Annotated in this window: 63 protein-coding genes and 2 tRNA genes (2 of these 65 only partly in view); 39 read left to right on the top strand and 26 right to left on the bottom strand. The window is 29.1% G+C overall.

What is annotated here, in order from left to right; genetic code table 11:
* The 8 genes from CD56_RS03050 to CD56_RS03015 all read left to right on the top strand — a co-directional run.
* A protein-coding gene (locus CD56_RS03050) for a hypothetical protein (protein ID WP_047208134.1) crosses the window boundary here: on the top strand, positions 1–120 show its end. The gene continues 597 nt to the left of window position 1, outside the view; the window shows 120 of its 717 coding nt (coding positions 598–717); its start codon lies beyond the left edge, outside the window; it ends in the stop codon at positions 118–120.
* Positions 104–799: a hypothetical protein gene (locus CD56_RS03045; protein WP_047208133.1), complete on the top strand. Its 696-nt coding sequence runs from the start codon at positions 104–106 to the stop codon at positions 797–799. The genes CD56_RS03050 and CD56_RS03045 overlap by 17 nt, the downstream gene beginning before the upstream one ends.
* Positions 800–810: 11 nt before the next feature.
* Entirely contained in the window at positions 811–993 is a 183-nt protein-coding gene (locus tag CD56_RS03040; protein WP_047208132.1) for a hypothetical protein, read from the top strand.
* On the top strand, positions 990–1652 hold the full coding sequence (locus tag CD56_RS03035; RefSeq protein ID WP_047208131.1) for a hypothetical protein: 663 nt from the start codon (positions 990–992) through the stop codon (positions 1650–1652). The genes CD56_RS03040 and CD56_RS03035 overlap by 4 nt, the downstream gene beginning before the upstream one ends.
* 278 nt (positions 1653–1930) lie before the next feature.
* Positions 1931–2566 (top strand): toxin-antitoxin system HicB family antitoxin, encoded by a 636-nt coding sequence (locus tag CD56_RS08400; protein WP_235375841.1) that lies wholly within the window; start codon positions 1931–1933, stop codon positions 2564–2566.
* 130 nt (positions 2567–2696) lie between these two features.
* Positions 2697–3377 carry a Rha family transcriptional regulator gene (locus CD56_RS03025; RefSeq protein ID WP_047208130.1) on the top strand — a complete coding sequence of 227 codons (681 nt, stop codon included), beginning with the start codon at positions 2697–2699 and terminating at the stop codon, positions 3375–3377.
* Between the two features lie 10 nt (positions 3378–3387).
* On the top strand, positions 3388–4047 hold the full coding sequence (locus CD56_RS08060; RefSeq protein ID WP_052768360.1) for a pentapeptide repeat-containing protein: 660 nt from the start codon (positions 3388–3390) through the stop codon (positions 4045–4047).
* 10 nt (positions 4048–4057) lie between these two features.
* Complete coding sequence (locus CD56_RS03015) at positions 4058–4237, top strand: MerR family transcriptional regulator (protein WP_039625719.1); 180 nt, start codon at positions 4058–4060, stop codon at positions 4235–4237.
* Here CD56_RS03015 and CD56_RS03010 read toward each other — a convergent pair.
* The 4 genes from CD56_RS03010 to CD56_RS02995 form a co-directional block, all read right to left on the bottom strand.
* Complete coding sequence (locus tag CD56_RS03010; RefSeq protein ID WP_047208129.1) at positions 4230–5441, bottom strand: tyrosine-type recombinase/integrase; 1212 nt, start codon at positions 5439–5441, stop codon at positions 4230–4232. The genes CD56_RS03015 and CD56_RS03010 overlap by 8 nt on opposite strands.
* 182 nt (positions 5442–5623) lie before the next feature.
* A tRNA-Arg gene (locus CD56_RS03005) sits at positions 5624–5700 on the bottom strand.
* Between the two features lie 42 nt (positions 5701–5742).
* Positions 5743–6759, bottom strand: coding sequence for a fla regulon two-component system sensor histidine kinase FlgS (locus CD56_RS03000; protein ID WP_047208128.1), 1017 nt, complete (start codon positions 6757–6759; stop codon positions 5743–5745).
* 1 nt (position 6760) lies between these two features.
* Positions 6761–7612, bottom strand: a complete 852-nt coding sequence (locus CD56_RS02995) for a DUF234 domain-containing protein (RefSeq protein ID WP_047208127.1) — start codon at positions 7610–7612, stop codon at positions 6761–6763.
* Between the two features lie 57 nt (positions 7613–7669).
* Here CD56_RS02995 and CD56_RS02990 point away from each other — a divergent pair, with 57 nt between their 5' ends.
* On the top strand, positions 7670–8935 hold the full coding sequence (locus CD56_RS02990) for an aminotransferase class V-fold PLP-dependent enzyme (RefSeq protein ID WP_047208126.1): 1266 nt from the start codon (positions 7670–7672) through the stop codon (positions 8933–8935).
* On the opposite strand, the gene CD56_RS02985 is transcribed toward CD56_RS02990, so the two are convergent.
* The 6 genes from CD56_RS02985 to CD56_RS02960 form a co-directional block, all read right to left on the bottom strand.
* Entirely contained in the window at positions 8936–9694 is a 759-nt protein-coding gene (locus tag CD56_RS02985) for an amino acid ABC transporter, permease/substrate-binding lipoprotein (protein ID WP_039617965.1), read from the bottom strand.
* Between the two features lie 190 nt (positions 9695–9884).
* Positions 9885–11048 (bottom strand): putative lipid II flippase FtsW, encoded by a 1164-nt coding sequence (gene ftsW, locus CD56_RS02980; protein ID WP_039617963.1) that lies wholly within the window; start codon positions 11046–11048, stop codon positions 9885–9887.
* A gap of 71 nt (positions 11049–11119) precedes the next feature.
* Entirely contained in the window at positions 11120–11926 is an 807-nt protein-coding gene (locus CD56_RS02975) for an adenylosuccinate lyase (protein WP_047208125.1), read from the bottom strand.
* Between the two features lie 18 nt (positions 11927–11944).
* Complete coding sequence (locus CD56_RS02970) at positions 11945–12664, bottom strand: arginyltransferase (protein ID WP_039617959.1); 720 nt, start codon at positions 12662–12664, stop codon at positions 11945–11947.
* A complete protein-coding gene (locus tag CD56_RS02965) occupies positions 12664–12924 on the bottom strand; it encodes a hypothetical protein (RefSeq protein ID WP_039617958.1) in 261 nt (86 codons plus the stop codon). The genes CD56_RS02970 and CD56_RS02965 overlap by 1 nt, the downstream gene beginning before the upstream one ends.
* Entirely contained in the window at positions 12921–14363 is a 1443-nt protein-coding gene (locus tag CD56_RS02960; RefSeq protein ID WP_039617956.1) for an acetyl-CoA carboxylase subunit A, read from the bottom strand. The genes CD56_RS02965 and CD56_RS02960 overlap by 4 nt, the downstream gene beginning before the upstream one ends.
* 120 nt (positions 14364–14483) lie before the next feature.
* On the opposite strand from CD56_RS02960, the gene CD56_RS02955 reads away from it, so the two are divergent.
* A tRNA-Arg gene (locus tag CD56_RS02955) sits at positions 14484–14560 on the top strand.
* A 1-nt stretch (position 14561) separates the two neighbouring features.
* On the opposite strand, the gene CD56_RS02950 is transcribed toward CD56_RS02955, so the two are convergent.
* From CD56_RS02950 to folD, 5 genes are all read right to left on the bottom strand, one after another.
* Entirely contained in the window at positions 14562–15326 is a 765-nt protein-coding gene (locus CD56_RS02950) for a CorA family divalent cation transporter (RefSeq protein WP_047208124.1), read from the bottom strand.
* Positions 15320–16441 (bottom strand): tRNA guanosine(34) transglycosylase Tgt, encoded by a 1122-nt coding sequence (tgt, locus tag CD56_RS02945; RefSeq protein ID WP_047208123.1) that lies wholly within the window; start codon positions 16439–16441, stop codon positions 15320–15322. The genes CD56_RS02950 and tgt overlap by 7 nt, the downstream gene beginning before the upstream one ends.
* Before the next feature lie 88 nt (positions 16442–16529).
* The gene (locus CD56_RS02940; RefSeq protein WP_039628197.1) at positions 16530–17696 is read right to left on the bottom strand and encodes a pyridoxal phosphate-dependent aminotransferase; all 1167 of its coding nucleotides are present in this window, start codon (positions 17694–17696) and stop codon (positions 16530–16532) included.
* Between the two features lie 162 nt (positions 17697–17858).
* A complete protein-coding gene (gene lepB, locus CD56_RS02935) occupies positions 17859–18707 on the bottom strand; it encodes a signal peptidase I (RefSeq protein WP_047208122.1) in 849 nt (282 codons plus the stop codon).
* On the bottom strand, positions 18704–19552 hold the full coding sequence (gene folD, locus CD56_RS02930) for a bifunctional methylenetetrahydrofolate dehydrogenase/methenyltetrahydrofolate cyclohydrolase FolD (RefSeq protein WP_047208121.1): 849 nt from the start codon (positions 19550–19552) through the stop codon (positions 18704–18706). The genes lepB and folD overlap by 4 nt, the downstream gene beginning before the upstream one ends.
* A gap of 79 nt (positions 19553–19631) precedes the next feature.
* Between folD and CD56_RS02925 the strand changes: the two genes are divergently transcribed.
* The 7 genes from CD56_RS02925 to CD56_RS02895 are packed head-to-tail and all read left to right on the top strand — an operon-like array spanning position 19632 to position 25475.
* Entirely contained in the window at positions 19632–19982 is a 351-nt protein-coding gene (locus CD56_RS02925; RefSeq protein WP_039628193.1) for a c-type cytochrome, read from the top strand.
* Positions 19972–21249 carry a glutamate-1-semialdehyde 2,1-aminomutase gene (hemL, locus tag CD56_RS02920; RefSeq protein WP_039628192.1) on the top strand — a complete coding sequence of 426 codons (1278 nt, stop codon included), beginning with the start codon at positions 19972–19974 and terminating at the stop codon, positions 21247–21249. Before CD56_RS02925 ends, hemL begins: the two co-directional genes overlap by 11 nt.
* Positions 21246–21524: an AtpZ/AtpI family protein gene (locus tag CD56_RS02915; protein WP_039641170.1), complete on the top strand. Its 279-nt coding sequence runs from the start codon at positions 21246–21248 to the stop codon at positions 21522–21524. Before hemL ends, CD56_RS02915 begins: the two co-directional genes overlap by 4 nt.
* A complete protein-coding gene (locus CD56_RS02910) occupies positions 21508–21993 on the top strand; it encodes a hypothetical protein (RefSeq protein ID WP_052241350.1) in 486 nt (161 codons plus the stop codon). Before CD56_RS02915 ends, CD56_RS02910 begins: the two co-directional genes overlap by 17 nt.
* Entirely contained in the window at positions 21990–23183 is a 1194-nt protein-coding gene (locus tag CD56_RS02905; protein WP_235375846.1) for an MFS transporter, read from the top strand. Before CD56_RS02910 ends, CD56_RS02905 begins: the two co-directional genes overlap by 4 nt.
* Entirely contained in the window at positions 23173–25182 is a 2010-nt protein-coding gene (locus CD56_RS08260; protein WP_047208119.1) for a flagellar hook-length control protein FliK, read from the top strand. The genes CD56_RS02905 and CD56_RS08260 overlap by 11 nt, the downstream gene beginning before the upstream one ends.
* A gap of 2 nt (positions 25183–25184) precedes the next feature.
* A complete protein-coding gene (locus CD56_RS02895) occupies positions 25185–25475 on the top strand; it encodes a FlhB-like flagellar biosynthesis protein (protein ID WP_047208118.1) in 291 nt (96 codons plus the stop codon).
* On the opposite strand, the gene CD56_RS02890 is transcribed toward CD56_RS02895, so the two are convergent.
* Together CD56_RS02890 and CD56_RS02885 are read right to left on the bottom strand one after the other, a co-directional pair.
* Positions 25450–26259 (bottom strand): phosphatidylserine decarboxylase, encoded by an 810-nt coding sequence (locus CD56_RS02890; protein WP_047208117.1) that lies wholly within the window; start codon positions 26257–26259, stop codon positions 25450–25452. The two genes, CD56_RS02895 and CD56_RS02890, sit on opposite strands and share 26 nt — an antisense overlap.
* Positions 26260–27390: a metallophosphoesterase gene (locus CD56_RS02885; protein WP_047208116.1), complete on the bottom strand. Its 1131-nt coding sequence runs from the start codon at positions 27388–27390 to the stop codon at positions 26260–26262.
* 70 nt (positions 27391–27460) lie between these two features.
* On the opposite strand from CD56_RS02885, the gene CD56_RS02880 reads away from it, so the two are divergent.
* The 7 genes from CD56_RS02880 to CD56_RS02850 are packed head-to-tail and all read left to right on the top strand — an operon-like array spanning position 27461 to position 34200.
* The gene (locus CD56_RS02880; RefSeq protein WP_047208115.1) at positions 27461–29398 is read left to right on the top strand and encodes an ABC-F family ATP-binding cassette domain-containing protein; all 1938 of its coding nucleotides are present in this window, start codon (positions 27461–27463) and stop codon (positions 29396–29398) included.
* A gap of 54 nt (positions 29399–29452) precedes the next feature.
* Complete coding sequence (locus CD56_RS02875) at positions 29453–30640, top strand: M48 family metallopeptidase (protein WP_047208114.1); 1188 nt, start codon at positions 29453–29455, stop codon at positions 30638–30640.
* Complete coding sequence (locus CD56_RS02870) at positions 30640–31440, top strand: HemK/PrmC family methyltransferase (protein ID WP_047208766.1); 801 nt, start codon at positions 30640–30642, stop codon at positions 31438–31440. The genes CD56_RS02875 and CD56_RS02870 overlap by 1 nt, the downstream gene beginning before the upstream one ends.
* 29 nt (positions 31441–31469) lie before the next feature.
* Positions 31470–31937, top strand: coding sequence for a DUF4149 domain-containing protein (locus CD56_RS02865; RefSeq protein WP_039628182.1), 468 nt, complete (start codon positions 31470–31472; stop codon positions 31935–31937).
* Between the two features lie 33 nt (positions 31938–31970).
* On the top strand, positions 31971–32720 hold the full coding sequence (locus tag CD56_RS02860) for a flagellin (protein ID WP_039617926.1): 750 nt from the start codon (positions 31971–31973) through the stop codon (positions 32718–32720).
* 38 nt (positions 32721–32758) lie between these two features.
* Entirely contained in the window at positions 32759–33634 is an 876-nt protein-coding gene (gene cmoB / locus CD56_RS02855; RefSeq protein ID WP_047208113.1) for a tRNA 5-methoxyuridine(34)/uridine 5-oxyacetic acid(34) synthase CmoB, read from the top strand.
* Between the two features lie 2 nt (positions 33635–33636).
* Positions 33637–34200, top strand: a complete 564-nt coding sequence (locus CD56_RS02850) for a hypothetical protein (RefSeq protein WP_039617921.1) — start codon at positions 33637–33639, stop codon at positions 34198–34200.
* Here the strand turns inward: CD56_RS02850 and CD56_RS02845 are convergent.
* Complete coding sequence (locus CD56_RS02845) at positions 34180–34365, bottom strand: hypothetical protein (protein ID WP_039617919.1); 186 nt, start codon at positions 34363–34365, stop codon at positions 34180–34182. The two genes, CD56_RS02850 and CD56_RS02845, sit on opposite strands and share 21 nt — an antisense overlap.
* An 8-nt stretch (positions 34366–34373) precedes the next feature.
* Positions 34374–34898, bottom strand: coding sequence for a thermonuclease family protein (locus tag CD56_RS02840; protein WP_047208112.1), 525 nt, complete (start codon positions 34896–34898; stop codon positions 34374–34376).
* 54 nt (positions 34899–34952) lie between these two features.
* On the opposite strand from CD56_RS02840, the gene CD56_RS02835 reads away from it, so the two are divergent.
* Both CD56_RS02835 and CD56_RS02830 read left to right on the top strand, forming a co-directional pair.
* Positions 34953–36221 carry a M20/M25/M40 family metallo-hydrolase gene (locus CD56_RS02835; protein ID WP_047208111.1) on the top strand — a complete coding sequence of 423 codons (1269 nt, stop codon included), beginning with the start codon at positions 34953–34955 and terminating at the stop codon, positions 36219–36221.
* A gap of 138 nt (positions 36222–36359) precedes the next feature.
* On the top strand, positions 36360–37754 hold the full coding sequence (locus tag CD56_RS02830; protein ID WP_047208110.1) for an anaerobic C4-dicarboxylate transporter: 1395 nt from the start codon (positions 36360–36362) through the stop codon (positions 37752–37754).
* 34 nt (positions 37755–37788) lie between these two features.
* Here CD56_RS02830 and CD56_RS02825 read toward each other — a convergent pair whose 3' ends face one another.
* The 4 genes from CD56_RS02825 to CD56_RS02810 form a co-directional block, all read right to left on the bottom strand.
* Positions 37789–39645, bottom strand: a complete 1857-nt coding sequence (locus CD56_RS02825; RefSeq protein WP_039617910.1) for an aryl-sulfate sulfotransferase — start codon at positions 39643–39645, stop codon at positions 37789–37791.
* A gap of 23 nt (positions 39646–39668) precedes the next feature.
* Positions 39669–40406, bottom strand: coding sequence for a protein-disulfide oxidoreductase DsbI (gene dsbI / locus CD56_RS02820; protein ID WP_047208109.1), 738 nt, complete (start codon positions 40404–40406; stop codon positions 39669–39671).
* Positions 40407–40421: 15 nt separating this feature from the next.
* Positions 40422–41084, bottom strand: coding sequence for a thiol:disulfide interchange protein DsbA/DsbL (locus CD56_RS02815; RefSeq protein ID WP_080956329.1), 663 nt, complete (start codon positions 41082–41084; stop codon positions 40422–40424).
* A 176-nt stretch (positions 41085–41260) separates the two neighbouring features.
* Positions 41261–41911, bottom strand: a complete 651-nt coding sequence (locus CD56_RS02810) for a thiol:disulfide interchange protein DsbA/DsbL (protein WP_047208108.1) — start codon at positions 41909–41911, stop codon at positions 41261–41263.
* Positions 41912–42044: 133 nt separating this feature from the next.
* Between CD56_RS02810 and CD56_RS02805 the strand changes: the two genes are divergently transcribed.
* Together CD56_RS02805 and CD56_RS02800 are read left to right on the top strand one after the other, a co-directional pair.
* Positions 42045–43850, top strand: coding sequence for a pentapeptide repeat-containing protein (locus CD56_RS02805; protein ID WP_047208107.1), 1806 nt, complete (start codon positions 42045–42047; stop codon positions 43848–43850).
* Between the two features lie 10 nt (positions 43851–43860).
* Complete coding sequence (locus CD56_RS02800; RefSeq protein ID WP_047208106.1) at positions 43861–44241, top strand: YbgC/FadM family acyl-CoA thioesterase; 381 nt, start codon at positions 43861–43863, stop codon at positions 44239–44241.
* Here CD56_RS02800 and CD56_RS02795 read toward each other — a convergent pair.
* From CD56_RS02795 to CD56_RS02785, 3 genes are read right to left on the bottom strand one after another with little or no spacing between them, the layout of a single operon-like run.
* The gene (locus CD56_RS02795) at positions 44219–45436 is read right to left on the bottom strand and encodes a hypothetical protein (RefSeq protein ID WP_047208105.1); all 1218 of its coding nucleotides are present in this window, start codon (positions 45434–45436) and stop codon (positions 44219–44221) included. The two genes, CD56_RS02800 and CD56_RS02795, sit on opposite strands and share 23 nt — an antisense overlap.
* Positions 45433–46044, bottom strand: coding sequence for a uracil-DNA glycosylase family protein (locus CD56_RS02790; RefSeq protein ID WP_039617899.1), 612 nt, complete (start codon positions 46042–46044; stop codon positions 45433–45435). Before CD56_RS02790 ends, CD56_RS02795 begins: the two co-directional genes overlap by 4 nt.
* Positions 46044–46517: a GNAT family N-acetyltransferase gene (locus CD56_RS02785; protein ID WP_233431017.1), complete on the bottom strand. Its 474-nt coding sequence runs from the start codon at positions 46515–46517 to the stop codon at positions 46044–46046. Before CD56_RS02785 ends, CD56_RS02790 begins: the two co-directional genes overlap by 1 nt.
* Before the next feature lie 138 nt (positions 46518–46655).
* Between CD56_RS02785 and rpmH the strand changes: the two genes are divergently transcribed.
* The 11 genes in view from rpmH to CD56_RS02730 are tightly spaced (at most 14 nt apart) and all read left to right on the top strand, a layout consistent with a single transcriptional unit that may run on beyond the window.
* Positions 46656–46790, top strand: a complete 135-nt coding sequence (gene rpmH / locus CD56_RS02780) for a 50S ribosomal protein L34 (RefSeq protein ID WP_012661270.1) — start codon at positions 46656–46658, stop codon at positions 46788–46790.
* Positions 46787–47113, top strand: coding sequence for a ribonuclease P protein component (gene rnpA, locus CD56_RS02775; RefSeq protein WP_039617894.1), 327 nt, complete (start codon positions 46787–46789; stop codon positions 47111–47113). The genes rpmH and rnpA overlap by 4 nt, the downstream gene beginning before the upstream one ends.
* On the top strand, positions 47101–47484 hold the full coding sequence (gene yidD, locus CD56_RS02770) for a membrane protein insertion efficiency factor YidD (protein ID WP_039617892.1): 384 nt from the start codon (positions 47101–47103) through the stop codon (positions 47482–47484). The genes rnpA and yidD overlap by 13 nt, the downstream gene beginning before the upstream one ends.
* The gene (gene yidC, locus CD56_RS02765) at positions 47448–49028 is read left to right on the top strand and encodes a membrane protein insertase YidC (RefSeq protein WP_047208104.1); all 1581 of its coding nucleotides are present in this window, start codon (positions 47448–47450) and stop codon (positions 49026–49028) included. Before yidD ends, yidC begins: the two co-directional genes overlap by 37 nt.
* Positions 49012–49857, top strand: coding sequence for a Jag N-terminal domain-containing protein (locus tag CD56_RS02760; RefSeq protein ID WP_039617888.1), 846 nt, complete (start codon positions 49012–49014; stop codon positions 49855–49857). The genes yidC and CD56_RS02760 overlap by 17 nt, the downstream gene beginning before the upstream one ends.
* A complete protein-coding gene (mnmE, locus tag CD56_RS02755) occupies positions 49854–51182 on the top strand; it encodes a tRNA uridine-5-carboxymethylaminomethyl(34) synthesis GTPase MnmE (protein ID WP_047208103.1) in 1329 nt (442 codons plus the stop codon). Before CD56_RS02760 ends, mnmE begins: the two co-directional genes overlap by 4 nt.
* A gap of 12 nt (positions 51183–51194) precedes the next feature.
* Complete coding sequence (gene purL / locus CD56_RS02750) at positions 51195–53372, top strand: phosphoribosylformylglycinamidine synthase subunit PurL (RefSeq protein ID WP_047208102.1); 2178 nt, start codon at positions 51195–51197, stop codon at positions 53370–53372.
* A gap of 2 nt (positions 53373–53374) precedes the next feature.
* A complete protein-coding gene (locus CD56_RS02745) occupies positions 53375–54145 on the top strand; it encodes a Dna-J like membrane chaperone protein (protein ID WP_039617885.1) in 771 nt (256 codons plus the stop codon).
* Positions 54142–55674, top strand: a complete 1533-nt coding sequence (purH, locus tag CD56_RS02740) for a bifunctional phosphoribosylaminoimidazolecarboxamide formyltransferase/IMP cyclohydrolase (RefSeq protein ID WP_039617883.1) — start codon at positions 54142–54144, stop codon at positions 55672–55674. The genes CD56_RS02745 and purH overlap by 4 nt, the downstream gene beginning before the upstream one ends.
* A gap of 14 nt (positions 55675–55688) precedes the next feature.
* Positions 55689–57281 carry an MCP-domain signal transduction protein gene (locus tag CD56_RS02735; protein ID WP_039617881.1) on the top strand — a complete coding sequence of 531 codons (1593 nt, stop codon included), beginning with the start codon at positions 55689–55691 and terminating at the stop codon, positions 57279–57281.
* Between the two features lie 11 nt (positions 57282–57292).
* On the top strand, positions 57293–57671 hold the 5' portion of the coding sequence (locus CD56_RS02730; protein WP_039617879.1) for an META domain-containing protein. The gene runs 35 nt beyond the window's last position; 379 of the gene's 414 nt are visible here — the first part of the coding sequence; its start codon is at positions 57293–57295; its stop codon lies beyond the right edge, outside the window.

Here is a 57671-nt window from a genome sequence, read left to right as displayed (position 1 = left end):
CAAAATGCATTTATCAAAAACAACAATATCTTTACAAGAGAGAAAATAAAAGAATTGTTAGATGATAAAAATAAAATATTCGAACTTAAACAAGGACTAAAAAATGATACCAACATTTAAAGCAAATTATGAAGTGGCAAATTATCAGCCACTACTTGAATATTTAAACGAAGGTGGTTTATATGGTGGCTATTTTAGAAAAATATTCTTATATGATACTATCGGCAACACAGGCCATACAAATACTTTTGTAAAATGTGAATTTGTATGCCAAAAACACAATAAATTAGCTGATTTTAATTTATTTATTGCAAAGAATGGAGATTTTACATACACAACTTCAAAAGGCGAAAAGGAAAGCTACTTAGGCTTTAGACAACTTAACGCAATAATGCTATTTTTAGGTATAGAAGAACTTGATCTTAGCAAAAAAACAAAAGCAAATATCTACGGAAAAGAAACAGAAGCTACAAGTCTTGATGAGCTAACAAATAAAACTTTGCTTTTGGGTTTTGACACAGAAGAGTTTTTAAATAAAAACAATCAAGTTGAAAATAAAATAGTACTTAGTAGAATTTTTAACTCAAAACTGCAAAGTCTTGATGAATTTAAAAACCAAAAAGAGCCAGTTGTATATAAAAACTTTAAAGCCAAACATAAAAAATTACCACAAGAGCAAAATGAGTTTCAAGCTCAAAGCATTTCATTTAATCCATATGCACAAAATTTTAATCAAAAACCTCAACAAATTCATACTTTAGATGCCACTTTAGAAGATGATGGTGAGCTTCCATTTTAAAGTAAGTAAAAATGTTAAAAGAAAAAATTAACACAGCCATAGAACACGCAAGAGCTTTGGCTTTAATTAACAAAGAATGCTTAGAGTTGATTGACTACATGGAAGAGTGTGATGAGGATGAATTAAGATCTAACTTAGATGACTTAAAAAAACTCTTGATAAAAGCAAAAGAATTATTGAAAGGCGAAAAATGACAAGAGAACAATTTAACGAAATTAAAGAAAGATTAGCAAAATATAGAGAAGTAAGATATTTAACCTATGAAAATCAACAAGCAGAGTTTTTAGGTAATGTTTTTGAAAAAATTAGTGAATATTTTAAGGCAAAAGATGACTTAGAAAAAGTAAAAGCACTTTGTGATATTGCAATACTTTACTTAAATTCATTCAATATTAGATATAAAAAATATAAAGAGTTAAAAAAGTATTACTTTGCTGAAAGTGTAGTGTTTAAAATTTATAGCTTTATCTCAGAAACCGATGATTTGCTTGATGATAGTTCTAATAAATATTTATATCATTTAATTTATATATTAGAATGTATATCTTTTAGACTAAATTTTGATTTCTATAAATGTATGATTGAAACTATAAAAGAGATTGAAAGTCGCACAGGATATTACGATAATGAGTTAAAGAAGTTTGTAAATAAACTATGTGCTTTTAACAAAGATGAAGCTATTAGCAATGCATCTAAAGATTTTGGGCTTTTGGGAAATTCAATTATTTGTAGATTAACGCAAGAAGATAAAAACTTCTGGTTTATAAATTGTAAAGAAATAGAAACTAATTTACAGATAGACTATAAAGTTAAAAAAATCTATAAAGCTGATTATGAGGGTTGCAAGCTATGATTACAAAAACAACAAGATCTGCTTTAAATGCTCTCTCAAAAGCTTTTAATATTATATTATCTCAATATTAGCTTTAACTTTTGCATTTCTTGGGATTTGTGCAATTATCATAGGATTATTTATTCTTGAAATTTTCTCAAAAGATAATCTTGAAAAATGTAAAAGGATTTTTAAATTTTATAGATAAAACATACTAAAATCTTCAAATGTACAAACAAAGAAGTTGTTTATAAAAATACTTTTTGATAAAATTATCAAAAATAAAAAAAAGGAAAATAATGGAAAACTTAGAAAAATATAGAAAAGAAATATTTAAAGATGAGACCTCAGCAGGTGATGAAGGTGTTATAGCAGAAAGTATAGATATAGTAAATGATAAGTTTGAGCTTAATCAAGAACAAATGCTACAAGCCCTTAACTTTTTATATAGTATTAAAGATAGTTTTTTAGGAAGAACAAAAAAAGAACCATTTGATAATATAGTAAATGAATTATCTTCTAAAATTATAAAATATCTAAGACCAACATTGATTGTATCAGAAGAAGAATTCAAAGAAAAAATTGATGATTTTTTATTAGATTATGGCTTAAAAATAGATATGCAAGAAATCAATCCTTATGAAAAAATGTATAACATATACAAAGAATGGCAATTAGAAGATAATGATAATTTGTTTTTTAATTTAAAATCTGTAGGTATGTGGATAGAATGGTTTAAAGGTAACTATAAATATATATTTGATTTACATTTTTCTGCAATAGAGAAAAAAAGCAAAGGCAGTTATAATATACAGATTAAAATACCAAGCGAACTAAAAGGTAAATTGGAAAAAAAAGCAGAAAAAGCTGGAATATCTTTAAATCAATACATAATGTATCTTTTTATAGATGATATTAAAAACGAACGGATTTAAAATCCGAGCGTTAATTTAATCTCAATACTATATCATTCTTATTTTTATAATAAAGCAATTAAATGATATTGACAAATCATTTTTAATATAATATTATTTCAATAATAAAATATTGAAAAAGGATTGTATTGTGAATGATTTAGTTTATTCTTCAAATGGCTATTTAGTTACAAATCAAGACAAAATTTCTACAATATCTAAAGTTGATGTAAATTCTGTGCAAAAGCTTATAAGAACATACAAGCAAGATTTGGAGTGTTTTGGAAAGTTAGAATTTTCACTTCAAAAAATAGCAAAAACAAATAAAAAAATATATGAGCTAAACGAACAACAAGCAACTCTACTTTTAACTTATATGAAAAATAGCGAAAGTGTTAGAAATGCTAAAAAAGTTTTAGTTTTTGCTTTTTATCAAATGAAAGAAAAACTTAAAAACTTAGAGCAGGAACAAATGCAAAAACTAGCTTTTAGACAGAGCTTAGGCTATAAATCTCAACTAGCACAGCAAAAGCTAAAATATGAAAATGAGATTAAAGCTTTAAAGTATGATTTAGAACATAAAAACGAGCTAAGCTTTAAAAGAAAACTTAGCAATGAAGAATTATTAGAGCTTAGGAAAATACTTGCTCGTGATTATAACATTCTTTGCATGAAAGAGTGGGAGTTTAGTTTATTTGCAGAAAAAATAGGAAAAAATGAAGTTTTTGAAGCTATCTTAAAAAGACTAGAAAACAAATTATACTACTATAAAAACTACGATGATATAGAAAAATTTTATTCAAAACACCCATTCTTTAAAAAACAATTCTAAAGGAAATAAAATGGCTACAATTTATGACAAAAATGGAAATATTATTATAGAAAAAACTGAATTTAGTTTGAGCGAACTACTTTATTTTTGTAGAAAGCAAAAAATATCTTTAAAAAATGCTAATTTTAAAGAGCAAAATTTAACAGGCGTAGATTTTAATAGTTTAGATCTAATCGGGGCTGATTTCACTAATGCCATTTTACAATGTTGCGATTTTCAATCAAGCATTATATCAAATGCTGTTTTTACAAATGCTGTTTTAAAAAACGCTTATATGCAAGATGTAATTGCAAATGAAACTAATTTTAAAAATTGCTCGCTACAAAACATTTTTTCAAATTCTGCTAGATTTATAGATTGTGATTTTAGCGGGGCTGATTTAAGAGAAAACAATTTCTTAAAAACAAGAATTACAAATCCATTTTTTAAAAATACTTTAATTTCAAATACCATAGGAGATATGGAAAACATATGCTCATTACAAGTAGAAAAATTTTCCATATCCTTTAATTCTCAAGATATAGCCATAGGTTGCAAACAAGAAAGCATATCATGGTGGAAAAATGTAAAAAATGAAGAGTTAAACGATGGTCGTGAAGATTATACACAAGTATGGAATGCATACAAAGACATTTTGTTTAAAATCATCAATATAAAATACAATATTTAAAGGAAACCCCATGTCAAATATAGAATTTTTAACACCAAAGCAAGTAGAGCAAATGTATGGATTAAACCCTTTACAACAATTTAGAGCAAGAAGCAATGGCATGCCACACTACAAGATTGATGTTAAAACAATCAGGTACAAAAAAACAGAACTAGATCATTGGTTTAAATCTAAAAAAGTTATCATTTAAAATCAAATGGACACAAGGAATTTAAGTATTCGCCATACCAATTCATAAGCTGTTTTCTTAAATCAATGGCCTTACTTCTATTATAAGCTCTTTCAACTTCACTTCCATTTACATGGTGCAATATCATCTCAGCGATATCTTTGCCTATGCCAAGTTTTATAAGCTCGTTGCTTTTTTCTGTACATATACTCCTAAAAGTACTTCTAAATCCATGTATTGTATGTTTCAAATCATACATTTTGAAAAACTTGCTTGCAAAGTTATCGCTAATGCATTTATCAAAATTAAAAAACACATATTCTTTGTTTACATTAAACATCTTTTGCATTTGTAATATTTTTAATGCATATTCATTCAATGGGATAATATTTTCACCATTGCTTTTTACCTTCATATCTTCAGCTTGTATAACCCAAAGATTATTATCAAAATCTATCTCACTCCATTTAGCAAATCGTATATTTTTACTTCTTTGTGCTGTCAAAAGCGTAAAATAAATTGCATTTATAATATTCACATTAACCCTAGCTCTTTGCCTATACTCTTTCATACATTCGAGCATAAACTTAACCTCTTTTTCTTCTACCAAAGCTTTAAAATGCTTCACATTGCAATCATCATTGATTAATCTATAGTACTTTTGTAAATCTTTCAAATCTGCAATAATATTAGTTTTTAATTCTCCTCTTTGTCTTGCAAGTTCTAAAATTCTGCAAATAAAAGCAATACTTTTATTTAAAGTTGAATAAATATTTTTTGAATTCATATGATCATAAATAGGAAGAAAGTCTTTCTTTTCTAGCAAATTAATAGGCTTTTCTCCTAGCATAGGCTGTATGTATTTTACAAAAGTCCCCTGCTCCTTTTTGATAGTAAAATATGAAAGTTTTTTTCCTATAGTTTCCATATAATGATCATTTGCCATATTTAATGTAAATTTTTTATTCTTATTATCGATAAAATCCCCGCTTCTTAATTGTTGCAAAATCTTAATCGCTTCTTTTCTAGCTTCTGCAAGACTTAACAATCCTTTTCTAAACTCTCCTATGGTTATATATTTTTTTAATTTTTGTTCTCTAAGTTGAAAAACTTTTCTACCTGTAGGATGAATTTTTAAATAAAGCTCTTTTGGCTCACCGAGCGGAACTAAGTATTGTTTTTCCTTTATTTTTAATGCTTCTATATCACTTTGAGAGAGTGCCATTTTTCGCCCCTTTATACCCAAAAAATACCAAAAATATACCCAATACCTATAAAAAATAACGCTGGGTATAAAATGGGTATTGAAATTATATCAAATAAATGAAATAAAAGAAATAAATAAAATACTACAAATACCTAAAAATAGAGGTTTAAAGAAATGTAAGAAATGCATTTAAATAATAATGGTGTCCCCAGCAAGGTTTGAACTTGCGACCTCAGAATTAGGAATTCTGCGCTCTATCCAGCTGAGCTATGAGGACAAATATTTTTATTATTTTAAGAAAAAATTTATTTTATAGAGCTTAAATTTTAAGCTCTATAAAAAAACATTTTGGATTTTCATCAAAACCTAAAATCCCATTATGCGCATCAATAATTTGTTTTGATAAAGAAAGGCCCAAACCATTGCCTTTTAATTTGGTTGTTTTAAAAGCTTCAAAAACCATTTTTTTATCTTTGATACTCACACCATTATCATAAACTTTAATAAAAACTTTATCTTCTTTTTGCTCGCATTTAACTTTTATACAACCATCATCATTTTCACTTTCTTCAATAGCATCTATGGCATTATAAAGCAAATTTTGCAAAACCAAAGCAAGCAAAGATTTATCTGCATTGATTTTTAAATCCAAAAATTCAAATTTAAAATCAATATTAGCTAGATAATTATAAGCTCCAATAGCCTGCTCGCATTCATCTTGTAATTCTTTTAAATTAAACTCATTTAAATTAACATGCACACCTTTTGTAAAAAGCAAGGTAGAATTTACAATACGCTCTACTCTTGAAATTGCTTTTTGAATTTCTAAAACTATATGCTTATTTTTTAACTCACTTCTTTCAAACAAAGTAGAGCTTAATAAAGAAATAGAGCCGATAGGATTGCGTATTTCATGTGCTAAGTGTGCAGCAACTGTTCCCATGCTGGCTAATCTTTCATTTCTTTTTTCATCACTAATATCTGTTGCATTTACTATAAGTTTATCAATATGAGAGGTAATTTTGATTAAATAAAATTTATGATCAAACTCAAGCTCATAGTGTGTTTTATCAAGATCAATACACTCTAAAAGCTTTGGCTTTTGTGTAGCTAAATTATTTTGCAAAATGATATTTTTATTTGCGTCTAAAATCCACAAAGCCATAGGTAAAACCTCTATAATCTCACTTACCATTTGTCTTAATGCTGTGTAGTTTTCATTAAGTTGCTTATATTCATTTTCTATAACATAGGTTTGTTCTATTAATGCTTTTAAACCTTGTTGTAAGTTTTCTTTTTCACTAGAATCTAAACTTTTTAAAATATTTTCATCCATATCAATCCTTAATCAAAAAATCAAAATCATCTAAAGTATATAAAAGCAAATTAGGTTCTTTGTTTAATACAAGCTCTTTGCTAAAACCTTGTTTTGAAAAAAGCACATACAAATTTGGTTGAATTTGCAACTGCTTTGCCTTATTTTTTAAAGTATTTAAAATATTTTTACATATTTTTCTTTCTTTAAATTTAACCTCACCTAAAACACAAAAATTATTTTCATGATAATACAAATCTATTTCATGGTAATAATTCCAAAAACTATATACTTGATTCACTTTAAGCTTTTTGGCTAAAAATTCTTTACACAAAAGTTCAAAAGTAAAGCTTTGATATTTTTCTAAATTTTCTTGGATTATTTCTATTAATTCATTGTGTTTTTTCATCGCAACTAGGTTTAAGTTAGGATATATAAAATAAAAGAAAAATCTTAATCCTTGGTTTTTAAAAACAACCTTATCTTGAATACTATAAGAGCGCAATTCTTTTTTAATTTTTTGTCTTTTATTTTTTATAATAGGTTTTTCTTGACTTTTTTCTAAAATCAAAATATTTCTTTCTAAAAGCTTATTGATAAGCCCTAGTGCTTGAAAATGCGGAATGGATTTATTAATAGAATAGCGTTTTCTATCATTTTTACTCAAAACACTTAAAGCTTTTAAGCTATTTTCATCTAAATTTAAATCAGCTAAAATATCAAAAGCATTTAAAACAAAAACATTTAAAATATTATCATATAAATTTAATTTCAAATCAAATTCAAATTCATCAAAAACACTATAAAAATCAAAAACACTTTTAAGCTCTAAAGAACCACAATGCTTTGAAAATTCACTAAATTTTATAGTCATATCCTTATTTTAAATATTTTGTATGTTATAATTTTAACAAATTTTTAGGGGAATTTTTTGAATATTGAAACATTAAAAAAAGATATTATTTTAAAAAAAGGAATATATTATTTTGACTTTACAGCTAGCGCTTTAGCTCTAAAAAGCATAGAAAAGGAAATTAAAAAAATTCTTATTACCTATGCAAATACACACTCAGATAGCTCTTTAAATTCTTTCATTACACAGCAACATTATGAAAATGCAAGAATAAATTTAAAAAAATACCTTGAATTAGATGATAGCTTTGCTCTTATAGCTTGTGGGAGTGGATCTTCAGCTGCTATTAAAAAATTTCAAGAACTTTTAGGTCTGTACATACCCCCGCTTATTAAAGAAAAATATTTTAAAAATACAGATAAAAACACCTTGCCTTTGGTTATAGTAGGACCTTATGAACACCATTCTAATGAACTTTCATTTAGAGAGGCTTTGTGTGAATGTGTTCGCATACCCTTAGATAAAAATGGCGAGTTAGATTATGCTTTTTTAGAAAAATTACTAAAAAAATCTAAAAACAGACAAATCATAGCAAGCTTTAACGCAGCTTCTAATGTTACTGGAATTTTAAGTGATTATAAAAAAATCTACACTCTAATCAAACAATATAATGGCGTAGTCGCCTTTGATATTTCCACCTTAGCTCCTTATGCTAACTTAAATCCTAAATTTTACGATGCAGTGTTTATCAGTTCTCATAAATTACTTGGAGGTGTAGGATCTTGTGGTTTGCTTGCTATTAAAAAAAGTCTATGTGGTAATACTCCTAGCTTTGCTGCAGGTGGAACCGTAGGCTATGTTTCAAGAACCTCTCAGCAATACTTGTGCGAAGTTGAAAATTTAGAAGAAGGTGGTACACCTGGCATTATTCAACTAATTAGAGCAAGTTTGGCTTTTAAAGTACGCAATGAAATAGGTTTAAAAAATATAGAAAAAAAAGAAAAAGAACTTTGTGAATATTTTTTCAAGCAATGTGTAAATTTTCCAAAAATGATCTTATATGCAAAAAATATCACTCATAGATTACCTATTTTTGCTTTTAATATAGAAGGAATTTCTCCTTTTGATTTAGCTTATAAATTAAGCAAAACCTATAAGATAGAAACAAGAGCAGGCTGTGCTTGTGCAGGACCTTATGGGCATGATTTACTCAATCTAAAAGACAATCAAGAATTAAAATCTAAACCAGGTTGGTTAAGAGTGGGTTTTCATTATACACATACAAAAGAAGATATAGAGTATTTTTTTAAAGCCTTGAAAGCAAGTATCAAGGCTTTAAGTTAATTATTGCAAATCGTATTTTTCTACAATTTTTTGGTAAGTACCATCAGCTTTAACTTTTTCTAAACCTGCATTGATTTTTTGAACAAGCTCAGTTTGTTTTCCTTTATCAAAAGCTACACAAAAACCTGAACTTCCATCATTTTCTTCTAAAAATGCTTCTAATTCTTCATTAGTTTTTAAATAACCCTTACCAATATCTTTATCTGTTAAAACTGCATCTACTTTACCAGCTTTTAAAGCTAAAATCGCAGCTAACATTTCCTCGCTAGCTACCACTTGAGCATTTGGAATAGCCTTAGCAGCACTTTCTTGGATAGTTCCAAGTTGAACACCTATTTTTTTACCTTCTAAACTTTGCTTATCACTAATACTAGAATCTGTTTTTAATTTTAAATATAAATTTTTAGTATTAAAATAAGTATCACTAAAATCCATACTTGTTAATCTTTGTGGTGTTGAACTCATAGCAGAAGCTATCATATCAATCTTTCCAGCTTTTAAAGCAGGGATTAAACCATCAAAACTCATATTTACCCATTCAAGTTTTAAATTTTCTCTTTTTGCTATCTCTTCTAATAAATCAACATCAAAGCCGGTAATTTTTGCATCTTTAATAAAATCAAAAGGAGGATAATTTGCAGCTATACCTACTTTATAAACCTTTTCACCAGAAGCACTAGCTTGACTTTTATCGCTTGAGCAAGCACCTAAAGCTAATATACCAAATAACGCTAAAACAACATATAATATTTTTTTCATTTTTTTCCCTTGTTAAAATTAAAATAAAATTGATAAATGATTATAATGTGTTTAAACGCCTGTATTTCTTCATATCCGCCTCCTTTATAATAAATGTGAGCATAATTATAGCAGAAAAAAGTTTTTTGTAAAGAGTTGTTATAAAATATTTTTTATTTAAGTTAATTTTTATATATTTTAATTAATGTATTTAAATTTTTACTTTCTTACTAATCATTAAAACATAACCTATTCCAAGACAAATAGACCACATCGAACTACCACCATAACTTAAAAGTGGTACAGCAACTCCTTTTAATGGGGTTAAAGAAATAATTCCAAATGCATTCATAAAAAATGAAAATAATAAAAGTAAAGCTACACCTGAACAAAACAAAAAATGAACCTTATTTTCACAACGCCCTGCTATTCTAAAAATTCTAAGTATCACCATCAAATAAATAAAACATATAATGCCTAATCCTAATAGCCCTATTTCTTCAGTAATCCCTGATAAAACAAAGTCTGTATGCACTTCACTTAAAAATCCCAGTTTAAAAGTTCCAAGCCCTAAACCCTCTCCAAAAAATCCACCATGAGCTATAGCATTTAAACTATGTGAAATTTGATAAGGTTCTGAATTATGGCTTACCCTTAAAGCACTTGCTAGCCAATCAGGAAAGAAAGGCAAAAATGCATCTTGAATATTTCCCCACCAAGCAGAAATACGCTGAATTCTTCTTTGATTACTTAAAATCACCAAAACACCAATCATTCCAACAATAACCACACCAAAAGCAAAAAGTCTTTTACTAGCTCCTGCAAAAAAAGCTAAAGCAAAAACCAAGAAAAAAGAAATAACGCTTTGTCCTAAATCATTTTGTGTCATATAAATATAACCAATAACAAAAGCAGCTAAAATAAAATAAGGAATTAAAATTAAAACTTCATGCTTGATTGCTTTTTTACTATCATCAATCCTTCTTGTATAAGACCAAGCAAGGAAATAAATCAAACCTATTTTAAAAAATTCAACTGGAGAGATAGATAAAGGACCAAGCCTAATCCACCTTTTAGCACCACCTGCTGCAGTAGCAAGAAAGGTGGGTAAAAAAGGTAAAATAAGTATAAACAAAAAGGAGATGAGTAAAACGCTTATCATCAAATAGTGTGCCATTTTACTATCAGGATTTAATCTTGAAACAAAATAAATAATAGCTATACCGCTAAGCCCAAAAAAAAGCTGTCTGATGAAAAAATGAAATTCATTATATTCTAAATAAAGCACAGTAAAAGCACTTAAAGAATAAGAAAAAAGTATTCCTATGGTTATGAGAATACAACTTAAAAAAAATAACTTTCTATCAGCAACCAATATTATTCCCTAAATTTTTATAAAAAAGTTAATTTTAATAAATTGCAACTTAAAATGATGTTATTTTAACTTCAAGTATTATTTTTATATAAAGATTTTAAACTCTCATAAGCAAGCTGAATCTTCTCAAATTCTTTACGACAATAAGCTTGCTCGATCTTACTTTTACCTTGATGGCGATCAGGATGATAAATTTTAACTAAGTTAAGATAATTTTGTCTAATAGTAGCAAAATCATCGCTAGAATTACACCCTAGTGTTTGAAAATAATTTTCAAAAAGCTTTGCTAGTGCATTAAATTTCCAATTAGTACTAGCTTTATTTTTCATTTTATTTCTAAATTCTAAAAGCTGAGTTTCGTTAATCGTAAAATCAACACAATATTTTAAATGCTCATTCACGCTTGCTAAAATTTCTAAAAGATTCAAAGTGTTATCATCTTTGTATTCTACTGAAAAAATACAATTTTTTTCATCATACACACTTTTATGGTCTTTAAAATACTGCTCCAAATACACAGCAAATAATTTTTCATTTGAACTTAGTGTGATTAAAATATTCTTTTGTGCAAAGCCTATTTTAGCAAAGATTACAGGTTTTAAAGTATTTGCTTGAGCAAGGTTTAACTTAAAGGTTTTATAGTGCGCAAAGGTAAGATTATCGATTTGATTTCCAGTATTTTTTTTATACTTGTGATTAACAAGTTTTAAAAAATATCTTCTTTGAGGAATTTCATTTTCTACAAAAAAAGATAATGTTTTATTTTTATTACCTATAACTTTAGAAAAATTTTTACGGATAAGATCTTGAAAATATTTAAACATTAAAAAATCATCAGTATTAACACTAACTGATTCTAAAGTTTGCACTACTTGCATAAAATCCTCTCTATAAACCTAACTCCACAAAAATGCTTGTTCATTTAAAGCACTAGTGTGTTTTAAAATTTCATTTGGACTATAATCGGCTTTATACGATAAAGATTGACACCCTTTTACAAAATATCCTAAATAAATGTATTTTAATTTTTTTAATTGTGCAAGTTTTATTTCTGTTAAAAGTGAGTATTTACCGAGACTTAGATGAGAAAAATCAGGATCATAAAAACAATATATACTAGAAATTCCATCTTCTAAAATATCGATCAAATCAACACAAACTAGCTTATTATCTATATAAAAATCAAGCTCGTATCCAAAAGTACCTGCATTATCTACATAAAGATTGTAATATTTTCTAAAATTTAAATCATAAATTTTCCAATTTCTCTTATCTTTTTGATAATGATGATATTTTTCGTATAATAATAGATGCTCATCACTTAAAGAAGGTTTTTGTAAGATTATTTTAGTAGCTATATTTTTTTTCAAAACCCTGCGATAACTTTTGCTAAAATGAAAATTCTCCACTAAAATACGCAAATTTTGACATTCATTACAATCATTACATATTGGTCTTGAAAAATACGAACCAAAACGACGCCAACCTCTTGAAACTAATTCTTGATTTTGTGCTTTATTAATAAAAGATATATAATTATATTCATTTCTACAATACCTATTTTCAAGATAAGGGCATTCTTCTTCTAAAGTACAAAAACCAATAATATTATTCATTAGATCTTTTTAATATCGCTATTTTTTACAAATTCCATAAATTCATTAGCCAAACGCTCTTCTTTTAAAAACATATCTTCAAATTCTTGTTCTTGTTTTTTATCCTCATTTTGCTTAGCTAAGTCTTTTTGTATAGTATCTAAGTCAGTATTTTTCATACTCACTCCACTTTTACTCGCTTTAACTTTTTCTTTTTTTGTTTGACCTTGTTCTTTTTGGAGTGCTTTTTTTATATCTTTTAATTCATCTAAAAAACTCATGATTGTCTACTTTCTTTTATCTTTTGTAAGGCCGCAGCTATAGCAGCAATTACTTCTTCTTTGTTTTCTTGGTGCCTATCTTCTGTTTTTTCTAAAAGCTCTTCCATATGTGTTTCTATAAAAGAAGTATCAAAATACCCTCTTCTAAATTCTCTTATTTTGGTAATTGCAATCAAAAATGGCACAGTTGTTCTAATATCATCAATCACAAATTCTTTTAAAGCTCTCTCAAGTCTATTAACTGCGCTATCATAACTTGAGCCTTTAACGATTAATTTTGCAAGCAAAGAATCATAATAAGGTGGCACAGTGTAGTCTTTATACAAATGACTATCCACTCTTACAGACGGCCCTAAAGCTGGAAAATATTCTGTGATTTTACCCGGACTTGGAATAAAATTTTTCCATACATTTTCTGCTGTAATCCTAGCTTCTATCGCAAAGCCTCTTGGCTTTATATCGCTTTGCTCAAGATCTAAAATTTCCCCATTTGCTATACGAATTTGTCTTGTGATAAGATCAATTCCTGTGATTTCTTCCGTGATTGGGTGTTCTACTTGAATTCTTGTATTCATTTCCATAAAATAAAATCTATTATAATCATCAAGCAAAAACTCAACTGTCCCAACATTGGTATAACCCACAGCTTTTGCAGCAGCTACTGCAGTAACACCTATAGTTTTTCTTAATTTTTCTGAGATACTTGGACAAGGTGCTATTTCTATAATTTTTTGGTGTCTTCTTTGTATTGAACAATCTCTTTCACAAAGATGAATAATATTACCATAATTATCTGCTAAAATTTGAAACTCAATATGCCTTGGATTAATAACATATTTTTCCATAAAAACTTCATCATTTTTAAAAAAGCTTAGCGCTTCTCTTTTGCATGCTTCAAAAGATTTTTCTAAATCTTCTTCTTTATGTACTACGCGTATACCTCTACCACCACCGCCACCACTGGCTTTTAAAATCACAGGATAGCCTATTTTTAAAGCTTGAAGTTTGATTTCTTCTAGTGTACAATGATTTAATTTTTCAGTACCTGGAACTACAGGAATTCCATTTTTTTTCATTAAATATCTTGCTATATTTTTATTTCCCATTTTACGGATAACATCTGATTTTGGCCCTATAAAGATAATCCCTGCTTCTTCGCATTCTTTTGCAAATTCATAATTTTCGCTTAAAAAGCCATATCCAGGATGTATAGCATCGGCTCCACAGGCTTTAGCAATTTCAACTATTCTTTTACCATCTAAATACCCTCTTATAGCATCAGTTCCTATTCTATATGCTTCATCAGCAACTTTTACATGCAAACACTCATGATCAGGTTCAGTATAAACAGCAACACTTTTTATATGCAAATCCCTACAAGCACGGATTACCCTTACTGCAATCTCGCCTCTATTGGCTATTAAAATCTTATGTATCATTACTTTGCCTTAAGCTAAAATATTATTCAAAGAAGATTAGCATAAAAATATAAAAATTCTATAAAATTACTTGTTTTTGCTAATTTTAAGAATTTTTTGATAAAATTACTCTTTTATTTTGCGCCCATAGCTCAGCTGGATAGAGCATTTGATTGCGGTTCAAAAGGTCAGAGGTTCGAATCCTCTTGGGCGTACCACTTATTTCTTTTTCTTTTTTACAGAAAATTCATCTAAATCCAATTCTTTTTTATCTTTAAATTGATACCATAGAAATAAAATAAAAAATATAACTAAAATTGTAGCCAAAACATAATAAGTTCCATATTCATTTTCAGATAAAAATAAATTTTTAGTATTCATACCAAAAAATCCAACTATTAAATTTAAAGGTAAAAAAATCGCAGAAATAATACTCAAAAAATAAATATTTTTATTGATTTTTTCACTTCTTGCGGTATTAATATAAGTATATATTCCTTCTAATCTTGCAATATTATCTTTTATGCTTCTTTCTAAAATTGCTAAATTCAAAATGATTGTTTTTAAATTTTTCTTTATGAAGTGTTGTTTGCTGTGACATATTTTACAAGCCTCAAGCACAGATGAAACAATCTTAGAACTTTTACCAAGCTTAACTTTTAATATAAAGTATTTGGTTAAAAAATTCTTGACTTTTTTATTTTCCAAAATCAATTCTTCTCTTTTTTCTATAGAGAGATTAATAGTGTTGTTTTTTTCTTTTTCATTTTGCAAAATCTCTTTTAATATTGCTATAAATTCTGCATTAGAAAATAAAATCAAATTTTCATCTTTGTATTCAAAAATTTGATTGTCTTTAAAAATAAAAATATTTCTAGAATTTTTAGCAATATCTAACATAAAAACATCAAATTCATCAAACTCATAATAAGCATTTGATATATTAATATTATTAATAATTTGTTTTAAAGTATCATTTAACATATTCTTTGCCTATAAAATTCTTTTCTAAAATTTTCAAATTCATCTTTGATAATAGCTTCTCGCATTTGCTTTACTAAATCTAAATAATAATGTAAATTATGAATGCTTGCGAGTCTAAAAAAGGTTAATTCTTTAGCTTTAAATAAATGATTTAAATAAGCCCTTGAAAAGTTTTTGCATGTATAACAAGAACATTTGTTATCTATAGAAGCATGATCGGTAATAAATTCAGCTTTTTTGATATTAAATTTTCCAAAGCTAGTAAATAAAGTTCCATTTCTTGCATTTCTTGTTGGCATCACACAATCAAACATATCCACACCTCTTGCTACATTTTCTACCAAATCTTCAGGTGTGCCAACTCCCATTAAATACCTAGGACGCTTGTCATCTACATAAGGCATCATAGCTTCAACCGTATCATACATAGCCTCATTTTCTTCTCCTACGCTTAATCCGCCTATAGCAAGACCATCAAAGTCCATCTCACAAAGTGCTTGAGAACAAATTTTTCTAGCTTCAAAATCCGTTCCACCTTGGATAATACCAAAGATATTTTGTCCTATTCCCACACCCTGACTTTGCTTTAATTTATGATAATCAATAGCCTCTTTTGCCCATTTTATAGTGCGTTTTAAAGAAAGTTCTATCCTCTCTTTACTTGCAGGTAAAGCCACTAAATCATCTAAAATCATCATAATATCTGAATTAAAATCATACTGTGCATCTAAAACACTTTGCGGGGTAAAATAATGCAAACTTCCATCAATATGACTTTTAAATTGAATTCCTTTTTCATCAGGTTTGGAATTTTTACTTAAAGAAAAAGCTTGAAAACCACCGCTATCTGTTAAAAAAGAGCCTTTAAATTTACTAAAACCATGCAAGCCACCCATTTGTTTAATCACCTTAGATCCTGGTCTTAAATACAAATGATAAGTATTTGCTAAAATGATTTTTGCATTTAAAATTTCACTCATATCAACAGCATCTAAGCTTTTAATCGCAGCCAAAGTTCCAACTGGCATAAAAATGGGAGTTAAAATTTCACTATGTGTAGTTTTTATACGACAAGCTCTAGCATTTGCACTTTTATATTGAACTTCAAATTCCATTGATTTTCCTATATTTTTTGCATAATCATACCAAAGACTTGCTTATAAGTTTTTTGAAAGAAAGCCTGTTTTTAACAGGCTTAAGAAATTAGTAGTTTTTTACAAATTCAACGATCTTTTCACAACCCTCAATGATATCTTTTTCATTAGTTGCATAAGAAAGTCTAAAATACCCTTCCATACCAAAACCTATGCCTGGCACTAAAGCTACTTTTTGCTCTTCTAATAATCTTTTACAAAATCTCATAGAATCATTATCAACTTCTTTACAAGAGATAAATAAATAAAAAGCTCCTTGTGGAATTTGTTCTAATTTTAACTTATCGCTTTTAGCTAAAATTTCACACGCTAACTCTCTACGCTTTAAAAAAGCTTGTCTCATCATTTCAATATCACTATCTGCTTTTCCAAGCAAGGCCGGTAAAGCTGCGTGTTGAATGATTGAACAAATATTTGAAGTGCTTTGTCCTTGTAATTTTTTAACAGCATTATTAAACTCACTCATTTTGCTTGCCATATAACCAAAACGCCATCCTGGCATAGCACCACATTTACTAAGACCATTAATACTTACAGTTCTATTTAAAGCATCTTCGCTCACTTGCGCAAAAGCACAAAATTCTCCATCATAAACTAATTTTTCATAAATCTCATCACTTAAAACTACGATTTTAGTTCCTTCTAAAACCTTAGCCAAAGCAGTAATTTCTTCTTTAGAATATATAGCACCCGTAGGATTTGATGGGGAATTAAACATCAAAACCTTTGTTTTTGGAGTAATAGCTTGTTTTAATTGCTCAGGAGTAATTTTAAAGCCATTTTTTGCTTCACCTTCTATAAATACAGGAGTTCCACCTGCAAATTTCACCATTTCAGGATAACTTACCCAATAAGGACTTGGTATGATAACCTCATCACCTTCTTCAACCAAACACTCAATCGCCATAAATAAAGAATGTTTAGCACCAACATTGGTAATGATTTCGCTTGCTTTATATTCTAAATTATTATCATTTTTAAATTTATATTGTATAGCTTCTATAACTTCTTTTATACCCACAACTGGCGTATAAGCCCCGCAACCTTTTTCAATAGCTTCAATTGCTGCTTTTTTAATGATTTCTGGAGTATCAAAATCAGGCTCACCTGCTGAAAAACTAATAACTTTTTCACCATTTGCTTTTAAAGTTTTGGCTATATCAGTCATTACTAAAGTTAAGGATTCTCCTAAATTTTGAGATCTTTGACTTAGCATTTTTTATCCTTTATTTTTGCTTTGATTTTTATTTGTGTTAATTGTTACAACTTGGAGCTTAAAAAAATCTACGAATAAAATTAAGAGTGTATATTTTTATAAATTTGTGTAGAAACTATACATTTTCTACACATAAAAATTTTATATTGTTTCTTTGAGTAATTATTCTAAAGCTTCTATATCACTTTCATTATGATGGATAAACCGCTCATCTTTTTCTATAGTTTCAACCAAACGCCCTACTCTTTCCCATCTAACTTTTTTATTTTCATCCCATGAAAAATAAATAAACCAAGGTTGACCAACTATATATTTATAATCTACACTTCCCCAAAATCTACTATCACTAGAGTGATCACGATTATCGCCCATCATAAAATACTCATTTTCAGGCACCTTATAATAATATGCATTAAAACCATAAATATTATTAACACCTAATTCATCAAAAGAAGCGGGCTTCATAGCAAATTGACCTAAATTCAAATAGCGAAAAAACACACTTTCTATATCCACTCTAGAATCATAATGTATTCCTTTTTCCACAAAAGGTTCTTTTACAAAAAGCCTTCCGCCTATGATTTTTGTTTTATTAGGATAATAATCTTTCATATATTCATCACCCTCAACCATACGCACATATAAGGTTTTATTTGCAAAAACAACCTCATCTCCACCCTTAGCCACACATCTTTTTACATAATGAATTTTTGGCTCATGTGGATATCTAAATACTACAATATCTCCTCTTTTAGGACCTTCAGCGCTTACTAAATGTCCATTTTTATTAAAATCAGGCAAAACGGGCACTTCTATCCAAGGAATATGCGGGGTTGGAATGCCATAAGAGAATTTTTTTACAAATAAAAAATCCCCTACTAATAAAGTATTTTTCATAGAACCACTTGGTATAGTAAAAGCTTGTATAAAGAAAAATATAATCAATAAAACAACTATTAAAGTCCCTGTCCAAGATTGCGTGAATTTATAGATTTTTTTCAAAAAATTCATTTTTTAATCCTATTTTTAGCTGATTTTATAGTATTTTCTAAAAGCATTGCTATGGTCATAGGCCCCACCCCGCCTGGCACAGGAGTAATATAACTAGCTTTTTTGCTTACATTTTCAAAATCAACATCACCTACTATTTTTCCATCAACCCTATTAATCCCCACATCAACTACTATCACACCCTCTTTAACCATATCTTCTTTTAAAAGATTTGGACAACCTGCTGCTACAATGATAATATCAGCATTTTTTGTATAAGCTTTTAAATCTTTTGTATAAATATGACAAATACTCACACTAGCATTTGCATTTAATAAAAGCGTCGCCATGGGACGACCTACTATATTAGAAGCCCCTATTACAACTACATCAGCGCCCTCTAATTTTATATCATAATGTTCTAAAATTTTCATAACGCCCAGAGGTGTACATGGCAAAAAACCACCTTTTAAATTTAAATTTAAATTCCCAACATTAAAAGGATGAAAACCATCTACATCTTTATTAAAATTAATACTTTCTAAGATTATATCTTTATTAATATGTACTGGCAATGGAAGCTGAACCAAAATCCCATCAACACTATCATCATGATTTAAGGTATTAATCAAAGCCAAAAGCTCATTTTGAGTTGTGTTTACATCAAGTTTATAAACCAAAGACTTAATCCCACATTGCTCACAAGCCTTTGCTTTAGAACCCACATAAGTAGCACTAGCAGGATCTTCACCTACTAAAATCACGGCCAAACAAGGCTCTATACTTTGGGTTTTAAGTTCTAATACTTCTTGTTTTAGATTATTTTTTATCTCATCACTTAGCTTTTTACCATCTAAAAGTGTCATTTCTTTCCTTAAATTTATAGCTTTCTTTAACTTAAAAAATTGTATCATAATAAAACTTCTTTTTTGTTAAAGGTGATAAATGAAAATTATTTTATTTTTATTTTTTATAGTTTATAGTGCTTGGGCTGAAGATTTTATTTCACCTAAAGAGTACCAAGAATCCCTTTACAAAAATCCAAGAGGCATAAGTTGCGCTAAATGTCATGGTGATGGAGGACAACAAATACTAGGATATTACACTAAAAATGGAGAAAAAACTCCTTTTATAGTGCCAAGTATTAAAAATACACCCTATAAGCGTTTTAGAGAAATTCTAAGCCAACCTCAGGAGGCAAAAAGCATTATGCCAACTTACTCATTAACAGAAGATGAGATCAAATCGCTTTATGATTACATTACTAACAATAAAAGGAGTAAAAATGAAAAATAACAAAAAAGCCTTTGAAGAAGCTTGTGAATATATAGCAGGTGGAGTTGATTCTCCTGTGCGTGCCTTTGCTAGCGTAGGTAGCAATCCTTTATTCATCAAACAAGGAAAAGGTGCTTATATTAGTGATATAGAAGATAATACTTATATAGATTATGTACAAAGTTGGGGACCTTTGCTTTTTGGGCATTGTGATGAAGATATTGAAAAAGCTTGTAAAAAAGCTTTAGAACATGGCTCAAGCTTTGGTGCACCAACCCTAGCTGAAACTAAATTGGCTAAATTTATCTTAAAAGATTGGCCACATTTAGACAAAATCCGTTTTGTAAGCAGTGGCACAGAAGCTACTATGAGCGCTATTCGTCTTGCAAGAGGATTTAGCAAAAAAGATAAAATCATCAAATTTGAAGGATGTTATCATGGACATTCTGATTCTTTATTAGTAAGCGCTGGAAGTGGTGCAGCTACTTTTAACACTCCAAGCTCACTAGGAGTATTAACCGATGTAGCTAAAAATACTCTAGTGGCTATTTATAATGACATTGAAAGTGTTAAAAACTTAATCAATAATGATGATAATATAGCTTGTATCATTATAGAGCCAATTGCAGGGAACATGGGCTTAGTGCCTGCTAAAATAGAATTTTTACAAGAGCTAAGAAAACTATGTGATGAGCATCAAATTCTTTTGATTTTTGATGAAGTTATGAGTGGCTTTAGAGCTTCATACCTAGGCTCTTTTGGAATTAATAATATAAAAGCTGATATAGTAACTTTTGGTAAGGTTATAGGTGGAGGTATGCCTGCGGCTGCTTTTGCTGCAAGGGCTGAGATTATGGATTTATTAAGTCCTTTAGGCGGGGTATATCAAGCAGGAACACTAAGTGGCAATCCTCTTGCTATGGCTGCAGGTTATGCAAGCTTAAAAAAAGCAAGAAATTATGAAGGTTTATATGAAAAATTAGAAAAACTAGGCAAAAGACTTACCCAAGGCTTTAAAGAAGCTGCAAATGATTGTAAAATTCCTTTGCAAGTTAATTGCGTTGGTTCTATGTTTGGATTTTTCTTTTGTGAAAACCCTGTTAATAATTATCAAGATGCTTTAAAATCAGATACTAAATTATTTGCTAAATTTCATGCACAAATGCTAAGCAAAGGCGTGTATTTAGCACCATCTCAATTTGAAACAGGTTTTATATGTGAATGTATGGATAAAAAAATCATTGATAAAACCATACAAGCAGCACAAGAAAGTTTTAAAGCCCTATGAATAAAAGACAAAAAATCATTCGTAAAGGTATAGAAGCTGCAGATGGATTAAGCCTTGGCATATCCATGGTTGTGGCTGTTTTAATCGGGGTTGGCATAGGCTATTTTTTAAAAAATTTAACTGGTATAGTTTGGCTTTTTTGGGTAGGAGTTTTTATAGGAGTAGCTGCGGCGATTTTAAATGTTTATAAAGCTTACAAGGCACAAGTAAAAAGCTACGAGGAATTTAAAGAAGAAAATCGCTATAAAGATTTAAAAAATGATCCTAAAGCCTAAAATTTTACTAAAACTCTTACTAGGATTAAATTTACTTTTCTTAGCAGGAGTTTTTTTCTATAAAGAATTAAGCTTTAAAACCTTTATAAGCTTTGAATTTGGCTTTTTGGCACAAAATTTAATCATTCTGGTATCTTTTTTAAATTATAAAAATTTTATTTTTAAAGCAGCTAAAAATTATGATTTTACACAAAGACCTTTGCAAATTTTTGCTAAAAAACAATATTCTTTGCCAAAAATTATAAAATTTATCCATATAGATGACGATTTAAAACCAAAATTTAAAAGTATTTTTAAAAACGCATTAGCTTTTTTTTCTTTGTTTAAAATTTTTGCTTATGTGTTTTTAATAGCAGGATTTTTATTTTTAGAGTTTCAAGGCTTAATGAGTATTTTTGCCTTGTTTTGTGCAATGTTTGTCACACCCATAGCGGTATTAATATATAATTTTTTAATAAGAAAATGTTGAGCTCAAAAAGAACGATTAGATCATTAACTGCATTGTTTTTTGGTATGATTTTTGTTTTTATAGGAAGTGCTTTAACGGTAAATTCTATAGCAATTATTTTAAAACATAACGATGTTAGTAATTTTTATATAGGGATAATAGGAAGTTGTTATTTTCTTGGTGCTATGGTAAGCACTATTAGTGCTCATAGGATAGTCTCTAAAGTAGGACATATAAGATCTTTTGGAATTTTTGCCATCATTTTTGGTATAGCTACTATGCTTCATAGTTTAAATTCTAATCTTTATTTTTGGATGGTTTTGAGATTTTTGCTTGGTTTTTGCTACTATGCACTTTTAATGGTTATAGAATCATGGCTTAATGAAAAAGCAAAAAATGCTATTCGCTCAAGAGTAATAGCCTTTTATGAAGTAGTATTTTATTCATCATCAGGCTTTGGAATTTTACTTATGTCCTTTGATTTTCCAAGCAATACAGTATTTATTTTAAGCGCTAGTTTTATTATGTTTGCTTCTATTCCTTTATTTTTAATCCGTATTAAAGAGCCGGTTTTACCACAAAAAACCAAAATTTCCATCCCTAAAGTTTTTGATATAGTGCCTTTAGCTTTAGTGACAAGCTTTATAGCAGGTATGCTTTTAAATGGATTTTTCTCCATGGCTTCTTTATTTATACTTATACAAGGATTTGGCGCAAAAGAGGCGTCGATTTTTATATTTTGTACCATGTTAGGAGGATTTATATCTCAACTTTTCATCGGAACTCTTTCTGATAAAATTAGTCGTAAATTTGCTATTATTTTATGTGCTTTTACCGCTTTAAGTGCTATGCTTTGTATTTTGTTATTAAGCTATAATATTTATTTAAAATACTTTTTTGGCTTTTTACTAGGTATGGGAATGTGTTGTTTATACGCTCTTTCTTTAGCTAGGGCAAATGACATGCTTGATGATTCTAGCAAAAGAGTTGAGCTTGGCAGAGCGGTTCTTTTTACTTATTCTTTTGGTGCTTTATTTGCACCCGCTGTGCTTGGGACTTTGATGTATTATTTTGAAAGCAATGGTTTTATGTATTTTTACATTGTTTTATTAACTGTTTTAATTGCCTTTGCTATAGATAAACCAAAATTTAAAAATCTAACCAAATTTAAAAGAAAACCAGGTAATATGGTAATGCTAGATGATAACTAATATTTCTAACAATCAAAATCAATTTGCAAAAAACGAAACAAACAAAGAGAACAAAAGCGAGAAATCAGACAAAAAAACCTCACTTAATGATGCTTTAAAAAATCCTTTATTTTCTAAAAATGATCCCGAAATCAAATTACCTAAAGATTATGTAAGCAAAATCGATCAAAAATTACAAGAATTATTAAATAAACTTTTAGATCAAATCAAAACCAACAAAGATCCTGATTTAGCAGTATTAAAAAATCACAAAGATTTAAATTTTGCACCTAATTTTGCCAATGAAGTTAAAAAACTTCAAGCAGAGCTTTCTAAAAAACCTGAATTTGAAAAGCTGCTTAAAGTTTTAGAAGATCTAGTTAAACCCGCTAAAGATATCAACAATAAAAATCTTTCATCTTTGGTAAAAAATTCAGGTGTATTTTTAGAAGCAAAACTCAATCATTCTTTAAAAGAGCAAAATTTACCACAAAGCTTTTTTAATCTTTTAAATACCATAAAAGGAGCTACTAGTGAAAATCTAAAACGCGATATAAGTAATTTAGATCTTAAAAATCTTGACGCCACAAGTACACTAAAAGAACTTATTCACATCTTACAAAATCATAAAAAAGATAATAAAATTTCTTTAGAAAATACAAACTACAAGACACTTTTTAAACTATTTGATAAAATAGAAAATTTTAAAAACTATATCAATAAAAATCCAAATTCCATTAGCCAAGAAAAGCTACAAAATATTGCTAATAATTTCATTAAAAATCTCAGTAAAAATTTAGCACTTATCAACAAAGAACTAGCCAAACCTGAAAATATAAAAATTCAAAATACGCATATACTAAAAGAACTTAGTCAAAACATTAAAGATCTTATAACGCTTTTAAAAGACATAAAAAATCACAAAAACAAAACTGAAACAACACAAGAAAATTTAAATAAAACTCCACACGCTAAAGACATCAAAGAAGAGTTAAAAGAAGAAATAAAAACTCCACAAAAAAACACAGAAGATAAAAAAGAAATTCAACAAAAACAAGAAAGCATAGTAAAAGATAAAGAAATTCAAAACACAAAAGAAGAAAAAATACCACAAAGTAAAGATATCAAAGAAAATCCTAAAGAAGAACCAAAAACACAGCAAAAAAATGCTGAAGAACCAAGCAAAAATGATAGTAAAAGTCAAAATTTACAAACAAATAATACTAAATTAGAAGATATATTTAAAAGCGCTTCAGGTAAAATTTTACTAGAAGATATTTTCAAACAAAATGTAAGTAAAAATCTTAATTTTAGTCAAAATTTGCAAGAAGAGCTTTTAAATAATCTTAACAAAGAACTAGGCCTAATAGGAAGAAAACTCAATGAGGTTTTAAAAGCTTTAGATCCTAAAAATTATGAAGCAAAAAATTCTTTAGATGATATAAAAAACATAGAAAAAAAATTAGAACTTTCTATAAAAGATCTTGGAAAAATTACTCCAAAAGATACTGCAGAAATTTCTTCAGAATTGCAAAAAGATATCAAATCCACTCTTTTACAAGTTTCTAATCTGGCTAAAAATTTAGACAATGAAAGCATACTAAATCAAGCAAATCGTCTTATAGCTCAGCTTGAATTTAACCAGCTTTTATCTTTAGCTAATAATAGCATTCATACTTTTTTACCTTTCTTTTGGGATGATTTAGAAAAATCTAATGTAGTTTTTAAGCGCGGCAAAAAAGATAAATTTTATGCACAAATTAATCTTGAATTTGAAAAATTAGGAAAAATCAATGTATTTTTATCACTAAGTAATGATAAATACATTGATATAAATATGATGATAGAAAATGCTAATTTTAGAAAAAAACTTTACGAAAGAGCACATGAGCTAAAAAAAGCCTTAGTTAAAGTAGGACTTCTAAGCTCTAATTTTTTCATCAGTGATATAGTTAAAAGCAAATTTCACAATCAAGAAGAATACAATGACTTTAATATGGGTTTTGATACAAGGGCTTAAAAATGGCTAAAAAAACAAAAAAAGCCGTTGCGCTAGGCTATAACAAAGAAGATCAAAATGCACCAAAAATTCTAGCTAATACTAAAGGTGAAAACGCTGCTAAAATCATCTCTTTAGCCAAAGAAAATGGCATACCCATAAAAGAGGATAAAGACTTAGTAGAGGTGCTTAGTAAGCTTGATCTAGGCGATGAAATCCCACCTAATATGTATAAAGCAGTGGCTGAAATTTTTGCCTTTTTATATAAAGTTGCTAATGAAGATGAGACTAAGCAAAGTCCGCAATCTTCTTAGAAAATTCAACTTGCTCATAAGCATTTTTGCTAAATTTTAAAAATCCTTTTTGAGCGATTAAAACTATAGTTGAACCTAGCTCAAAATTTCCAAGTCTTTGACCTTTTTTTACAAAAAGATCTTCATAAGTATGAGTAAAATCAAAATTTGCAGCATTAGTTTGTATACTAGTATCAAAGCTAAAATGCATTTTACCAACATTTAGCGCACCCACAAATACCATCCAAAGTATAAATTTTCCCTCCACTAAGCACTTTAAAACTACTCTTTCATTTTTAGTATAAAGGTTTATAATCTTAGCTAACTTTACCTCACTCACACTAAATAAAGCTCCACTCATATAAGTAGCACTTAAAATTTGCATATTACAAGGTGCATGATAATGATGATAATCTTTTGGAGATAGATAAATATTTGCATAATCTATGCCATTTTCTAATTCTTCTTTGCTAGCTGAGTTTTTTAAAAGCTCTTCTATACTATAACTTGAACCTTTAATGCTAAAGGCTAAATTTTCTTTTAAATCATTTTGAAAACTACTTCCAAGTTCTAAAATTTTACCATCACTTGGACTTACAAAGCCATCTTCCAATTCTCGCTCATTTAATAAAGTTCTTGTAAATAAAGCATTTAAACTCTCGTATTCTTCTAAGGGTTTAAATTCGCTCATATTGATATTAAAAGCATTTACATAAGCTTTATTAATGTTTTTTTGTATGATTTTTGGAAATTTATATTTTGCTATGATTCCAAACATTTTTGAAGCACTATTACTAAATCCCACTCATTCTCCTTTTAATCTAATCAAAGCTATCTCACTAGGAGCTAAAAATCTCACAGCAGGTCCCCAAAAACCAGCTCCACTGCTTACATAAAGCAAGCTATCTTTGCTTAATTTATAAAGCCCATACACAAAGCCTTGTTCTAGATATACTAGCAAAGAAAAAGGGAAAATTTGTCCTGCGTGTGTATGTCCTGATAAAATCAAATCAAACCCACTTACATCATAAGTTTTTACATATTTTGGTTGATGCGTGATTAAAATATTAACTTTTTCTTGATTGATTTGAGTTTTGATTTTTTCTATATTACTTTCTTTAAAACCCAAACGCTTAGCACTTAAATCCAAAGTCCCACTTAAAGTAAAATTCCCAAAATCAATACTTTCATCTTCTAAAACTTTGAAATTTTTAAGCGTTTTAAGCTTTTTGCTTATTGCATTTATATCATTGTAATACTCATGATTTCCATAAACAAAATAAGTACCATATTTTGATTTAAAATTTTCTAATAAATTAATATAAGACATACTAGCTATATCTGCATCGATTAAATCCCCAGCTATAATGACTATATCAGCATTTAAAGCATTAACCTCATCAATCAAGGTTTTTAAAAAATCTTCACCTAAATTTTTTCCCAAATGTATATCAGAAAGTAAAGCTATGTTTAAATCTTCTTTTAAATTTTTAATTTTAATATCTACTTCATTAACCTTAGGCGTGCTGATAGCATTTACAAAGCCTTTAAACACCATACTAACACTAAGTATAATAAGCCAAGAATCAAAAATTAATTTCAAAAACTTTCTTCTTTGAAGGCTAAAAATTTGCTCTTTTTTATTTTCATTAAAAAAAATCCAAGAAGCAATTTCAAAAACCACTCCAAAAAGTAAAAAAAAGCAGGTAATAGTAGGAAAAATCGCTAAAATATAATAAAGCTTTTCGTGCAAAAAATCCCCGCGCATATTTACAAAAAAGATTAATTCACATGCAAAAACCATTAAAACAAAAGCTAATACAAACTTCTTATAAGGTTTTAAAAAATCAACCTTACTTAAAAATCTTTTATAAATATACCAATTTGCCAAAGCAAAAAATAAAACTAATAAAGTAAAAAAAACAAACACTCTCATAGTGTAATTTTATTTAAGCAAAATTAATACTTTTTAAAGTAAAATCGCAAAAAACATTTGGGAAAGAAATTTGGCTTTAATAGATTTAATCGATGCAAATAAGAAATTTAATACAAAAATAGTTTTAGAAAATGCAAATTTTAGTGCAAATTTAGGAGAAAAAATCGCCATTATAGGTAAAAATGGCGAAGGAAAATCAAGCTTTTTAAAAGCCCTTATGGGAACTTTAAAACTAGATAGCGGTAGAGTGATTAAACAAAATAACACTAGCATAGGTATGCTAAGCCAACAAGTAAGCTTTGAAAGCACCTTAAGCGTGAGCGAGGCTATCAAAAAAGAACTTGAAGAAATTTACAAGGCCTTAAAAGAATTTGAAAACTATAACGAAAAATTAGCTCTTGATCCTGAAAATAAAGAATATTTAAAAAAAGTAGATGAATTAAGTTTATTTATAGATTCAAAAGATGCATGGAATTTAGACCAAAAAATACAAAGAATACTAGAAGAGTTTAAACTATTAGAGTATAAAGACAGAGCACTTTGCTCTTTAAGCGGGGGTGAAATAAGACGTGTAGGACTTTGCACGCTTTTGCTGAAAAATCCTGATATTTTATTGCTTGATGAGCCAACCAACCACCTAGATGTATATATGAGTAGCTTTTTAGAAGAAAGATTGAAAGCTTCTAAAATGTGTGTTATTTTCATCTCTCACGATAGATATTTTATCGATGCGATAGCGCAAAAATGCGTAGAAATAGAAGCAGGAAAATTAAGCATTTTTGAGGGTGGATATACGCAATATCTAGAAAAAAAAGCAGCTATTTTAGCTTCCTTAGCTAAAAGCCATGAAACCTTACTTAAACAATTAAAAAGCGAAGAAGAATGGCTAAGAAGAGGAGTTAAAGCTAGACTTAAGCGCAACGAAGGGCGTAAAGAACGCATTTTTAAAATGCGCGAAGAAGCCAAGAAAAACCCAGGAGCTATCAAACGCTTACAACTTGAGATTAAAAGAGCAAGTAAAAATTTCAATCAAATCCAAAGTCAAAACCGCAAAAAAATGCTTTTTGAACTTAAAAATATCTCAAAATCCATAGCAGGCAAGACACTTTTTAAAGACTTTAATGCACGAATTTTACAAGGTGAACGCATAGCTATAGTAGGTAAAAACGGCTGTGGCAAATCTACTTTTTTAAAAATTTTACTTGATCAAATTCCACTTGATAGCGGGGAGATTAAAAGAGGTGAAGTTAAAATAGGCTATTTTGATCAAAGCAGAAGCTTACTCAATACCGATAAAAAACTTTTAGAAATTTTTTGCCCAAATGGCGGTGATCACATTCAAGTGCGTGGTAAAAATATGCATGTTTATGGGTATTTAAAACAATTTTTATTTCCAAAAGAATTTTTAGAACAAAGCGTAAGTGTTTTAAGCGGAGGAGAGAAAAACAGAGTTGCTCTAGCCTTGCTTTTTACTAAAGAATATGATGTGTTAGTTTTAGATGAGCCAACAAATGATTTAGACATAGCTACAATTAATATCTTAGAAGAATATTTACTTTCTTTTGAAGGTGCGATTTTGCTTGTATCACACGATAGATATTTTGTTGATAAAATAGCAACTAAACTTTATGCTTTTGAAGATAATGCAAATATTAACATAGAAGTTCTTTCTTACAGCGAATATTTAGAAAACGAAAAAGAATACAAAGACTTTGAAGAATTTTCTAAAAGTTTAGAAACAAACACCACAACAAGTGTAAAAACAAAAGAAAAATCAAATAAAAAACTAAGCTATAAAGAAAATGAAATTTTAAACTCATATCCTGATAAAATTCATAAATTAGAAGAAGAAATCAAAGAAATCAAAAATGCTCTAAGCAATCCTGCAATCTATCAAGAGCTAGGTATAAATACCCTTTATGAAAAACTAAATTCCTTAGAAAATGAACTTAGTATTTTAGAAGAAGCTTATTTTGAGGTTTTGGAAAAAAGTGAAAGCACTGATTAACTTTATATATTTTAAATAAGATAAAATTACTCAAATTTATTTAAGGAAAAAATTATGACTTTAATAACTATTTTATGTATTTACACGACCTTTTTGGTTTTTATATCTTATATGCAAATTTCTTTTTTAAAAAAAGAAAGAGAAAAACAAGCAATTATTTTAAATGAGCATGATTATAAAAATGCTGCAAATATCGCTATAGAAAATGAAAAATACAAAATCTTTTCTAATCTTTATAATCTGATGATTAATATTTCTTGGATTGGCTTTGGCTTTTTATATTTAAAAGAAATTTTTATAAAAGAAAATTCTACTTTAGAAAATACTTTATTTTTACTTACATTTTTATTTATTATTAGTATTTTAAATTTACCACTTAGTTATTATGAAAGCTTTGTAAAAGACAAAAAACACGGATTTTCAAATATGACTTTAGTACTTTTTATTAAAGATAGTATCAAATCTTTAGCCCTAATGCTTATTTTTGGCTTTTTAATTATCTATGCTTTAGTATTTTGCTTTGAATTTTTTAACACATACTGGTGGATCGTTGCTTTTGCTTTAAGCTTTATAATCATACTTATTATAAATCTCATCTACCCTACACTTATTGCACCTATGTTTAATAAAATGAAAAAACTCGAAGATGAAAATTTATTAGAAAAAATCACCAATTTAATGCAAAAATGTGGCTTTAGTGCAAATGGTGTTTATGTTATTGATGCAAGTAAAAGGGATAAAAGATTAAATGCTTATTTTGGCGGTTTATTTAAAAGCAAAAGAGTGGTGCTTTTTGATACACTTTTAAATGCTTTAAAAGAAAAAGAACTCATTGCTGTTTTAGGTCATGAGCTAGGACATTTTGTGCATAAAGATTTACTAAAAATGTTATTTTCTAGTGCTTTGATGCTTTTTGCTTTATTTTTTATCTTTGCACATTTACCAAGCTTTTTTTATATTGAAAGTCATTTGGATGGAGTAAATGCTGGAGTTTTTGCGCTTTTATTGATTTTTGGAAATATTTTTACTTTTATTATCTCCCCGCTACTTAATAAAATGAGTCAAAAAAATGAATTTAATGCTGACTTACATGGAGCAAAACTAAGTTCTAAAGAAGATATGAAAAATGCCCTCATAGCCTTAGCAAAAGAAAATAAAGCCTTTGTTAAAACAAGTAAAATTTATACCTTCTTTCATCTAAGCCATCCTTGCATTTATGATAGAATCAAAGCTTTGCAATGATTTCAATCAAACAGGCCTTAAAGCAAGCTTACGCAAAAGATCCTACTCACAAAGAATATATACTTTTTATTCTTTGTGAGCTTTTACAAAAAGATAAGGCTTGGATTTTTTTAAATCCTGAATTTCAAATCGATGAAAAAGTTTTTTTAGAATATGTAGATAGGTTTTTAAATGGCGAGCCTTTTGAATATTTATTTCAAAAAACGCAATTTTATGGTTTAGATTTTTTTATTGAAAAAGGGGTTTTAATACCGCGTTTTGATAGTGAAATATTACTTGAAAGATGCTTAGAAATTTTAGATCATAACTCTTTTGAAAATATACTTGAAATTGGCTTTGGGAGTGGAATTTTAAGTATCTCTCTAGCAAAGTTAAAGCAAATTTTCATACAAGCTTGTGATATTAATCCAAAGGCACTAGATCTTGCTAAAAAAAATGCAGATTTTCATAATGTTTCAAATTTGATTGATTTTCAACTTTGTGATTTTAAAACTACGCAAGGAAGTTTTGACTTTATTTTTTCTAATCCTCCTTATATAAAAAATAATTATCCTTTGGATAAATGGGTGCAAAATGAACCGCATAATGCTTTATTTGGCGGGGATAAAGGTTGGGAAATTTTACATGAAATTATCCTTTTTGCCAAAAATCATAACACAAAAGTCTTAGCGTGTGAGTTTGGTTATGATCAAAAAGCAATTTTAAATAAAATTTTAGAGGAAAATGGCTTCAAGGCTACTTTTTATCAAGATTATAATGGATTTGATAGAACCTTTGTTGCGTGGAATTTAAAAAATTAGACTATAATTATCTTTTTATAGGAGAAAATATGAAATCAATATATTTATTTTTGCTAGCAAGTTTAATTGGGATTGAAATTAGCATAGGTGTGTTTTTAGCTCCGACTATATTTTATCCTGCTAAATTCATAGGCGAAGGGGTTTTAACTCATTTTCAAAGTGGGCTTTTAATGACACACATTTTTGTGCAATTTGGTTATGTTTTGCTAGGTGTAAGTGTTTTATCTATTTTAATGGAAATTTTCTCATTTAAGGATAAAAATTTAACTTTTAAAATAAATTTTTCAAAATTTATGCTTTCTTTAATCATTTTGGCACTAAGTTTGCTTTTTGTATTTTACTTCACTGCTTATGTTTTAGAAGCACAAAGCTTAGGAGAAGAAGCAACTAAGACTCAAGAATTTATAAAAATTCATGGTGCAAGTGAAGTTGTGATGAAAATTATCATGTTATCACAAGTAATTTTGTTTTTTTTAAATTTTAAGACAAAAAAGTGATATAATAAAACAAGTCTTTAAAAGGAGTCAAAGATGAAAATAGGCGATATAGGAACAACTCAACAAAACCATTACTTAAATCAAGCTCAAAAAAGCCAAGAAAAAGCTTTAGAAAATATAGCCACAATGCGTGCTATAGATGGAAGCGATGGGGCAAATTTAGCCATAGCTGATTCTTTAAGAAGTCAGTATAGCACTATAGATCAAGGCATTTTAAATGCTTATGATTCAGTAGGTGTTTTACAAATTGCAGACTCAGCACTAAACAATATCTCAGCCACTGCAGATAGACTTAATGAACTTTCTGTACGCTCAAATAGTGCCGCATTAAATGATAGACAAAAAAGTATGCTAAATGCCGAAGCAAATAAACTTATAAGTTCAATCAATGATGCATTTTCAAATGCAACTTTTAATGGAAAAAATGTCTTCCAAAGTATGGATTTTGTTGTTGGAGCTGGGGTTGAAAGTATTAATTTAAATCAACCAAGCACAGCAAACTTAAGCCTTGAAAACCAAGATGGAATTCGCGATTTTCAAGATCAAGTAGGTTCTTTACGCGCAGATATTGGTGCTGGGATTAATGCTATCCATTCTAACATCAACTCATCTTTGCAAACTAGCATTAATACTAAAGAAGCTGAAAGCAAATTGCAAAATAATGACTTAGCACAAAATATCAATGATTTTAATGCAAACTACTTAAAAGAAAATGCATTTTTATTTGCAAATGCTCACTCAAATGTAATGTTGCAAACTAAACTAGCAAGTTTGCTTCAATAACAAAAACTCCCAAATAAGGGAGTTTTTCAAGGAAAAATATGCAAGATAATGCTTTGTTAAAGCAAGTTTTAAAACATCCTTTATATGAAAAAATCCAAAAACTTAGTATCAAAATTCAAAAATCAAGTTATCTTATAAATGATAGCTTTGATATTTTTTATGATAAAAGCTTAGATGATGAAATTAATAGTATTGCCTTAGAATTAAAACCTTGGCGCAAAGGACCTTTTAAAATCAATGATTTATTCATAGACACAGAATGGCAAAGTTTTATAAAATTTAATATATTAAAGCCATATATGCAAGAGATCAAAGGCAAAATAGTTGCAGATATTGGCTGCAATAATGGTTATTATATGTTTAAAATGCTTGAATTTAATCCTTCAAAACTCATAGGTTTTGATCCTTCTATTAAGTATTATTTACAATTTTTACTTTTAAACTCTATTGCAAAAACTCCTATACAATATGAGCTTTTAGGTGTGGCTGATGTACCAAATTATGGCATAAAATTTGATGTGATTTTTTGTCTTGGCGTAATTTATCATCGTAGCGATCCTATAGCCATGCTAAAACAACTCAAGCAATCTTTAAATAAAGATGGTATAGTCTTTTTAGATACTATGTATATAGAAGATGAAAGAGAAATTGCACTCATTCCTCAAAAAACTTATTCAAAAATACCAAATATTTTTTTCATTCCGTCGATATTGGGTTTAAGAAATTGGTGTTATAGAGCTGGATTTAGTGAATTTGAAGTTATAGCAACTAAACAAACTGATTTTGAAGAACAAAGAAAAACACAATGGATTGATTCTTTTTCTTTAGATCAATTTTTAGATGAAAATGACTCAAATTTAACTTGCGAAGGTTATGAAGCACCAAAAAGAGTTTATGTTAAATTAAAGGTGTAAAAATGGCAAGAGCAGCAAGTGCTGTTAGCATAGAAGAATTGATAGATCCTGAAGAATTAAATCGCATTAAATCAGAACTCATCACTTGTCCAGGGATAAACAATACTTTAGCAGGAAGCATTTCTCATATAGAAAAAAATTTTGCTAAAGGTATCTTAATCACAACCCATGATATGGCAGTAGATGAGCTAGGATTAGTGCATAGTGGTTTTGTATTTAATGCAGCAAATTATATAGCTCAAGCTGCAATCAATAAAGAATTTAGCGTCTTAATAGGCTCAAGAAGCTTTTTTTATGCTCCTTTAAAAGTTGGTGATATTCTAAACCTTGAAGCAAGTGCTTTATTTAGTGATGACTCAAGAAAAAGAGAAGTTAAGGTAGTTGGTTTTGTGAATGAGATTAAAATTTTTGATGCTTCTTTTCAAGTTGTCACAACCGAAGATCATATATTTAAGCTTAAACAGAGTCAAAACACCACAAACAACAACCAAAACCAACAAGAACCTGCTAAACAAGAAACAACACAAGAAGAACTCAATGCGGCCTTAAAAGGAATCGGGGGTTAAAGGTAAATCCACCCAATTCTTTGGGCATTCTTTATGGTAAGTCCCACTTGCATCATAATATTCTTTACAATCATCATAAAAGCGGTTTGAAATTCCTCTTTCATTGACAAAACAGCCACCAAAAAACAATACTACAAATCCAATGAAAAATATTTTTTTAAACATCTCTTTTCCTATTTTAATCTTATTTGTTTACGCCATTTATAAGGCTCTATAGGATTTTCATCTACCCATAAACCTTTTTTATTTTCTTTAGCATAGTTTTGCTCATTTACATATAAATCACTATAATATTCATAAGCCCAAGCAAAACCATTTTTAACCATAACTTGATTGATATCTTTATCATTTAGGTACACAATGGCCAAAATTCTACCATATTTATCCTCATCTTTTACATTTAAAACAACTTCTTTATTTAATACAATAGCTTTTAAAAATTGCGTAGCCATTTTTCCATAGGCTTGATCACTCTCAGGCGCATCGATACCAAAAAGTCTGATTTTAAGTTTTTCATTTTCAAATTTAGCCTCAATAGTATCTCCATCTACCACACGATTTACCTTAGCATTAATATATGAACCACTATCATAATTTAAAATATAAGCAAAAGCAAATAAAAAAAGTACAATTAAAATTTTCTTTGGCTCTTTTAATAAGGTTATTAATAATTTAATTTGCTTTTTAGAAATTTTCATTTAAACCTCATCTATATAAAAATATGCCATAATTACAATAAAAAGGAGAAATTTATGCAAGAAATTATACAAAATTTTAAACAAATTACTCAAATACCTCATTGTAGTTTTAAAACCGAAGAATTAAAAAATTTTCTCATTGATTTTGCTAAAAGTCACAACTGTCAAGTAAGCGTTGATAATGCAGGTAATATCCACGCATACAAAGGAAATCCAAAAATTTGTTTACAAAGCCATTATGATATGGTTTGCATGGGGGAGGCTCCAAATATACAAATGTACGAAGAAAATGGATATTTAAAAGCTAAAAACTCAAGTTTAGGTGCAGATAATGGCATAGGAGTATCATTAATGATGCAAGCTTTAAAAGACTTTGAAAATATCGAATGTCTTTTTACTAATGATGAGGAAGTTGGCCTTTGTGGAGCAAATAATCTTACACATACTTTGATTTCAAACAAGCTGTTAAATTTAGACCATGAAAGTGATGATGAAGTTGTTATAGGTTGTGCTGGCGGAGTAGATATTTTTGCTAATTTGAAATTAGAAATAGATGAAAAAGAAGATGAATGCTATGAAATAGAGGCAATAGATTTTAAAGGTGGGCATTCAGGGATTGATATTGTTAAAAACATCAAATCTTCTATTAAAGAAGCAAGTCACTTTATCACTCAAAATCAAGGCGAACTTTGCGAGTTTAAAGCAGGCGAGAGAATAAATTCAATACCAAAACATGCTAAAATCGTAGCATTTTTTAAAAATCCTCCAAAAGAAAATAATCATTTTAAAGTAAAATATCTAGGTAAAATCAAAAGAACATATTATAAAAATTCTCAAATCATTTTAAATCTTATCAATGCTTTTGCACAAGGTGTTAGAACTTTTAATCATCATCTAAATTTAGTCCAAACAAGTATCAATCTTTCATTAGCTTATGAAAAAGAAGGTAAATTTCATTTTGAACTTTTTGCAAGATCAAATGATTTACAAGAGCTTAAAAATATAGAATTTGAAACCTTAACCTATTTTAAAATGCAAAGCTGTGAAGTTTCAAGTGCAAATTTTTATCCACCTTGGGCTAATAAAGATACTAAATTTGGAGAAGAAATTCTAAGTTATTTTAAAAAAGAAAATCCAAACGCCAAGCTTTACACTATACATGCTGGTTTAGAATGTGGTATTATCAGCGAAAAACAACCTCTAGAATGTTGTTCTATAGGGCCAAATATATATAGTCCACATTCAACAGATGAAAAATGCGAAATAGCTTCTATCGAAAAAATCAGTAAAATTCTTTTTACAATTTTAAAAAATCACCAGTAATATATAGATAAAAAAACCAATATTTTGACAAATAAATTCAAAATATTGGTAAATATTTATTTAAATAATAAAAAATTTTATTTACTATTAATAAAACTTGCATTATACTCTCGCATATTTTACAAACAAGGAGAGAGTATGGAAATACTAACTAGCCTTAGCGAAGGCACTCAATTTAGTATCCAACTAGCTGTAGTTCTTATTTGTCTTTTTTATGGGGCAAAAAAAGGCGGTATCGCTCTTGGTTTACTAGGCGGTATAGGTTTATTGGTTTTAAGTTTTGGTTTTGCTGTAGCACCTGGAAAACCTTCAATTGATGTTATGCTTACCATCTTAGCTGTTGTTGTTGCTAGTGCAACCTTGCAAGCTAGCGGTGGTTTAGATGTAATGTTACAAGTAGCAGAAAGAGTTTTAAGAAAAAATCCTAAATTTTTAACCATCTTAGCACCTTTTGTAACTTGTATTTTAACCATGCTTTGCGGAACCGGACATGTTGTTTATACCATGATGCCTATTATTTACGACATTGCTATTAAAAACGGCATACGCCCAGAAAGACCAATGGCTGCTTCTAGTATTTCTTCTCAGCTTGGTATCATCGCAAGCCCTGTTTCAGTTGCTGTTGTAAGCTTAACAGCACTACTTTTAAATCCAGAAATCAACAAACATCCTTTAGCAGGTTTTGATGGTTATGTGGATTTACTTGCTATTACTATACCTTCTACTTTGGTAGGTGTTTTAGCTATAGGAATTTTTTCTTGGTTTAGAGGAAAAGATCTTGATAAAGATGCAGACTTTCAAGCTAGAATCAAAGATCCAGAACAAAGAGAATACATCTATGGTGATAGCAAAACTCTTCTTGGTCAAAAACTTCCAACTATTCAATGGGTAGCTATGTGGATTTTCTTAGGCGCTATTGCAATAGTAGCTATACTTGGAGCCTTCCCAGAACTTAGACCGCAATTTACTTCAAAAGGTGTTACTAAACCTATGAATATGGTTGCAGTAATTCAAATGTTTATGCTTTTAGCAGGTGCAGCACTCATCATCTTTACTAAACTTGATGCAAGCAAAATTGCAAAAAATGAAATTTTTAAATCAGGTATGATAGCTTTAGTAGCTGTTTTTGGAATTTCTTGGATGGCAGATACCATGTTTGCAGTGCATACTCCTATGATGAAAGAATCTTTAGGAAATATCGTTATAGAACACCCTTGGACTTATGCAGTTATGCTTTTATTAATTTCTAAATTTGTTAATTCTCAAGCAGCAGCAATCGCAGCATTTGTCCCACTTGCACTAGGAATTGGTGTTGAACCAGGCATTATTATCGCTTTTGCAGCAGCTTGTTATGGATATTATATTTTACCAACTTATCCAAGCGATCTTGCAACTATACAATTTGATAGATCAGGCACTACAAAAATAGGTAAATTTGTTATCAATCATAGCTTTATCTTACCAGGCTTAATTGGTGTAATTGTTTCTTGTATAGTAGGTTATTTCTTAGCTTTAGGTGCAGGATATTTATAAAAATTAAAGGGCTTTAAAGAAAGCCCTTTTTTTCTCATTCAAATGCTTTTTCTAAATCAATAGGCATAGCTTGATAACCAGTACTTGCTCCACTAAAGCGAATTTGTACCGAAGGCTCTTTAGCTCCCCATTTAAACTCATCTATTTCAGGTCTTGGTTCACCCAAAGCAACACCTTTGTTTAAATCAAAAGCCATTCCAGCAGTAGCACTATAAACCACTATAGAGTTTTTATCTTTATGATACTCAGTTAAAGAAGTAACAGGCGAAAACCACTCATTACCTCTTTGCTTACCATACTCCCAAATTTGTTCTACGGTTTTATTTTTTTGATCTATTTTATACACAACCGCTCTTGAGTATTTCATCGAAGCAAAAGCAGGTTGTTCTATACCCCTTGCATCACCATTGTCAAAAGCTGTGATATAAATATATCTTTTATCAGATTTTTCATCTATTCTAAATGCAGTATGCTGTGTCCATGTAAAATCAAAACCACCATCTTCATTTTCATAACCAGGGCATTTACTATACTCATCTTCACAAACTATTTTTTTACCATTTTTATCAATAGGTTGCAAAAGTGCTTTTTTATATTTTTCTCCCCATCCTTTATGTGCTCCCAGTATCCATTTTACTTTTTTATCACGCCCTATTTTTATAATAGCGCTTTGATGACGACTTGAAATGATAATGCTATCATCACTTGGATCATAATCTACACTATTTACATGAGCCCAGTTACGCCCTACTCCAGTGCCTGCTATATCGCCAAAAGAATCACTTGCATCCATTTTAGCTAAATCCTCATCACTTAAAGTAACACCTGCTTTACTAGAATCAATATTCAAACAAACAGCGCCTTGATCTAAAGCTTTTATAATATTTGCTCTATATGGATCTAAAATTTCAAAAAGCCTCCACTCATCTACCACATTGCCATTTTTATCAACTTCTACTATCACATCACGCACTGAACGCACATTTTTACCATCAGGACGCTTAACATTGGCAGAAGCTACCCTTAAAAGGTAATTTCCATTTTGCATATCATCCATAGAATGAGAAAAGTCTATATAAGAAGAAGGTAAAATACGATTAAAAATTTCTCTACCCATTAAATCATACTTAACATATCTTTGACCAAATCCAAAACTCAAAGCCCCATCTTCATTTTGATGAAAACCCATCATAATACCACGCTTATAAATATTACCCCAATCCATTAATTTGTCACTATCTAAATACCAACGAATTTCACCTTTAGTGTCAATGATAAATGCATTTGAATTCTCATCCCACTCCATTGCGCCACCTGCTGGGTTATTCCATACAGATTGAGAACCTTTTCCACTTTGTCTTCCTGGAGCATTATTAACCAAATACAATCTATCTTCAAAACCTTTATCTACTTTAATCACTTCTACTTTTTCAAAAGGTACACCTCTTTGCATAAGACTTCCACTAGCTTCTATATTTACCCCACCAGTTGCTATTTTATATACCTCATCTACTACTTTTTCACTTTTTCCAAAAGCAGTTTTGGTATAACTTACTTTTACTGTATTTAAATATGATGGATAAAGTCCAAAAACAGGAATTCCTCCATATGTTTTAATTTTATTAGGGCTAACCTTATAAGATATAGTCTGTCCATTTGGTTTTGGAACTATAGTTACACTTACATCACTTAGTTTATATCCACCATCCATAATTACAGCACTAAGCGGGGATAAACCATAAGGATTTATTTTTATAGCACCAATTTTACCTTGAATCTCCCAATTAATACTAGCACCACTAGGTCCACCCATAGCTAAAGAAACATTAGGTGCAACTACAACAACACTACTAGCAAGCAAAATACTACTTACAATTTTACTAATTTTCATTCTTTCTCCTTTTTTTAATACTACTAAGCCATTTGCACACTTGGCTCACCTAAAATTTTAAGAATAATCACAAACACCAAAACAATCAAAGCATAAATTTTAGCCTTAGGATGTGAAAATGCATAAGAAATAAACATACCTCCTAAAATCACCAAACAAACAACAAAAGCCAATAAGCAACAAACCGCCATATTCATAAATTCCATACTAGGAATCAAATACCAACCATTGCTATATAACCCATCCTCAAAATTTGGAGGAGTTCCAACAAAAAATTTCTGAAAAGCATTTAAACTACCATAAACATCTTCAGGTACTATAGGTGTATCCATGCCACACTCACCTGTTGGTAAAAACCATCCTGGCGCCCATTCATGCAATGGTAAATTAAAAGGATATATAGGAATTTCTCTACATCCATCAACCCCAGCAAAAGGATTTTCTGAATGCACTACTTCATGAATATGATTAAGAGTAATACAATACTCTATACCAAGCCATATACCCCAAAATACAAAAGTATATGCAAAAATTTTCAAATAATCATTTTTAGGATCTATCAAAGCTAAAATACCACCAAAAGCCATAGTTAACATAGCAAATCTTATATAAACACACTGCTCACAAGGCTCCATATAAAGATATTCTTGAAACAAAAAGTGTGCTATGAAAGTTAAACTTATCATAGCTATAACCATTATTAACCAAGGCATTCTAGTGTTTTGCCAAGCACTAACTCTACTAGCAGGACAAGAACTCATAAAATACTCCAAAAACTACATCTTACTTAACTCTTCTGTTATTTCTATCAAAACTTGTGGAGATGTGATAGCTTGCGGTGTAATTTGATATTTACCATTTACTATAAAAGCAGGTGTACCATAGTTTTTAGAAATATCATTAGCACTTTCGTAAGATTTTAAAATTTCACTAGCCTCAGGAGTTTTTAAAAAATTATCTAAATCTTCTTTGCTTGCTGAAATTGCTTTTAATCCTACTTCATAAAACGCTTCAGGGTTAGCTCCATTTCCCCATCTTTGTTTTTTCTTAAAATAAGCATTAAAATACGCTTCAGAAGCTTTATGAGTTAAACTATTTTTATCACTTTGACTTACTTTATTTTGCTCATCTTTAAAAGCAGCAAAAGCAAAAATTTCATTAGCTTGCTTTCCATAATCACCCATAGAACTAACAGGATAAAATTTATAAGTTAATTGTGGTAATTTTTCTTTAACTTTTGAGATTGTATTGAATTTATGATGATCATAACAATGCGTGCAACGATAAGAAAACACTTCTATCAAAGAATTTTGTGCATTTGGGATAGGTGTTTTTAAAGTAATATACTCTTTACCCTCACTTAACGCATTAGCATTTACACTAAAAACAAAAACAGCCAACAAAGCCGAACCTAAGAACATGTTGAATCTATTTTGCATTTAAGCCTCCTTTATATGTTTATAATTAATTATTAAAAAAATCTTATAAACAATATTAGCTTATACTAATCCAACTTAAATGATAATAAAAATATAAAATAAAAATTAAATAATAATTTATTATTATTTAAATAAAACATTATATCTTGAAACTAAAGATATAATGTTTTGTGTGTTTATTTAGTAGAAAGTTCTTTAACTATACGGATTAATTCTTCTAAGGAAGTGATATACTCAGGATTGATTTGATATTTACCGTTTACTACAAAAGCAGGTGTGCCATAATTTCTTGAAATTTCATTAGCTACATCATAAGCAGTTAAAAGCTCTTTGGCTTCTTTTGTTTGTAAAAATTTTTGCAATTCTTCTTTACTAGCACCGATAGCATTTAAGCCTATTTTATAAAATAAATCAAGATCATTTAAATTTAACTTTTGCTCAAAATGACTTATAAAATACACATCAGCAAGCTTATAAGTAAGACTTTTTTCGCTAGTAACATCCAAACCTAAAGCTTTTTCTTTAAACGAAGCTAACGCAAACATTTCATTTAAAACCCCACCATACTCACTCATAGAGCTTACCGAAAAAAGATCATATTTTAAATTTGGCAAAGCCTCTTTAACCTTTGCTAGAGTGTGAAATTGATGATGATTATAACAATGAATACAACGATAAGAAAAAATTTCTATCAGTGAATTTTGTGCATTTGGGATAGGTGTTTTTAAGGTGATATACTCTTTACCCTCACTTAACGCATTAGCATTTACACTAAAAACAAAAGCTATAATAGCTAACAATTTAAACATTTTTTGCAATACTTGCATGATTTTCCTTTTTTTTGATGATATAAAATACAATTTTAACATAAGATATAAAATCAAGAATATTTTATGCTTTTCTTATAGCATTTTAGATAAAATTTACATTTTATTAGACACATAAAACAAGGCAAAATAAATGCAAAAGCTTCTAGAATCTTATGGTATATTGATACAAGAAAATATCAAAGATACAAATATAAAAATAAATGAGAATACAATAACTATTCACAACTCTAACATTAGTGAAATTGATTTAAACATTCTAAAACAAAAACAAATAAATAAAATCACTATAAAAAACTGCGAAATCGATTATATTTATTTTGCAGATGATAATATAGAATTATTTTTTATAGACTGTATTTTTAAAAATCAAATCATTGTTAGAGGATTTAGCTTTCACAGAAAAGTTAGTTTTATTCAATGTATTTTTGAAAAAAAAGTTAGTTTTTCAAGCACGATTTTTGGTAATCAAGTTGATTTTGGTTTAACAAAATTTGAAGATGAAGTTAGGTTTATAGAAACAAAATTCTTAGCTGAGTATACAAATCAAGAAAACATAGAAAATAATTTTAGAGAAGCAGTTTTTAAAGATAATGCCTATTTTGATAGCACAGAATTTAAAGCTAGGGTTGATTTTAATGTAGCGCGTTTTGAAGGTGAAGCTAGATTTATAAATACAAAATTCTTAGCTGAGTATACAAATCAAGAAAACATAGAAAATAATTTTAGAGAAGCAGTTTTTAAAGATAATGCCTATTTTGATAGCACAGAATTTAAAGCTAGGGTTGATTTTAATGTAGCGCGTTTTGAAGGTGAAGCTAGATTTATAAATACAAAATTCTTAGCTGAGTATACAAATCAAGAAAACATAGAAAATAATTTTAGAGAAGCAGTTTTTAAAGGTAAAACTTCTTTCACTAGGGCAGAATTTAAAGCTAGGGTTGATTTTAATGTAGCGCGTTTTGAAGGTGAAACTAGGTTTGTAAACACTTCTTTTTTTAATAATACAATCAAATTTAGTGGAGTGGAATTTAATAATGTTAAATTTATTTCCAATAAAGAAAGAGATAAAACTAGCACTAATAATATAACAAAGCAAATATACCATTTTCAAGATATTACTTTTAAAGGCATTATCAATTTTGAAAACATATATACAAAAGATTTAAATTTTAAAAATGTAATATTTAACAATATCGTAGTTTTTGACAATGCCACTTTAGATAACAAACCAAAATTCATAAATTGTACTTTTTCCAATCAGTTTAATATAGAGCATGATTGCATACAATACAACCATGAAGAATTAGAAGAAGAAATAGAAAAAAATCATTATGATGAATTTTTAAATTTAAGAGATTTATTTAGAAAATTAAAAAGCAACCGCATAACTCATCACAATCTAATCGATGCTTCAGAATTAAGAGCACAAGAGCTTTATGCTAGAGAATTAGAACTAAAACACAAAAAAATTAAAAATTTAAAAGATATAATCGAGCAATGGCAAATTTTCTTTTATCGCAAACTTTGCGATCATCATACAGATTTAGTTTTAAATGTAAAATGGCTAATCATAACCATAGGAATGTTTGTGTATATGCTTTTTATGATAAAACTATACAAACACGGCTTATGTATTTTAAATACATTCAACTTTTACGGATTATACTTAAGCGCTTTAGGAAGTTTTATTTTATCTGCTTTAGCTTTATTTAGGTGTATAGATACAATGAAAGCATTTGTTAGCATTAATTCTATAATTATTTTTTGGGTGATTTGCTATAAACCAAAACTAATCTTTGGCATAGCAAATCTCATCGGAGATAACAACTATAATGCTTTTGAAAATCTTTTAATCACACTCTATACACTAATAGTAGGTTTAATCATCTTTTCCCTTCAAAAAACAGCAAGAAAAAACACTATCATACCAAACTAAAGGATTTTAAATGCAAATGCGAATTTATTATGAAGATACCGATGCAGGTGGAGTGGTATATCATAGCAACTACTTAAAATTTTGCGAAAGAGCAAGAAGTGAGATATTTTTTCAAAAAAACGCAAAAATTTTTGATAAAAACACAGGACATTTCCTACTTACTAAAGCAAATTGTAACTTTTTAAAACCCGCTAAACTTGGAGATCTTATAGAAGTAAAAACATTTATCACAAAGCTTAAAAAAGCTTCAGTTTGCATAAAACAAGAGATTTACAAAGATAACACCAAGCTTTTTGAGGCTGAATTTACCCTAGCCTTTTTAAAAAATGAAAAAGTAGCCCCTATAGATGAGGCTATAACTAGAGTTTTTACTGATCTTGCAAAGGAGTAAAACCTAAGCCTTGCGAGCGTATGATCTTAACCTTATAGTCAAATTGATTATTATTTAAACTCTCATCGAAAATTCTTTGAGAGTCTTTATCTAAAAACTGCGTATAAAAATAATCAAGCCCCACGCTAGTTGCATACGCTATCCAGTTATAGTTAATATTTTGCGAAAAAAGCTCATTAAGATAGCTTAGAGTTTGATCCTCATTAGAAATGGAATTTGCTAGCAAAAGTTTTTTTCTATCGTTAATTTGCGTTAAACTTAGTAAAATAGGATTATAATTAATCTGAGTTGATAATAACACAAAAGGCTCTATATCATAAGTTCTTATTTGTGAGCTTATAAGCGCTGTTTTAATCAAAGAAGTATTTAAAATAATACTAGAATCTTGAAAACTTCTATTTTGATTTAAAATACTTCTAAAATCAAATTTAGAACTATTGATAGTGTAAATTTTCTCACTACCATTACTTGCGTTTAAAACATTCTCATCTAAGCGATTTGCCAAAGGTGTTCCATCTGAAAAAATGATATTTTTACCATTGGAGTATTCCAAAAGTTTTTGAATTTGTTTTTGATAATCTATACTTCCAAAATACACATTTTCATTTTGCGTATCAAAATTTCTTTTATGTGCAGTAGGAATAAAAACTTTTACATTTAAATCAAGATTTTCTTTTAATAAATTTTTCACACCCTTATCTGTAAAACCTGCTATGATATAGTTAAATTTTTCATCTTGAGCCTGTTTAAGTGCTTTAGTTATCTTGTTCTCATCTTCTGTGCCTATTAAAAACACCTTTACTTTTATCTGTGCTCTTTGTCTTAATAAATACGCTATGCTTGAATTTATAATAGTATTAGAATAACTTTTAATCGTTTGCTCAGGTATAATAATAGCTAGTTTTACACTAGCATTTTTTTGAATTCTTTTTTCAAAATCTATAATGGAGTTTAAAAGTTTAGTATAGATATTAACCAAAAGTTCATTTGTATTATCATTGTTAAATCTTGATAAGAAATTAAAATAAAGTCCTATTTCTAGCAAAGTAAATAAACAATCATTATCACAATTTTGAAATTCTAAATTAGGATAAAAAGACTCACTAGGTTCTATGGGCGATGGTTTTTGCTCTTTTGCAAAAGCACTTAAAGTTAAAACAAAACTCATCATCAAACAAACTAAACTTTTTCTCATAAATAACCTTTTATTTTTTTAATATCATCTATAAATTCAGCATAAAAGCTAGGATTTTTACTCACAAAATTCAAATCATAACTTGGCAAAAGCAAAGCATTATTAAAACGCATACATTGCCCTTTGTATTTTTGAAAGTTCTCAAAACCCAAACTTGCAAAAGCTTCTTGACCAAGACATAAAATAACCTTTGCTTTTACAAAATCAAGCTCGTTATAAAAATATGGTAAGCATAATTTTAATGCTTGTTCATCCATTTTAAAATTACTAAAACATTTAAACATATAAGAAAAATATATTTCATCTTCTTTTAAATTTAAAAGCTCTTTACAAAGCATTAAAAACTCTTGCTTATTTTTAGAAGCAAAAAACTTTCCACTTTCATTTTCTTCTTTATCGATAAAGGCTTGATAAATCAAAATTTTAGCATTTTTGGCTTCTTTTTCCATTAAACTATGCTTTCTTAATTTGGAAAAATGACAAAGATTGCAAGTTTTCACTCTTTCGTTTAATTCTTTAAAGCTTAAGTTAAAACACCTAATTTGCTTTTGCTCATTAAAGTATTCATAACCAAAAGCTTTTAGATAATACAAACTGCGTTTATTCATTACATCAATGCTTCTAAATTTTTACCCTCTAAACGATAAGTTCTCCACTCATTCATATGTCTTGCATTTAACTTGGTGTAAAATTCAATGCCCAAATCATTATCATTTAAACAAACCCACTCTAAGCGTTTGAGATTTTTTTCTTTACAAATTTGCGCTAAATATTTAAAAACAGCTCTAGCATAACCTTTTTTTCTATGCTTTGGTTGTATGTAAATATCTTCTAAGTATAATCCACCCAAACCCCAAAAAGATGAAAAAGTAAAATAATACATCACATAACCTATTATCTCACCATCAACCTTTAAGCTCAAGGCCTTAGCGTATTCATGTTTAAAAAATGATTCTTCAAGTTCTTTAGTTGTACATTTTACATCATCAAGCATATTTTCATGAATAGCAAGCTCTTTGAGTAATTCTAAAATTTTTTCTAAATCTTCCTTTTTACTCTCACAAATTTCAAAAGCCATTATTTTTCCTTAATTTACAAAATAAAATCAAAATTTAGCAAAAAGTTTTAAAATAACTCTTAATTAAAAGCAGATTTAAGTAAGATTTTGCTAACATACTCGCTTATTATTTTGTTTTTTATTTTAAGTTAAGGAAAAAATATGAAAAGAACATACCAACCACATAAAACCCCTAAAAAAAGAACTCATGGTTTTCGCGTACGTATGAAAAGTAAAAATGGTCGCAAAGTGATCAATGCTAGACGTGCTAAAGGTAGAAAAAGATTAGCGGTATAAAAGATTTTCTAAGTATTAACGACTTAGGAGAGTTTGCAACAATTTACAAAGAAGGTAAAAAATGGCATTGCGAAGGCATGATCATCTTTTACTCTTTAAGTGATGAAAAAAAATTCGCTGTTGTTGCTAGCAAAAAAGTTGGAAAAGCTGTCGTAAGAAATAGAGCCAAAAGGCTCTTAAGATCAGCTTTTTTTCAGGTTAAAAATCAAGTTGAAAACGGAAAATATATACTTGTAGCCAAAACAAGTATCACTGAAATTCCTTTTTTAAAATTAGAAAAAAACTTGAAATGGGGTTTGAAAAAAATAGGATGTATAAAATAGCTTGTCTAAAACTTATCAGATTTTATCAACTCTTTATCAGTCCTTTTAAACCACAATGCTGTAGGTATTACCCAAGTTGCTCTGAATATGCCTTGTGGCAATTTAAAAAAAATAATATTTTTAAGGCATTTGGTGCAGTTTTTTTAAGAATTTTAAAATGCAATCCGTTTTTTAAAGGTGGTATTGATTATCCTAAAATACGCAAGAATAATCTAAACTCAGGTATATGTTTTAAACCTAGTTTTAATGCTTTAAAACAACTCAACTATCTTTATATCCCTTGCAACGATAATCAATTTTTTTTAATTAAGATTATATTTCCAAAGGACAATCCGTGTCAGAAAATTTATCTCAACAAAAACGCATATTAATTGCTGTTGTATTATCATTTTTATTTTTTGTAGTTTATGATTATTTTTTTATCCCCAAAGCTCCACAAACTGAGCAAAATATCACCCAAATAGAACAAAACAATTCAGCCCCACAAAACACTACAAACACAAACACTCAAGCTCCAAAAACAGAACTTAGTGTTAATCAAAAAGAAGAAATAGCAGTTGTTAAAAGTGAGCATTTTGAAGCGCATATTGACTCTTTAGGTAGAATAGCTAAATTTTATCTAAGTGATGAAAAATATAAAGACGAAAATGGTAAAAGTATTAATCTAGTAGATACTTCTTTATCGCCTTTACCACTAGAAGTAAGATTTAGCGATGCAAAAATTAATCAAGAAGCTTTTAATACTTCATACACCACAAGTCAAAAAACTATCAATGTAGGTGATGAAAACACAACCTTAATTCTTACTCAAAATCTAAATGATTTAGTAGTAACTAAAAAAATCACTTTCCATAAATATGGAAACTATGATTTAGAGGTTAATCTAAGCAAGGGCGCAGCTTATTTTATCACTCCAGGTTATCGTCCAAATATAGCAGTTGATAGCTATACAGTACATGGGGTTTTAATCTTAGATAAAGATGATAAAATTACAATGTTAGAAGATGGTGATGTAGAAAATGATGAAAGTTTTTCTAATGTAACCCTTATGGCAGCTTCAGATCGCTATTATAGTGCTTTCTTTTATAATTTTGAAAAACCACTTAATGCTGTAGTTACTAAAGATAATCACGAAAACTCTATCGTTTTTGCAAGTGCAACAAATACTTTTAAAGCAAGTGGTTATGTTGGCTCAAAAGAGCATGAAATTTTAAGAAGCATTCATGCGGATTTAGATGATGTTGTGGAATATGGCTGGTTTACTTTTATAGCTAAACCTATGTTTGAATTTTTAAATTTCTTACATGGCTACATGGGTAACTGGGGTTGGGCTATTGTAGTGATGACTTTAATCGTACGTATTATTCTTTTCCCACTTACTTATAAATCAATGGTTTCTATGAATAAGCTCAAAGATTTAGCACCTAAAATGAAAGAAATCAGAGAACGTTATAAAGGCGATCCACAAAAGATGAATTTGCACATGATGGAACTTTATAAAAAACATGGCGCAAATCCTATGAGTGGATGCTTACCTATACTTATTCAAATTCCAATTTTCTTTGCAATTTATAGAGTTTTACTAAATGCTATAGAGCTAAAAGCTGCACCTTGGGCTTTTTGGATTACAGATTTATCTGTGATGGATCCATGGTTTATTTTACCTATATTTATGGGTCTAACTATGTTTATCCAACAACTTATCACACCAATGGCTATACAAGATCCTATGCAAGAAAAGATTATGAAATTTTTACCATTAATTTTCACTTTCTTCTTCTTAACCTTCCCAGCAGGTTTAACTTTATATTGGTGTGTAAATAACATATGTTCACTTATTCAGCAAGTGATTGTAAATAAACTTTTCAAAAACCACAAAAAAGAGGAAATAGCTAAACATGAACATAGAAGCTAAAGACTTACAAACCGCACTCATAGAAGCCTCAAAGAAATTTGAGTGCTCTGTGATTGATCTAGAATATGAAGTTATTCAACACGCTAAAACAGGATTTTTTGGTTTGTTTAGAAAAAACGCTATTATTTGTATTAAAGGGCATAAAAAAACTCAAAAACCTCATCAAGAAAAAACTAAAAAATTTCATAATGAAAAATTTAACAAGCATATGCAAAAAAACTTTGATAAAAACGAATCAAAGAAAGAATACAAAGAAAATTTTCAAAAACAAATTGAAGATATTGCCCAACCTAAAGAGCATTATAAGGTAAAAAATGATGCTATTTTTGATTCATTTCATAAAGAATCCTCAGAAGAAAAAAATATCGCTTCTTATATCGATGAGATAAAAATTTCACTAGAAAAGTTACTGGCAACTTTTGATTTTGACATCAAAGTTGTACAAGTTAGCATTTGGGATGAAAATTGCGTATTAATAAAACTTGATGGAGAAGATGCGGCTTTACTTATAGGAAAAGAAGCTCATAGATATAAAGCTTTTTCTTATTTACTTTATAATTGGCTTAGCGCTAAATACAAAATTCAACCAAGACTAGAAATTGCTCAATTTTTAGAAAATCAAACCCAAGCTATAGAAAATTATTTAAAAATTCTTATAGAAAAAGTAGAAAGCACAGGAAGAGTTCAAACAAAACCACTTGATGGAATTTGGCTAAAACTTGCTTTAGAAAAATTAAGAGAACGTTTTCCTGATAAATATGTAGCTATCAAACAAAATGACGATCAAAGATATATCGTTGTAAATGATTTTTTGAAGAAAAATGAATGAATGACACGATAGCAGCTATTGCCACAGCCCATGGAGTGGGCTCTATAAGTATTATTAGAGTAAGTGGAGAAAAAGCTTTAGAACTTGCATTAAAAATTACCCGCAAAAAAGAACTAACACCCCGCTATGCACATTTGTGCAAACTTTATAAAAACAACAATGATTTTTTAGATGAAGCTTTAGTGATCTATTTTAAAGCACCCTATTCTTTTACAGGAGAAGATATAGTAGAATTTCAACTCCACGGAGGCTTTTCTTTAAGTGAAATTTTACTCGATGAGCTTATTTTAGCAGGAGCACGTCTTGCTAACCCTGGTGAATTTAGCAAAAGAGCTTGTTTAAATGGAAAAATGGATCTTTTAAAAGCTTTAAGTATACAAGATGCCATCATGTCAAAATCAGCAAGTGCTGCAAATATCATAGCAAAAAATATTAAAGGTGATTTAAGTAAATTTTTAAATACCATTAGAATAGATCTTGTTCAAACTCTTGCTTTTGTAGAAACTAGTATTGATTATGCAGATGAAGATTTGCCACAAGATTTACTTGATCAAATCATTACTATGTGTGAAAAAAATTCAAAACTTTTACGCGATATAGTAGATATTTCTTTAAGTAAAAAAGGACTTATAGAGGGCTTTAAAGTTGCTATTATCGGTAAGCCAAATGCAGGAAAAAGCTCCTTGTTAAATTCACTTTTAGCTTTTGATAGAGCTATTGTTTCTAATATTGCAGGTACTACAAGAGATCGTATCGAGGAAAGTTTAAAAATAGGCTCACATTTAATCAAAATCATCGACACAGCAGGTATAAGAAATGCAGATGATGAGATAGAAAAAATCGGAGTTAATTTAAGCTATGAAAGCATTAAAGAAGCAGATATCATCATAGCTGTTTTTGATGGATCTAAAGAATTTGAAGAAGAAGATGAGCGAATTTTACAAGCTTTAAAAAATTGTAATAAAAAAATCATTTATGTTTTAAACAAAAGTGATCTAGTTACCAAATTTAAACATGAAATTAGCACTTCTTGTATACACATTTGTGCTCAAAAAAACACCCAAGTCATTAAGGAAAATTTAAATGAATACTTAAATACTTTAGATGGTGATGGAATGCTAATTAGCAATACCTTAATACTCAATGCATGTAAAAACGCTAGCGAAGCTATTTTGCGTGCAAGAGATTTATTAAAAGAAAATTCTTTAGAGCTTTTTGCTTTTGAATTAAATTTAGCCATAGGAGAGATAGCCCAATTTACAAAAGATTTTGAAAGAGACGAAATTTTAGATGCTATGTTTAGTAATTTTTGTTTAGGTAAATAAAAAGGAGAGAAAATGGATAAAGAAGTTATAAAACAACACAAAATTAGCGATGAGGAATATCAAGAAATTTTAAACATACTAGGTAGAGAGCCTAATTTGCTAGAGCTTGGAGTAATTTCTGCTATGTGGAGCGAGCATTGCTCATATAAATCAAGCAAAAAATACCTTAATGGCTTTCCAACTAAAGCTCCTTGGGTAATCCAAGGTCCTGGTGAAAACGCTGGAGTAATAGATATAGGTAAAGGAATGGCAGCTGTATTTAAAGTAGAAAGTCATAATCACCCAAGTTTTATAGAGCCATTCGCAGGTGCAGCTACTGGTGTGGGTGGAATTTTACGCGATGTTTTTACTATGGGTGCAAGAGTTGTTGCAGGTATGAATTCTTTAAAATTTGGCAATATCCACGATGATAAAATAGGCAAACATCAAAAATATTTAGTTAAAGGTGTAGTAAGTGGAATTTCGCACTATGGTAATTGCATGGGTGTGCCTACCATAGGCGGAGAATGTGCTTTTGATGAATGTTTTAATGGAAATATCTTAGTTAATGCTTTTGCGCTTGGAACTTGCAAAATCGAAGATATTTTTTATGCAAAAGCTGAGGGTATAGGCAATCCTGTAATTTATGTGGGTTCAAAAACCGGTCGTGACGGACTTGGTGGAGCTGTAATGGCAAGTGATAGTTTTAATGAATCTAGTAAAAGCTTAAGACCAACTGTGCAAATTGGCGATCCATTTGCTGAAAAATTGTTAATGGAAGCTTGTTTGGAACTTTTCAAAACTGATTATATAGTTGGAATTCAAGATATGGGTGCAGCAGGACTTACTTCAAGCTCTTTTGAAATGGCAGGACGCAGTGGTAGTGGTATGAAACTTTATCTTGACAAAACTCCTATGAGAGAAGAAGGTATGACCCCTTATGAGTTAATGCTAAGTGAATCTCAAGAAAGAATGCTAATTTGTGCTAAAAAAGGCTATGAAGAAAAAGTTATTGAAATTTTTAACAAGTGGGGGCTTGATGCAGCCATTATAGGTGAAGTTACCGATACTGGCAAAATGGAGCTATTTTGGCATGATGAATTAGTTGGCTTAATCCCTATTGAACCACTAAGCGAAAAAGCACCTATACTTGATAGACCTATATCTAAGCCAAAATACTTAGATGAGATAAAAAACTATCAATTTAAACTTAACATTCCTATCCAAGAAGCATTTGAAAAACTCCTTTCAGATGAAAATGTTAGCAATAAAGCTTATATTTATGAGCAATTTGACTCAAGCGTACAAACCAATACTTTAAAAAGTGATGGGGCTTTAGGTGCAAATAGTATTAGAATTAAAGAAAATAACTGCTTACTTTCTATGGCCATTGAATGCAACTCAAGATTAAACTATGTAAATCCAAAAATCGGTGCAGCAGCGGCCGTTGCAAGTGCAGGAAGAAAAATAGCATGCTCAGGAGCTAGACCTTTAGCAATTAGTGATTGTTTAAACTATGGCAACCCACAAAATCCTGAGGTAATGTGGCAATTTGCCCAAGGTTGCGAAGGTATTAAACTAGCTTGTAAAGAACTCAACACTCCTGTAGTAAGCGGCAATGTTTCTTTATATAATGAAACTGATGGAGTGAGTATTTTTCCAAGTCCAACCATAGCTTGTGTTGGAGTAAATGAAAAAGCAGAAAATGTTTTAAAATCATATTTTAGTAAAGACACTAGTGCTATTTATCTACTTGGAGAAAGCAAAGGTGCTTTTGGTGGATCTTTGATTGCTAAAGTGCTAGATAAAAAAGTGGCAGGAGAGCTTGAAGATATAGATTTTAACGCAGAATTAAAACTATGGGATTTCTTACTAAAAGCAAACGAAGCAAAATTGCTTGATTGTGCTAATAGCATAGGCATAGGTGGTCTTGCTATCACTTTAGCTAAAATGAGCGCAAAGGCAAATTTAGGTATTGAAGTAAAGACTGATTTTGAAGATAAGAGTTTTATTTTTGAAGAAAGTCCAACAAGAGTTATAGTTGGTGTTAAAAATGAAGAAAAATTTATCAAATTTGCAAATGAAATGGGAATTAAATTTACAAAACTTGGAAATTTAAATGAAAAAGATTTCATTTTAGATGATATTAAGATATCTTTAGCAAAACTACAAACAATTTATTTTGATAAATTTAATGAGTGTTTAGGATAAAAATGCTTTTTGTTTTACTTGTATTGGCAATTTTGGCATTTTATTGGTATTATAAAACATGGGGCAAAGATGATCTTTTGGGCTCTTTTAAAAAAGGAGCTAAAAGTTTCTCTCAAGGTTTTAAACAAGGCTATCACGAAGAAAGAATTGATGGATTTAAAAGAAGATTAAACTACTATGTTATAGCACTTTTAGCAAAAATAGCAAAAAGTGATGGTAGAGTTAGCGAAAATGAAGCTAACATGATCTCACAAATTCTTGATTACAATGCCAAAGATTCAAGAGAAAGAGAATTTTTAAAACAAAGTTTTAATGAACACAAAAACACCTTAAATGACACCTATGAAGTAGCCAAAGAACTCATCAAAGAAGTACCTTTGCCTCAACAAGAAAGAATTAATATATTAAATGTTTTAGTCGCAATGGCCTTGATTGATGGGGAACTTAACAGCACTAAAAAAGATGTATTAAAAGCCATTGTCAAAGCCTTTAATCTTGATATAAACATACTTGAGAGACTTCTAAATTCTATGCAAACTCAAAAAGTGGGTATGAATTTGCAAAAAGCATGTGAGATTTTAGGTGTAAGCGAAAATGTAAATTTACAAGAGCTTAAAAAACGCTATAGAGAACTTGCTAAAAAATACCATCCTGATATTTTAAACGCAAACAACAGCGATGAAGCAAAAATAAAAGAAGGTGTAAAAAAATTTCAAGAAGTTAATGAATCTTATGAATTTTTAAAACAATACGTAGAAAGGAAAAATCAATGAAAGCACTAATTAGTGTCAGCGATAAAGAAGGGGTAGTAGAATTTGCTAGTGAGCTTGTAAAATTAGGTTTTGAGCTTTTATCTACCGGAGGCACTTATAAGCTTTTAAAAGAAAACAACCTGCAAGTACAAGAAGTTAGTGATTTTACTCAAAGTCCTGAAATGTTTGAAGGACGTGTAAAAACCTTACACCCAAAAATTCATGGTGGAATTTTATACAAAAGAGAAGATGAAAATCACCAAAAGCAAGCTAAAGAGCATAATATAGAAAGCATAGACTTGCTTTGTGTGAATTTATATCCTTTCAAAAAAACTACAATTTTAACCCAAGATTTTGATGAAATTGTAGAAAATATCGATATCGGTGGTCCTGCTATGATACGTAGCGGTGCAAAAAATTTCAAAAATGTCATTGTCGTTTGTGATATTTTAGATTATGATAAAATCATACAAGCTTTAAAAGATAATACTTTAGATCTTGATTTTAGAAGAGCATTGATGATCAAAGCTTATGAGCATACAGCAAATTATGATGCTTATATAGCAAATTATATGAACGAGCGCTTTAATGGTGGTTTTGGTGCAAGTAAATTTATTGTTGGTCAAAAAGTATTTAATACAAGATATGGAGAAAACCCTCATCAAAAAGGTGCTTTATATGAATTTGATGACTTTTTCACACACAATTTTACAACCTTAAAAGGCGAGGCAAGTTTTAACAATCTAACCGATATTAACGCAGCTTTAAACTTAGCAAGCGCTTTTGATAAAGCTCCAGCAGTAGCCATTGTAAAACATGCAAATGCTTGCGGATTTGCCATAAAAGAAAACTTACTCCAAAGCTATATCCATGCACTTAAATGCGATACCTTGAGTGCTTATGGCGGTGTTGTAGCTATCAATGGAACCTTAGATAAAGAATTAGCACAAAAAATCAATGAAATTTATATAGAAGTAATTATTGCAGCAAATGTAGATGATGATGCTTTGGAAGTATTTAAAGATAAAAAGCGTATTAAAATCTTTACACAAAAAGCGCCATTTCTAACTAGAGCTTATGACAAATATGATTTTAAACATATAGATGGTGGTTTTGTATATCAAGATAGTGATGAAGTTAAAGAAGATGAATTAAAAAATGCAGTGTTAAAAAGTGAAAGAAAAGCTAGCGAACAAGAATTAAAAGATCTTGAAATAGCTATGAAAATTGCTGCATTTACCAAATCAAATAACGTAGTTTATGTAAAAAATGGTGCTATGGTGGCTATTGGTATGGGTATGACAAGTCGTATTGATGCAGCTAAAGCAGCTATTAATAAAGCTAAAGAAATGGGGCTTGATTTAAATGGTTGTGTTTTAGCAAGCGAAGCTTTCTTTCCATTTAGAGATAGCATAGATGAGGCTAGTAAAATAGGTGTAAAAGCTATTATTGAACCAGGTGGAAGTATAAGAGATGAGGATATCATTCAAGCTGCTAATGAATATGGTATTGCATTATATTTTAGCGGTATAAGACACTTTTTACATTAATACAAGGAGCTTAAATGTTTAAAAGCATAGGTGCAAAGATATCTTTAGCAATGATTTCTACATTGCTAATTAGTTTTATTATTATGCAAATTATTTTACAAAAAGACTCTCAGCAAACGACCGATAGAATCAGCCGTGCAAATTTAGATACCTTAAGCACTTCTGTTTTTCAAACACTAAGAATGGCGATGAATTTGGGTGATCCTGCCATTATAGAACAAGCTATAAAAGAAGCAGGCGAGATAGAAGGTATAAAAGATATTAAAATTTATCCTTCCAAAAGCACCGTTGAGCTTTTTGAAATGCAAAAATATACAAAAAGTAATGAAAGTATTATCAATGAGCAATTTAACAAGCCAGAAATTAAAGCAGTTGAAATTAGTAATGATCAAGGGCACTATCTAAGACTTGTACGTCCATTAATTGCTAACGAAGGTTGTCTTGCTTGCCATGCAAACGCTAAAGAAGGCGATGTTTTAGGAGTTATGGATATGTATAATGACTTAAAACATGTAGATGAAGATTTGGCAAGCTCAGCTAGAACTTATATTGTTATTTTTAGTATAGCTTTACTTTTTACTGTTTTTGCTGTACTTTATATTTTAAAAATAGTTGTAGGAAATCCTGTTTTAGATCTTTTAAAACATGCAAAAGAGCTAGCTAGTGGCGATGGAGATTTACGCGCAAGAATCAACATAAAAAGTACTGATGAGATAGGTAAAGCTTGTACTTATATTAATCAATTTATTGAAAAAATTCAAAATGCAGTGATTTCTACTAATGAAAATTCTCAAATGGTAGATAAACAATCTAAGCTTTTAAATGCTAATGCACTTGATTTAGCAAATAGAACAAAAGAAGGTCATACAAAAACCGATGAATCTTACCACTTAAGCGAGCAAATACATACAGAATTACAAGACCTTGCCGAACTTTCAAATAATGCAAACAAGGCAAATACAAAATCTTTTGAAGTTTTAAATGCCATGCTTGATTCGCTAAACCAAGTAGTAGATAAAGTAAGAGTGGTTGCAGAAAATGAAGATGTTTTATCTCAAAAAGTTGAAGTTATGGAAAAACAAGCAGAAGAGATTAAAAAAGCATCTGACATGATGGGAGAAATTGCTGATAAAACTAATCTTTTATCATTAAATGCAGGTATTGAAGCAGCACGTGCTGGGGAATTTGGTCGTGGATTTTCAGTTATTGCTGAAGATGTAAGAAATCTTGCTCAAAACTCAGAAGAATTTTTAAAAAATATTGCTATTGTCACCAAGCAATTAGTAGATAGTATTAATGAAGTTTCCAAAGAGTTAAAACACAATGCTAAAGAAATTAATTCTCTAAATCAAGATGCAAAAGATCTTGTTGAAGGAACTAATGAAGTAAAGGTTTGCAATGAAAATGCAAGAGATTTAGCAAACGCTTGTATGCAAAAAATCTCAAGCACACAAGAAACTTTACAATCATTACTTGATAAAATGCAAGAAACAGTAAAATTAAGTGATAAAAATGAAGAAATTTCAAAAATTTTACTTGATGTTGCTCATGAGTTAAATGTAGTTTGTCAAAATTTAGAAGATGAATTAAAACATTTTCATGTATAAGGAGAATCAAAATGAAAAAAATAATTACATTAAGTATAGCAAGCTTAGCTATTTTTAGTGGGTGTTCTGTGGCAAATTTAAGCACAGATGATTTGCAAAATAAAGAATTTACCATAAGTTCTTATGAAGCTAATGGAAAAAGCTATGAACTTCCTCAAAATTCTAAAGCAAGCATTAGTTTTGATAATAAAGACAAAAGACTTTTTGGAATAGCAGGATGTAATAGATTTTTTGGTGGCTATAAAGATCAAGGAAATAGTATAAAAATAGAAGATAATCTTGCATCAACAAAAATGCTTTGCGATCAAGAGTCTATGAAATTTGAAGATAATTTCTTAAGAAATTTCAACGGAGATTTTCAAATTATTAGCAACGATGATGGAATTATTT

This window comes from Campylobacter lari (assembly GCF_001017575.1).
Taxonomy (GTDB): domain Bacteria; phylum Campylobacterota; class Campylobacteria; order Campylobacterales; family Campylobacteraceae; genus Campylobacter_D; species Campylobacter_D lari_C.
This window is presented reverse-complemented; position numbering and strand designations above follow the sequence as displayed.

Coding starts and splice junctions, on each gene's coding strand:
- yidD (WP_039617892.1), top strand. CDS start 47,101: ATGTATAAAATAGCTTGTCTAAAACTTATCAGATTTTATCAACTCTTT.
- CD56_RS03040 (WP_047208132.1), top strand. CDS start 811: ATGTTAAAAGAAAAAATTAACACAGCCATAGAACACGCAAGAGCTTTG.
- CD56_RS02840 (WP_047208112.1), bottom strand. CDS start 34,898: ATGAAAATTTCTAAAAAGCAAATTAAATTATTAATAACCTTATTAAAA.
- CD56_RS02795 (WP_047208105.1), bottom strand. CDS start 45,436: ATGAGAAAAAGTTTAGTTTGTTTGATGATGAGTTTTGTTTTAACTTTA.
- CD56_RS02865 (WP_039628182.1), top strand. CDS start 31,470: ATGAAATCAATATATTTATTTTTGCTAGCAAGTTTAATTGGGATTGAA.
- CD56_RS02860 (WP_039617926.1), top strand. CDS start 31,971: ATGAAAATAGGCGATATAGGAACAACTCAACAAAACCATTACTTAAAT.
- lepB (WP_047208122.1), bottom strand. CDS start 18,707: ATGAATTTTTTGAAAAAAATCTATAAATTCACGCAATCTTGGACAGGG.
- purH (WP_039617883.1), top strand. CDS start 54,142: ATGAAAGCACTAATTAGTGTCAGCGATAAAGAAGGGGTAGTAGAATTT.
- CD56_RS02975 (WP_047208125.1), bottom strand. CDS start 11,926: ATGCAAGTAGTGCAAACTTTAGAATCAGTTAGTGTTAATACTGATGAT.
- CD56_RS03000 (WP_047208128.1), bottom strand. CDS start 6,759: ATGGATGAAAATATTTTAAAAAGTTTAGATTCTAGTGAAAAAGAAAAC.
- tgt (WP_047208123.1), bottom strand. CDS start 16,441: ATGGAATTTGAAGTTCAATATAAAAGTGCAAATGCTAGAGCTTGTCGT.
- CD56_RS02970 (WP_039617959.1), bottom strand. CDS start 12,664: ATGAATAATATTATTGGTTTTTGTACTTTAGAAGAAGAATGCCCTTAT.
- purL (WP_047208102.1), top strand. CDS start 51,195: ATGGATAAAGAAGTTATAAAACAACACAAAATTAGCGATGAGGAATAT.
- CD56_RS02760 (WP_039617888.1), top strand. CDS start 49,012: ATGAACATAGAAGCTAAAGACTTACAAACCGCACTCATAGAAGCCTCA.
- CD56_RS02960 (WP_039617956.1), bottom strand. CDS start 14,363: ATGATACATAAGATTTTAATAGCCAATAGAGGCGAGATTGCAGTAAGG.
- CD56_RS02735 (WP_039617881.1), top strand. CDS start 55,689: ATGTTTAAAAGCATAGGTGCAAAGATATCTTTAGCAATGATTTCTACA.
- cmoB (WP_047208113.1), top strand. CDS start 32,759: ATGCAAGATAATGCTTTGTTAAAGCAAGTTTTAAAACATCCTTTATAT.
- CD56_RS02940 (WP_039628197.1), bottom strand. CDS start 17,696: ATGCTAAGTCAAAGATCTCAAAATTTAGGAGAATCCTTAACTTTAGTA.
- CD56_RS02810 (WP_047208108.1), bottom strand. CDS start 41,911: ATGCAAGTATTGCAAAAAATGTTTAAATTGTTAGCTATTATAGCTTTT.
- CD56_RS03035 (WP_047208131.1), top strand. CDS start 990: ATGACAAGAGAACAATTTAACGAAATTAAAGAAAGATTAGCAAAATAT.
- CD56_RS02845 (WP_039617919.1), bottom strand. CDS start 34,365: ATGTTTAAAAAAATATTTTTCATTGGATTTGTAGTATTGTTTTTTGGT.
- hemL (WP_039628192.1), top strand. CDS start 19,972: ATGAAAAATAACAAAAAAGCCTTTGAAGAAGCTTGTGAATATATAGCA.
- CD56_RS02850 (WP_039617921.1), top strand. CDS start 33,637: ATGGCAAGAGCAGCAAGTGCTGTTAGCATAGAAGAATTGATAGATCCT.
- CD56_RS03015 (WP_039625719.1), top strand. CDS start 4,058: ATGTCAAATATAGAATTTTTAACACCAAAGCAAGTAGAGCAAATGTAT.
- dsbI (WP_047208109.1), bottom strand. CDS start 40,406: ATGAGTTCTTGTCCTGCTAGTAGAGTTAGTGCTTGGCAAAACACTAGA.
- CD56_RS02825 (WP_039617910.1), bottom strand. CDS start 39,645: ATGAAAATTAGTAAAATTGTAAGTAGTATTTTGCTTGCTAGTAGTGTT.
- CD56_RS08260 (WP_047208119.1), top strand. CDS start 23,173: ATGATAACTAATATTTCTAACAATCAAAATCAATTTGCAAAAAACGAA.
- CD56_RS02915 (WP_039641170.1), top strand. CDS start 21,246: ATGAATAAAAGACAAAAAATCATTCGTAAAGGTATAGAAGCTGCAGAT.
- CD56_RS02790 (WP_039617899.1), bottom strand. CDS start 46,044: ATGAATAAACGCAGTTTGTATTATCTAAAAGCTTTTGGTTATGAATAC.
- CD56_RS02950 (WP_047208124.1), bottom strand. CDS start 15,326: ATGTTAAATGATACTTTAAAACAAATTATTAATAATATTAATATATCA.
- CD56_RS02875 (WP_047208114.1), top strand. CDS start 29,453: ATGACTTTAATAACTATTTTATGTATTTACACGACCTTTTTGGTTTTT.
- CD56_RS02995 (WP_047208127.1), bottom strand. CDS start 7,612: ATGACTATAAAATTTAGTGAATTTTCAAAGCATTGTGGTTCTTTAGAG.
- CD56_RS02835 (WP_047208111.1), top strand. CDS start 34,953: ATGCAAGAAATTATACAAAATTTTAAACAAATTACTCAAATACCTCAT.
- CD56_RS08060 (WP_052768360.1), top strand. CDS start 3,388: ATGGCTACAATTTATGACAAAAATGGAAATATTATTATAGAAAAAACT.
- CD56_RS02885 (WP_047208116.1), bottom strand. CDS start 27,390: ATGAGAGTGTTTGTTTTTTTTACTTTATTAGTTTTATTTTTTGCTTTG.
- CD56_RS02985 (WP_039617965.1), bottom strand. CDS start 9,694: ATGAAAAAAATATTATATGTTGTTTTAGCGTTATTTGGTATATTAGCT.
- CD56_RS02815 (WP_080956329.1), bottom strand. CDS start 41,084: ATGCAAAATAGATTCAACATGTTCTTAGGTTCGGCTTTGTTGGCTGTT.
- CD56_RS02895 (WP_047208118.1), top strand. CDS start 25,185: ATGGCTAAAAAAACAAAAAAAGCCGTTGCGCTAGGCTATAACAAAGAA.
- CD56_RS02925 (WP_039628193.1), top strand. CDS start 19,632: ATGAAAATTATTTTATTTTTATTTTTTATAGTTTATAGTGCTTGGGCT.
- CD56_RS08400 (WP_235375841.1), top strand. CDS start 1,931: ATGGAAAACTTAGAAAAATATAGAAAAGAAATATTTAAAGATGAGACC.
- CD56_RS02745 (WP_039617885.1), top strand. CDS start 53,375: ATGCTTTTTGTTTTACTTGTATTGGCAATTTTGGCATTTTATTGGTAT.
- CD56_RS02965 (WP_039617958.1), bottom strand. CDS start 12,924: ATGAGTTTTTTAGATGAATTAAAAGATATAAAAAAAGCACTCCAAAAA.
- rpmH (WP_012661270.1), top strand. CDS start 46,656: ATGAAAAGAACATACCAACCACATAAAACCCCTAAAAAAAGAACTCAT.
- mnmE (WP_047208103.1), top strand. CDS start 49,854: ATGAATGACACGATAGCAGCTATTGCCACAGCCCATGGAGTGGGCTCT.
- CD56_RS03045 (WP_047208133.1), top strand. CDS start 104: ATGATACCAACATTTAAAGCAAATTATGAAGTGGCAAATTATCAGCCA.
- CD56_RS03010 (WP_047208129.1), bottom strand. CDS start 5,441: ATGGCACTCTCTCAAAGTGATATAGAAGCATTAAAAATAAAGGAAAAA.
- CD56_RS02800 (WP_047208106.1), top strand. CDS start 43,861: ATGCAAATGCGAATTTATTATGAAGATACCGATGCAGGTGGAGTGGTA.
- folD (WP_047208121.1), bottom strand. CDS start 19,552: ATGACACTTTTAGATGGTAAAAAGCTAAGTGATGAGATAAAAAATAAT.
- CD56_RS02805 (WP_047208107.1), top strand. CDS start 42,045: ATGCAAAAGCTTCTAGAATCTTATGGTATATTGATACAAGAAAATATC.
- CD56_RS02910 (WP_052241350.1), top strand. CDS start 21,508: ATGATCCTAAAGCCTAAAATTTTACTAAAACTCTTACTAGGATTAAAT.
- CD56_RS02830 (WP_047208110.1), top strand. CDS start 36,360: ATGGAAATACTAACTAGCCTTAGCGAAGGCACTCAATTTAGTATCCAA.